Source organism: Duganella sp. LjRoot269 (assembly GCF_964254095.1).
GTDB classification, from domain to species: Bacteria; Pseudomonadota; Gammaproteobacteria; order Burkholderiales; family Burkholderiaceae_D; genus Rugamonas; species Rugamonas hordei.
In genome coordinates this window covers 6942262-6999932 of the sequence record NZ_CAXUSL020000001.1, presented here as the reverse complement: position 1 = coordinate 6999932, position 57671 = coordinate 6942262, and the positions used below count along the sequence as shown (strand labels likewise).

The following is a 57671-nucleotide window of genomic DNA, read 5'->3' as shown; positions in this document are numbered from 1 at the left end:
GGAGATGTAGCGGGTTTCATTGAAAATCTTTTGCAGCTGGCCGTTCTTGCCGATGGAAACGATGATCTCGGCGCGGTCGACCGGCAGGCCGCGCAGCATCTGCTGATAGTGGTAGTGCTTGCCGGTGATGGATTCCTGCACCTTGACCAAGGTCAGGTTGTTCAGCGAGGCTGGCAGGCCGAAGCGCTCGGCGTTCTGGCGCAGCACGTCGTCGGGCGAGGTGGCGGCGGTGGCCGAGAACAGGGTGAGGTTGTCGACCGAGTAGCTGCCGGCGTGCGCGGTACCCGCGTAAGCCAGGACGATCAGGGATGCAAGTAATGGGCGGGCAAATTGGCGCATGCTGCAGGGACTCCTATCAATATTGGTTTATTCGGTATGCGAGCCGGTGTCCGGCTGGTGCTGAGCGACTGGTGCCCGACGAGTATAGCCATGCCTTTTTGCCATTTGTAAAATCAGGCCTTTTTAGACATTTGGCGGCGTTCTGTTAAAAATGAGACATGGCGGCCGCCCGCGCGCGGCGCTAAGATGGGGCGTAAAAATCTCACGAAAGGCGTGTATGTACCGATTGATTTCCCTCCTTCCAGTGGTTGCATTGGCCTCGGGTTGCGCCATGGCGCAAGCGCCCAAGCCCATCGAAGACGTGGAACCGGAGGTGACCAGGGAGGTGGCCGCCGCTATCGCGAAGCAAGCCGCCGGTCCGGAGGCCGACGGCGCCACGCTGGTGCGCGCCTGCCCGGCCGCGCCGCCGATGGAACTGCTGAAGCGCAGCGTCGACGGCGAAGAGCGCACCTATGTCTACCGCGCCCGCTGCGGCAGCGCGCTGCTGGTCACCGCCACCTACGGCAAAAACCGCGCGATCAAGCGCCTGCAGGTGACGCCGGAAAAATAAAAAAAGCCCCCTGGCCGCGCATAGGGGAGGCGGACAGGGGGCGAAAAACCGGTGGCTGCTGTGCGGCCGCAAGCCGGTAAGAGGGAGATGCGAGGTGATGCCTGTGCTACTAAACTCTTAGAACGTCATGTCCAGGCGGGCGCCGAAGTAGCGCTGGAAGTCGCGCGGCGGCAGCCACTCGGTGGTGTTGACCACCAGCGGCGTGTTGGGCGCCTTGCTGCTCCAGTTGCTGTTGGCATAGCCGTTGTTCAGGCCTGCCGCGTAGCGCTTGTCGAACAGGTTGTTGACCAGGAAGGTGAACTTGTAGCGGTCCTGCTTGTCCTTCACGCCGACGCTCAGGTTGGTGATGCTGTAGGCCCCCTGGACCGTCATCGGATCCTGGCTCAGCGAGAACTGCGTGCGGCTCTGGTAGCGCGTGGTGGCCGCGACGAAGCCGTTGAAGCTCTGCGACGGCAGCACCACGTCATACTGGCCGCCCAGGTTGACCTTGATCTTGGGCGCGTTCGGCAGCGTCTTGCCGGCCAGATTCTGCACATTGGTGTTGTTGTACTTCGGGCTGTTGGCGCAGCCCGGTCCCGGCACGGTGCCGGTGCCGGTGGCGTTCAGCACGTTGTAGCACGGGCCGTTCTCGAACGATTGCACGGTCGCCTCGGTGTAGGCGAAACTGCCGTTCAGCTGCAGCTCGCGGGTCACGCGGATGCTGCCCTCGACTTCCACGCCCTGGGTGCGCAGGCCGCCGATGCTGTTCAAGCCGGTGCGGTAGGTGCCGTCAGCGTCGAAGAAGCTCGACGATTGCTGGAAGTTCTTGAAGTTGGTGCGGAACAGCGCCGCGCTGAACATCGCGCGGTTGTCCAGCAGGCTTTGCTTCAAGCCGATCTCGTAGCTGCGCGCGGTTTCCGGCTTGACGGCAGGCAGCTTGGCGGTGGCGGCGGTGAAGCCCGACGTCAGGTCATAGGCCACGCCCTTGTGGCCGGTCGAGGCCATGCCGTAGACCATGCTGTCCTTGTTGATGCGGTGCTCCAGGCCCAGCTTGCCGGTGAAGCTCTTGTCGTTGTCTTCCTTGTGATAGAACTCGGTCATCGCGAACGACTGCGGCGGCACCGTGTAGCGGCGGAAGTTATAGCCGGTGTCTTCGTCGTTGTAGCGGCCGCCCAGGATCAGGCTGGTGTTCGGCACGAAATCCCACGAACCCTGGCCGTAGATGGCCTTGCTGATGTTCCACGCGTCGGCGCCGTACGAGGTGCCGTAGGCCTGGATCAGCGGCGCCTTGGTCAGCTCGCGGTTGAGCCAGTTCTTGCCGTACCACAGGCCGGCCACGTAGCGCACCGCGCCCTTGTCCGGCGAGGTCAGGCGCAATTCCTGGGTGGTCGAATGGACGTCGAACGAGCCATACTGGAACAGGCCGCCGTGCATGCCGGTCGGCTTGCCGTTCGGCAGCAGCAGGAAGGGCAGGATGTCGACGTCGGTGTTGTCGTTGTCCTGGTAGTCGTCCATATGGTAGCGGCTGTAGGACGAGATCGAGCTCAGCGTGTGGCCGGCCAGCGGACCGTTCGGATCGAAGGCCCAGTCCAGCTTGACGCCGGTGCCCACGTCATGGAACTTGCCGCCGGTCGGGTAGTCGTTGCGCACGTCGCGGTTGCCCGGGCCGATGTTGATGCCGGCCAGCACCAGCGAGACCGGCAGCTGCGGCGCGTTGCGGTAGATGCCTCCCGGCGACATGTAGCTGTAGGCGCTCGAGCAGCAGAACTTCTCGGTGCGGTTGTAGTGCGGCGTCAGCGTGACGGTCAATTGGTCGATCGGCGTCCACTCCAGCTTGCCGCTGAGGTTGTCGCCCTTGCTGCCGTTCAGGTGGCCGCCGGTGGTCAGGTCGTTCAGGGTGCCCTGGTAGCTGGTCTTGCTGGCCGCCAGGCGCATGCGCAGGTTGTCGGACACGGAGCCGCTGACGCTGAAGCCGCCGCGCCATTCATGGTCGTCGGTGATGTAGGTGCTGACGTTGGTCTTGATCGGGCCGCCGATCGGCTTGGTGGTGATGTTCAGCGCGCCGGCGATCGAGCTCTTGCCGAACAAGGTCGATTGCGGGCCCTTCAGCACTTCGATGCGGTAGACGTCGGCCAGGTCCTTGAACGCGCCGGCCTGCATGCCGAGCGGGATATCGTCGACGATGACCGACACGTCGGCCTCGACGCCGATGCCCAGCGAGAAGGTGCCGATGCCGCGCATATTGATGCTGAAGTTGCCCGGCTGCGTGCCGTAGGACAGCGTCAGCGCCGGCGACAGCGAGGGGATGTCTTCCAGGTCGCGCACGTTGGAGCGCTGCAGCACGGCGTCGCCCAGCACGGTGATCGAGGCCGGCACGTCCTGCAGGTTTTGTGCGCGCTTGTTGGCGGTGACGACGACGGATTCGAGCTTGCCGCTGTCGACGGGCGTGGCCTGCTGGGCGGAAGCGGTGTGGGCTGCTGCCAGCAGGGCGAGTGCCACTGCGGCCGTGATGGGCCGCAGCGTCGGTAAGGATGATTGCATGATGTCTCCAGAAATATTATTAAGTACTATTAAACTGCTTTGTGGAAGCGCTACCATTCAGGCTTAAAAAATACGCCGGCGGGCGCGCGGACCGCCGGCGGTGATGCAGAACTATTTCGAGCTGACCTTCAGCGGCGCCTTCAGTTTCTGCGCGTAGTTGCGCACGTAGGCTTGCCAGGCGGCGCCGTCGGCGAAGTCGCCGCTCTTGCTCCAGCCGGCGCCGAAGTAATAGACGAAGGGCTTGCCCGGCTGCGCGGTACCGAGCGTCAGCTGCTGCTTGTCGGCGACGGCAAAGCCGCTGGCGCCGGCCGGCAGGATCACGCCGCAGCCGGTGGTGCCGTCGTCGCCGTGCTGCGGTTCCCAGTAACTGGCCCAGCCGCCGGCTGCGTCGGTGACGTATTCGCCCGGCTGGTCGCGCTGGACGATGCCGACGCCGACCGTCAGCGGGCCCTTGCCGGTGGCGGTGTACTTGCTTTCCACGCGGGTCATGTTGGAGCCGGCGTCGATCGAGTAGCGCTTCACTTCCGACACCATGCGGCCGCTGCCCGCGTCCCACTTGCCGAAACTGAGTTCGAACACGGAGCGCAGCGGGCCGTCCGCCAGCACCTTCCAGCTCTGGTAGTTGGACGAGTTGTGCAGCGCATTGTCGGTATAGACGGTGGTGCCGCCGCAGCCGCGGTTCTGGCCCACGTGGTAGTAGTCCAGGCCTTCGCCGTGGTCCTTGTGATATTCGCCGTTCTTGTACCATTTATCGACCACCGGGTAGCGCACCTTCTTGACCCAGACGTCGACGCCGCTGCTGATCAGGTGTTCCTTCGGATCGTTGATGATGGACGGGCCGTAGACGCGGTGGACGATGCGGTCGCTCTCCCAGGCGAAATCGTCGAGGCGCTCCGGCACGAAGCGGGCGTGCGTCTTGACGTCGGCCGGCGGCACGGCGGCCAGGCGCTCGGCCGGCAGCACCAGGTAGCGGTGCGTGTCGCCGGCCGGCAGGTTGACCGAGAACAGCAGCTGCTTGCCGATCACTTGCGAATTGAGGATGGCCGAGGTGGAGGCGTCCATCACCACGGGGGCTTTGAGACTCGATCCCAGCGCCACTTCCACCAGCTCGTCGCCGCGCAGACCATCGGTGCCGTTGGTCACGGTGACCGTCTGCGGCTTGGCCTTGTCCAGCACCGCCATGCGATACACCTCGCTGCCGGCCAGCAGGAAGCCGCCGACGCCATAGACTTCGGTGGCGCTGTCGTCGAAGACCTTCGGCGCCAGGCCGATAGGCTGCACGTGGGTCAGCTTGCCGTCGGCCTGCACGTTGGCCACCAGCGCGGTCCAGGCTTTCTGCACCGCCGGCTTGTAGGCCTTGGCGTCCAGCAGGCCCTGGTTGACGCCCCAGGCGAAGGCGTAGGCATACAGCGCCGAGCCGCTCGATTCCTTCATCGGGTAGCTGTCCGGATCGAGCAGGCTGGCGCGCCACAGGCCGTCGGCCTGCTGCAGCTTCAGCAGCCGTGCCGACATGTCCTGGTACTGCTGGACGAAGCGCGGACGGTCCGGATGGTTGACCGGCAGGTACTGCAGCATGCGCACCAGGCCTCCCATCACCCAGCCGTTGCCGCGTCCCCAGTAGACCTTCTTGCCGTTGGCCTCGCGCTTGTCGAAGTAGTTCGAGTCGCGGAAGTACAGGTGCTCTTCCTTGTCGTACAGGTAGTCCGAGGTGACCCACCATTCGCTGACGGCGAAGTCCAGGTAGCGCTGGTCGCCGGTGACGGCCCACAGGCGCAGCCAGGTCGGCGGTCCCATGAACAGCGCGTCGCACCACGACCAGCGTTCCTGGTTGCCCTTGACGGTGAACTCCAGCGTGCCGCTGCGGCGGTTGGCCAGGATGTCGTCGAAGCTGGCGCGCATCGGCGCGATCATCTTCCGGTCGCGCAGCTGCAGATACAGTTCGGCGTAGGTCTGGCCGATGATGTGGTCGTCCGCGTGGTAGTGGTTGGGGCCGAGCTTCCATTCGTTCTTTTCGCCGACGGCGATCATGGCGTCGCGGTATTTGCGGTCGCCCGAGATGCCCACCAGGGCCATGAAACCGGTATCGCCCACCGCCTGCGTCCAGTCGTCGATGCGGTGCTTGCTGGGATTGGCCAGCTGCCAGTCGGCCACGCGCTCCATCGCGTTCAGCACCGCCTTCGGATTGATGGCGGCCGACGGCGCGGCCGCTTCGGTGGTTGGCGCTTCGGCGGCAAATGATGGCATTGCGGGCAGTGCAGCCGCCGTGAAGGCGGCCAGCACGGCGGCGTGCAGATAGGTTGGTTTCATGTGGGCGTCTCGTTTATATTTTTTTGAGGGTGCGGCGTTATTTGTACATCGGTCCCGCGGTGACGAACGGGCCGCCCTGGTAGACGGTCGGCGCGTCGTCCTTGGCCGGATAGTCGGCGTTGTTCGGGAAGCTGGCGGCGAATTCGCTGGAGCTGTGCTTCGGCGCGTAACCCAGGTGCGAAGCGTGCTTGTTGTCCCACCACTTGGTTGGATTGTCCGAGGTGCCGAAGGTGATCGTGTGGCCGACGCGCGGCGTGAACAGCGAGCAGCGGATCAGTTCCACCAGGTCGTCGTAGGCCAGGTAGGTCACCATCATGCGCGAGTTTTTAGGCTCGGGGAACGAGGAACCGATGCGCAGGCAGACGGTCTCGGTGCCGAAGCGGTCGTAGTAGTAACGCGACAGCGCCTCGCCGAAGGCTTTCGACACGCCGTAAAAGCCGTCCGGGCGCAGCGGCATGCTGGCGTCGACCAGCTGCGTGGTTTCGTAGAAGCCGACCACGTGGCTGGAGCTGGCGTAGATCACGCGCTTGACGCCGCATTTGTGCACCGCCTCGTACAGGTGGTGCAGGCCGAGGATGTTGGCGTTCATGATAGGCTCGAACTTGTCTTCGACCGAAATGCCGCCGAAATGCAGTACCGCGTCCACCCCTTCCATCATTTTCAGGACGGCGTCGCGGTCGCCCAGGTCGCCGATGACGATTTCCTCGCCCTCGGCCGCCGGGCCGAGATCCTTGACGTCGTTCAGGCGGACGACATCGGCCCATGCCTTGGCGCGCTCGCGCAGGACGGTGCCCAGGCCGCCGCCGGCGCCGGTCAGGAGTATGCGTTTGAATGGTTTTACACTAGAAGTCATGGCTTGCTTTTATATGGTTGAGGAGTTAGGCTTGGTTAAACGTTTAATCAGCAGTATAACGAAAATATTTTCAAGGTCAATCGCTTCATGAAAAAACCTATCCCCACGATCCGCGATGTTGCAGCCGCCGCAGGCGTCTCCACGGCTACCGTGTCCAAATTCGTCAACGGTGCGCAGCGGTTTTCGCCGGCGGTCGAGGCGACGATGACGCAGGTGATCGCCGATCTGGGATACCGTTCGAATCCGCTGGCGCGCTCGATGATCACCGGCCGCACCATGAGCATCGGCCTGTCGGTGCTGGACGTCGGCAACCCCCACTTCACCGGCGTCGTCAAGGGCGCCAACCGGGTGGCGCAGGCGCACGGCTACACGCTGCTGCTGGTCGACACCGAGGAAAACCCGGACCGTGAGCGTCCCTTGCTGGAGGCGTTGAGCCGCCGCGTGGACGGCATGATCGTCATTTCGCGCATCCCCGAGGCGGACATGGACTGGATCGTCGCGCTGGAAAAGCCGCTGGTGTTCTTCGGCCGGCTGGCCACGCGCGACCTGCCGTGGGTGGCTGGCGACGACCATCGCGGCGCCTGCATGCTGACGCGCCACCTGATCGCGCTGGGCCACAAGAAGGTGGCCTACCTGGGCTTCTCGAAATCGCGCCGCGACGAGGAGCGGCTGGCCGGCATCCGCGAATGCCTTGCCGCGCAAGGGCTGCAGCTGACCGTGTACGACGGCGCCGCGCCGTCGTCGGAGGAGGGAGAGCGCATGTGCTCCTCGATCATGCTGGGCTCGGGGCACCCTGATGCGCTGATCTGCTACAACGACTTGATGGCGCTCGGCTTCATGAAGGCCGCGCAGACGCTGGGCTTCCGCCTGCCGGTCGACATTTCGGTGGCTGGCTTCGACAATATCCGCTTCGGTAACTACACATCGCCGCCGCTGACCACCGTCGACTTGCAAAGCGAGCGCCTGGGCGCGGCGGCGATGGAGCAGTTGATCGCGCAGATCCGCGGCGAGCCGGCCGGCTTCAGCCTGATCGAACCGCAGCTGATACTGCGCGGCTCCACGCAGAACCGCAACGGCTGAACCGGTTTTTTTTCGCGCAAGGCTTTACCTGTCCGGCAAAATCAAATAACATCAGTTAAACGTTTTCCATAAAATTACCAATCTGAGACGCCCACCCCATGACTTCCACCCGATTCCGCCTGAGCGCGATTGCGCTTGCCATCCTCACCGCCACCGCCACCGCCACCGCCACCGCCACCGCCACCGGCGGCGCCGTCGCGCAGACCGCCGCGGTATCCGCAGTGACATCGCCGGCCAGCTACGTGCCGCCGCTGGCGACCGCGCCGATGAACCGCATCGTCCAGGACAACGCCTACAAGCAGCTGGATTACTTCTTCAAGAAGCTGGTCGCGGAAAAGGAGGCCGTCATCATCGACGGCTATGCGCCGTTCAAGTCGGGCGACAAATTCCTGCCGGGTAAAGTCGCTGCGGGCCTGGGCCACGTGCTGCTCAACAGCGCCAAGGACGACCCGTCGCTGCCGCAGCGCCTGCGCGACTACCGCGACATCGCCGACATGACGGTCGGCATGGACAACCACACCTGGGGCATCTACTACTACATCGGCACGCTGGTCAAGCTGAAGGAGGCGGGCCTGCTGGAGCAGGCCGTCAGCCCGGCCACGCTGGAGAAACTGCGCAAGCAGCTGGACTGGCGCACCTTCGTCACGGTGCCGCAGTATGAGCTGATCAACCTGCCGACCAACTACTACGGCGTGGCGTTCAGCATCGCGCGCCTGCGCATGCTGATGGGCTGGGAGGACGACAGCGGCGCCAAGATCCTGCTCGACAGGATGCTCACCCACTACAAGAAATACTCGGGCAAGTTCGGCTTCTCCGATGAAACCGACGGCGAGGGCCGCTTCGACCGCTACAGCATCCTGCTGATCGCCGAGATCTGCGAGCGCTTCCTGGAAACCGGCCTTGAGCCGACGCCGGAACTGAAAGGCCTGCTGCGCAAGGCGGCCGACATCGCCCTCAACGTCGGCAACACCGCCGGCGACGGCTTCAGCTTCGGCCGCAGCCTCGGGCCTTACGGCGAAACGGCGCTGGTCGAGATACTGTCCGTGTCGGCCTTCCTCGACGTACTGACGCCGGAAGAGAAGCAGTATGCGTATGCCTTCTCGTCGCGCGTGGCCGCCCGCTACATGGACTTCTGGTACGACCCGGGCATGAATTCGCTGGACATGTGGGGCAAGGGCCGCCGCACCGACGCCTATCGCGGCAAGCACCGCATCCTTGGCGAGAACTTCTCGCTGCTGCACCAGCTGATCTACACCAACGACACCTGGAACAAGGCCGGCATGAAGGACGTGGCGCCGAAGGCCGACCTGCAGGCGTGGCTGGACAAGAACCGTCCGCAGTTCAGCACCACCACGTTTGCGCAGGGCGAATACGACCGCGCGCTGACGATTTTCCGCGATGGCAAGCACATCGTCAGCCTGAACATCATCAACGGCGGCAGCAGCCAGCATGACAACAGCCCTTACTATCCGCTGCCGTTCGCGCCGGGCATCGTCTCCGGCGTGGCCGACAGCGGCGGCACGCATGCGCAGCTGCTGCCGAAGTTCACCATGGCCGACGGCGCGCAGCTGATCGGCGCGGCCTGGATCAAAGACATCAAGACCCGCCAGGACGGTCAGCGTTACACTGTCAGCTATCGCCAGGATGAGCTGGACCGCCTGGGCAAGAAAGGGCCGGTCAAGGACAACCGCATCAAGCTGCAGACCACTTACACGCTGGAGCACGGCCAACTGACCCGCAACGACGTCTACACGCCGGTGGGAACGCAGGAAGTAGACAAGGTGGTGCTGGAATTCGCTTCGTTCTCGGAGCAGCCGACCATCAAGGGCGGCACAGTCACTTTCGCCAAGGGCGACGTCGGCGAGTACAGCGTGGCCGGCCTGCAGAAGTGCGAAGTGGCGCCGACCAATGGATCCAAGGATTTCATGGCGCCGTACGGTGCCATGAAGTCGCTCGTCACCTGCAGCACCGGCAAGCTGACGATGAAGGAACCGTTGACGATCAAGTGGACCATCAAGTACCAGTAAGGACATCATGCCGCACCTGAAGATCGAATACACCGCCAACCTGGACCAGCACGCCGACATCGGCGCGCTGTGCAAGACGCTGTCGCACACGTTGGTCACGCTGAAGGATGCCAATGGCGCACTGGTGTTCCCGCTGTACGGCACCCGGGTGCTGGCCTATCCGGCGGCGCAATACGCGGTGGCAGACGGCGAACAGGGACGCGCGTTCGTCTACATGAACATGCGCATCACCCCAGGCCGCAGCAATGAACTGGTGACGGCGGTCGGCGACGCCGTGCTGGCCGCCGCCAACGAGTATCTGGCACCGGTGCTGGGCAAGCTGCCGCTGCGCCTGACGTTGCATATCGACGCCACGCCGCCGGCATACGAAGGTAAATTCAGTAGTTAATAAAAAATTGGAGACACGATGCGCAGTATGTTGAAGCTGTTGTTGGTATCGGGATGCCTGTCGGCGCTTGCCGCCGCATGGGCGCAGGACGACCAGGCGCCGGGCCAGGCGTTGGTGGTGCCGGCCGCTCGCGCGGGCATGGTCCCGGCAGTGCAGTCGACGCAGCCGCCGACGCTGCATAACATCTACGGCCGCAGCCACCTGCTGCTCGACGGCCGCTGGAACTACATCATCGATCCCTACGAGGCCGGCTACTACAACTACCGCCACCAGCCGTTCGACCAATCCGCCACCGGCTCCGGCGGTTTCTACGACGACCGCAAGCCCAAGGACAAAGGCGAATCGGTGGAATACAGCTTCGACGGCTCGCCGACGCTGGCCATTCCCGGCGACTGGAATTCGCAGAACGCCAAGCTGGAGAACTACGAAGGCACGGTCTGGATGCGCCAGCAGTTCCAGTCCGATCCCAAGGAAGGCAAGAAGTACTTTCTCTACTTCGGCGCCGTCAACTATGAAGCGCACGTCTACCTGAACGGCCGCAAACTGGGCAGCCACAAGGGCGGCTTCACGCCGTTCCAGTTCGAAGTCACGGGCCGGCTGCTGAAAGGCCAGAACACCGTCATCGTCAAGGCCGACAACACCCGCCACCAGGACGACATCCCGACTTTGAATACCGACTGGTGGAACTACGGCGGCATCACCCGCGACGTGCTGCTGGCCGAAACGCCGGACACCTACATCGCCGACTACCAGATCCAGCTGGCCAAGGGCGACATGGGCCGCATCGAAGGCTTCGTGCAGATGAGCGGCGCGCAGCGTTCGCAGGACGTGACGATCACCATCCCCGAGGCGGGCGTCAAGGCCACCGTGCACACCGGCGCCGACGGCCGCGCCGCAGTCAGCATCCCGCTGGCGAAGAACAAGATGCGCTACTGGTCGCCGGAAGATCCCAAGCTGTACACCGTCACCATCGCCGGCGCCACCGACAAGCTGAACGACCGTATCGGCTTCCGCACCATCGAAACGCGCGGCCAGGACCTGCTGTTGAACGGCAAGTCGGTGTTCCTGCGCGGGATCTCGCTGCACGACGAGAACCCCTTGATACCGGGCCGCCTGCGCGGCGAGGGCGACATGCGCATGATGCTGCAGTGGGCCAAGGAGATGAACTGCAACTACGTCCGCCTGGCGCATTATCCGCACAGCGAAGAGATGATCAGGCTGGCCGACGAGATGGGCATCCTGGTCTGGGCCGAGGTGCCGGTGTACTGGACCATCTCGTGGGAGAAGCCGGAAGTCTACGCCAACGCGCACCAGCAGCTGACGGACCTGGTCACGCGCGACAAGAACCGCGCCAGCGTCATCATCTGGTCGATCGGGAATGAGACGCCGGTGAGCGCGCCGCGTAACGACTTCATGGGCAGGCTGGCCGACACCGTGCGTTCGCTGGACCGCACCCGCCTGGTCGGCGCCGCGCTGGAAGTGCACCGCAAGGGCAACGAGGTGACGGTGGAAGATCCGCTGGCCGACAAGATCGACCTGGCCAGCTTCAACGAATACGCCGGCTGGTACTGGTCCAACAACAAGGAGATGCTGAACTTCTCGTTCAAGGTCAATTACAACAAGCCGGTCATCATCACCGAATTCGGCGCGGACGCGCTGGGCGGCCTGCACGCGGACAGCGATACCCGCTGGAGCGAGGAATACCAGGACCAGCTGTACAAGAACCAGTTCAAGATGCTGGACGCGATTCCCGGCCTGCGCGGCATGACGCCGTGGGTGTTGACCGACTTCCGCTCGCCGCGCCGTCCGCACCCGTACTACCAGGACTTCTGGAACCGCAAGGGCTTGATCTCGGAGACCGGCAAGAAGAAACAGGCCTTCTACACGATGAAGGCATACTACGACCAAAAACAGCAGCAATATAAATGACCATGAAGAAGACTACTCTTGCCCTGGCCGCGGCCCTGCTGCCGCTGCTCTCCCAAGCACAGGATGCCCGCATCGAAGCCAAGGTCGCGGCGCTGATGAAGCAGATGACGGTGGCCGAGAAGGTCGGCCAGTTGCACCAGCTTTCCGGCCGCCAGTTCACCGGGCCGGCCAGCAGCGACTACGCCGACAAGCTGGCCGACATCCGCAACGGCAAGGTCGGCTCGATGCTGAACGTCAAAGGCGTCGCCGACACGCGCGAGATCCAGGCGCTGGCGCTCAAGTCCCGCCTGCATATTCCGCTGCTGTTCAGCCTTGACGTGATCCACGGCTACCAGACGGTGTTCCCGGTCCCGCTGGGCGAATCCGCCTCGTGGGACATGGACGCGATCGCGCTGTCGGCCCGTATCGCCGCGCGCGAGGCCGCCGCTTCCGGCATCCACTGGACCTTCGCGCCGATGGTCGACATCGCGCGCGATCCGCGCTGGGGCCGCGTGATGGAAGGCGCCGGCGAAGACACCTTCCTCGGCTCGGCCATCGCCCGCGCCCGCGTGGAGGGCTTCCAGGGCAAGCAGCTGGGCGCCACCGATTCCGTGATGGCCACCGCCAAGCACTTCGCCGCCTACGGTGCGGCCACGGCGGGCCGCGACTACAACGCGGTCGACATGAGCAACCAGCAGCTGTTCGAAGTGTACCTGCCGCCGTTCAAGGCGGCGCTGGACGCCGGCGCGGCCACCTTCATGAACTCCTTCAACACGCTCAACGGCATACCGGCCACCGGCAACGCCTTCCTGCAGCGCGACATCCTCAAGGGCAGCTGGAACTTCAAGGGCTTCGTCGTCAGCGATTGGGGTTCGGTGCGCGAGATGGTGCCGCATGGTTATGCCAGCGACCTGGCCGATGCAGCCGTCAAGGCCATCAACGCCGGCAGCGACATGGACATGGAAGGCTACGCCTACAGCCAGCACCTGGAGGACGCCGTCAAGTCCGGCAAGGTCAAGATGAAGACGCTGGACGATGCGGTCCATCGCATCCTGGTCAAGAAATTCGAGCTGGGCCTGTTCGACGATCCTTACCGCTACTCGGACGCGGCGCGCGAGAAGGCCGTGCTGAGCGATCCTTCGCACCGCGCCGCCGCGCTGGACGTGGCGCAGAAATCGATCGTGCTGCTGAAGAACGAGCGCAAGACGCTGCCGCTGTCGCGCGAGCCGCGGCGCATCGCCGTCATCGGCCCCCTGGCCGATTCCCAGCGCGACCTGGAAGGCGGTTGGGTGGTGCAGGGCGAACGTGCCAAGGTGGTCAGCATCCTTGACGGCATCCGCAGCCATGCCGGCAAGGCGGAAGTCAGCTACGCGCAGGCTTGCGCCAGCGGCTGCGCCGGCAGCGAGGGCTTTGCCGATGCCGTCGCCACGGCGGCCAAGGCCGACATCGTTGTGCTGGCCGTCGGCGAAACCTGGGACCTGAGCGGCGAGGCCAAGTCGCGCACCGACATCACGCTGCCGGGCCAGCAGGAAAAGCTGTTCAGCGCCCTGAAGGCCACCGGCAAGCCGGTCGTGGTGGTGATGCTGGCCGGCCGTCCGCTGGTGTTCAACACCATCGCCGACCAGGCCGACGCCATCGTCTATGCCTGGTTCCCCGGCACGGAGGGCGGCAACGCCGTCGCCAACGTGCTGTTCGGCGACTATAACCCCTCCGGCAAGCTGCCGATCACCTTCCCGCGCAGCGTCGGCCAGATACCGCTGTCGTACGCGCAGTACAACACCGGCCGTCCCGTGACCGACGAGAAGAACGTGGTCTACAAGTCGGCCTATATCGACTCGGTCAACACGCCGCGCTACGCCTTCGGCCATGGCCTGAGCTATACCGACTTCAAATACTCCGGCCTGGCGCTCAGCAGCGCAGCCATGTCACCGGACCAGAAGGTCACGCTGTCGTTCGACCTGGCCAATACCGGCAAGGCCGAAGGCACGGAAATCGTGCAGCTGTATTTGCGCGACATGGTCTCGTCGGTGGTGCGGCCGCTGAAGGAGCTGAAGGGCTTCCAGAAGATCCACCTGAAGCCGGGTGAGCAGCGCCGCGTGAGCTTCACCATCGATCGCAACCTGCTGTCGTTCTATAACAGCCAACTGGCGTGGGGCGCCGAAGCCGGCGACTTCAAGCTGATGGTCGGCAGCGCCTCCGACGATATCCGTCTTGAAGGCGAGTTGAAACTGCAATCCAAATAGTCGTAAAAACCGGACCCAGACTAATGAACTCCTCTCGTCAAAGCGCCACTCCCGTCGTTACAGCCATGCGCGTCATTCCGGTGGCGGGGCAGGACAGCATGCTGCTCAACCTGAGCGGCGCGCACGGGCCGTACTTCACCCGCAACCTGCTGATCCTGACCGACAGCGCCGGCAACCGGGGCGTGGGCGAAGTGCCTGGCGGCGAAGCGATCCGCACCACGCTGGAGGATGCGCAGGCGCTGATCGTCGGCCAGCCGGTCGGCCACTACAACGCGGTGCTCAACAAGGTGCGCACCACGTTCGCCGACCGCGACAGCGGCGGCCGGGGCTTGCAGACTTTCGACCTGCGCATCGCGATCCATGCTGTTACCGCTATCGAGTGCGCGATGCTGGATCTGCTGGGCCAGCACCTCGATGTGCCGCTGGCGGCGCTGTTGGGCGACGGCCAGCAGCGCGACCAGGTGCCGATGCTGGGCTACCTGTTCTTCATCGGCGACCGCACCCGCACCACGCTGCCTTACGCCAGCGACATGGGCGCGGCCGATGCGTGGTCGCGGCTGCGCCACGAACCGGCGATGGATGCTTCGTCGGTGGTGGCGCTGGCCGAAGCGGCCTACGAACGCTACGGCTTCAAGGACTTCAAGCTGAAGGGCGGCGTGCTGCGCGGCGAGGACGAGATCGAAGCCGTCACCGCGCTGGCCGAACGCTTTCCGCAGGCGCGCGTGACGCTCGATCCGAACGGCGGCTGGCTGCTGAAGGACGCGGTCCGCCTGTGTCGCGACAAGGGCGACGTGCTGGCCTATGCGGAAGACCCGTGCGGCGCGGAGGATGGTTACTCCGGCCGTGAGGTGATGGCCGAGTTCCGCCGCGAGACCGGCCTGCCGACCGCCACCAACATGATCGCCACCGACTGGCGCGAACTCGGTCATGCGATCCAGTTGCAGTCGGTCGATATTCCGCTGGCCGATCCGCATTTCTGGACCATGCAGGGATCGGTGCGCGTAGCGCAGCTGTGCCATGAATGGGGCATGACCTGGGGTTCGCATTCGAACAACCACTTCGATGTTTCGCTGGCGATGTTCACCCACGTGGCCGCCGCCGCGCCGGGCAAGATCACCGCCATCGACACGCACTGGATCTGGCAGGATGGCCAGCGCCTGACGAAGGAGCCGCTGCGGATCAAGGGCGGCATGGTCGACGTTCCGGCCAGGGCCGGCCTGGGCGTGGAGCTGGACATGGTGGAAGTGGAGGCGGCGCACCAGCGCTACCTCAATATGGGCCTGGGCGCGCGCAACGACGCGGTGGCGATGCAGTTCCTGATCCCCGGCTGGAGTTTCGACGCCAAGCGTCCTTGCCTGGTGCGCTGATCAGCGCAGGCGCATGATGCGCGCCAGCTCGCCGCTCTTTTCAATGGCGTTGATGGCGGCGTTGACTTCGTCGAGGCTGACGTTGCCTTGGCGCGCCACCGCGCACATGGATTGATACTCGTTGACCACCAGCAGATGGTAGCCGGCCGGCAGGGCGCCTTTTTGCGCCTGCTTGTCGATCATGGTGCGTGCGGCGAGAAAGTAGTCGTAGCGGCCGGTCTGCCACTTCAGCAGCGCCAGGTCGGCCGACGGCGCATCGTCGCGGACGAAATCCGCCCCCAGGCGCTGCTCGACCTCCGGGTAGCGGAAGCCCAGCACCGTGCCGATGCGCTTGCCCTTGAGTTCCTCCAGTGTGCGCGGCGCCGGCACGCGGCTCGATGATACCAGCACTTCCGAGGTGGGGATGAAAGGGCGGCTCCAGTAGACATCGCCCTGCATCCAGGCCGGCACATAGGCGCACAGGATATCGGCGTCGCCGCTTTCCAGCGCGCCCACCATGCGCTTGCGCGGCAGCGACAGGAAGCGTATCGGCCGGCCCATCCGCCGTGCCAGCGCGATGCCCAGCGCCTCCTGGAAGCGGCTTAATTCGCGCTTGTCTGGCGACGGCCGTTCCTCGCTTTTCTGCACGTAGCGCAGCTCCGCCTTGGCGGCGTCGGCGGCATGGGCGGCCGGCGCCAGCGTCGCGAGCAGGGATACAGCGAGGAAGCGGAGGAGTGAACTCATATGGCGCACCGGTTGATGTCCATCCAAGGTAGAGCAATCGCGCGCCGCCGTCAATCCAGCGAGCGTTGCATCTCTTCGATTTCATCCTTCACCCAGGCGCGGAAGCGGGTGACCTTGCTCATGCCTTCCTTGTTCGGGTTGACCAGGAAGCGATAGCCGCGGCCATAGGTGGCGGTGAAGCAGGGCAGCACCTTCAGCGCGCCGCTCAGGATATCTTCGTAGGCGATGGCATAGTGCGTCAGCCCGATGCCGTGGCCGGCCAGCGCCGCCTGCACCAGCACGGCGGCGTTGGTGTAGGAGCGCGAGAAGTCGTATTTGCCGTTGAGGATATGGTTCTCGCGCAGCATGCGGATCCAGTTGTCGGTCGAATCCTCGTACAGCAGCGGGAAGCGCTCCAGATCGGCCAGTTTCAGCCCGTCCTGGCCCGGCGCCAGCAGCGACGGGCTGTACACCGCCACCAGCCGTACCCGGAACAGGAAATTGGGATCGGAGCTGTCGACCGCCGAAATGCGCAGTGCCACGTCGGTACTGCCGTCGTCCATGTCCACCAGGCGGTCGGTGGAATCGATGCGGATATCGAGGTCGGGATACAGCTTGGTGAAGCGGCTGATGCGCGGCACCAGCCATTTGATCGCCAGCGAATGCGTGGTGGAGATGCGCAGGATTTTTTCATCATCGCCGTCCCGCAGCGCGGCGACCTTGGCGCGCAGTTCGCCCAGCGTGCGGCCGACCGCCACCGCCAGTTCCTGGCCCTTGTCGGTCAGCGTGATGTGGCGCGGGTGGCGCACAAACAGCTCGAAACCGACGGCCTCCTCCAGCTGCTTGACCTGCAGGCTGACCGCCGCCGGGGTCTTGTGCAGCTCCTGCGCGGCCAGCTTGAAACTGCCCCAGCGGGCCGCGCAATCGAAGTCGATCAGGCCGGAAAGTGAGCGCAGCGGTTTGTCCATAGGCTAAGTTTTTCTTACGCTTATCTCGAAAATAACTAGTTTGATAACGCTGGAAGGCCGGAGGAGAATATAACTCATGCGCCGATAAAACTCCATGAGCAAGAAATTATTGCTTGTCGGTGCCAACCAGCCAAGCAGGAGGCAGCCATGATCCAGACCACGATACCCACGACGCCAGCAGCCAAAGTCTGCGAGAGCAAGGAGATCTTGCCTAAATTTTCCGCGGAATTGATGAAGATGCTGGCGCAGCTGGTGACGCTGCGCTGAGGGGCTTTTAATGCGGCGCGGTGGCCCGTTCGAGATCGGCCAGCCAGATCATCGCCGCCTCGCGGCTGGCGCCGCACATGTCGGCGGACGGCTGCAGGCCACCGCAAAAGGCCGGGCGTTCGGGCCGGCCGAAGATCTTGCAGCGGTTGTCGTCGGCCAGCTGGATGCAGCGCACGCCGGCCGGTTTGCCGTTCGGCATCCCGGGGATGGGGCTGGTGATGGAGGGCGCCGTGCAGCAGGCGCCGCAGTTCGGACGGCAGTCCAGGGCTGGGGTGGTGTTCATAGGGGCGTGATTTTACGCCCCTTTTTCTCCGGCCAGCCATTTCGCCACCGACGCGGCGACCCAGGCGCCGTCGTCCAGCGGCAGGTCGTGGCCCGCGCCGGGGTGTACTTCCAGCGCCGCTTTCCAATGCTGCGCCAGCCGCAGCGAGCAGCGATGGTCGACCAGCCGGTCGCCGGCGCTGGCCAGTACCAGCAGCGGCACGGCGGGCCGCGCTGCCGGCGCGCGGAAGCGCGCGGCTGACCACAGCTGCCGCAAGGCGTTCCGGCGGCTGACCGGGAACTCGCGCTGATAGCCGAGCCAGCGCTGCACCAGGCCTTCGCGTTCGGCGGCGTCGCCCTTGCTGCTGGTCAGGCGCAGGATCAAGCGTTCCTGGCGCTCGACACCGCCGCGCAGCATCAGACCCAGGATGCCGGGATAGTTTTGCCAGCGCAGCCGCTGGTGGAAACGGCTGAACGGCCGCATGCTGGTGTTGATCAATACGCAGCGCTGCACTTCCGCCGGATAGCGGCTGGCCCATTCCACCGCGACCATGCCGCCCAGCGACAGCGCCAGCAGCGAGTAGGGCGGCTGCAATCCGCGCGCGCGCAGGTCCTGGCGGCAGAACTCCACCATCCGCGCCACCGTGGTCGGACTGCGCAGCGCATGCCGCTCGCCGTTGCCTGGCAAGTCCGGCGTGACGATGGCCGCCTCCGGCAGCGCGGCGCCAAGCTGGCCGGGGAAGCGTCCCCAGTGGCGCTGCTCGCGCATCAGGCCGCGCAGCAGGACCCAGTTGCTCATGCGTCGTACCACTGCGTCAGCGCGCGGCGCTGCTGCACCTTGCGCGCCATGCCTTCCGGCCGCCAGCGTCCGTGGCTGTTGGCGGCGCGCATCAGGAAATCGAACCAGATCAGGTGGCGCCGCAGCACGCGCTGCAGGCGGTGCTTGGCGGTCGGATTGAACATGGCGATGCGGTCGAAGATCTGCCGCGGATTCTTCTTTACCCACAGCCACGAGCCCATCTCCAAGGTCAGCGGCAGGAACACGCGCTCGTTGTAGCTGGTGCCGTTCAAATACAGGTAGTCCCACAGGTCGCCGTGGGTGCGGTACTGGCGGCTCTGCGGCTCGAACACGTAGTTGTGGTTGGGGTAGCTCTGGCTGAACAGCTGCTCCAGCGCGCCGATGTCGGCCAGGTGCGGAATCGGCGCGGCCGTGTGCGCGTGCGGGAACCAGATGCGGTCGCGCAGGCCGAAGCCCGAGTGGCAATCAAGCGCCATGCTGAACTGGCGCGACAGCAGCTCGCGCTCGACGAACTCGCATACGGCACGGCTTTCCGGCTCCATCGGCGCGCCGGCCTTGCCGCGATACCACGGCAGGTGATGGCTGAAGCGCTGGCCGCCCAGCATGAACGGCACCTTGTCGACCGCGCTCAGAGGGGCGTTGCGCATCAGGTCCACGCCTTGCGGATTGCAGCGCGTGGCCTGCCACATGCCACCCGGGTTCACCAGCGGCATGAACACCAGCCGCATCGATTCGAGCTGCTGGTGCAGCGTGCTGTCCCAGCGCAGCCGCGCCAGCAGGCTTTCCATGAACGACAGGATGACTTGCGTGCCGATGCGCTCCAGGCCGTGGATGCCGCCGAAGAAGCCCAGCGCCGGCACGTCCGGGCTCGGATTGCCGAGCGCGATCGCATACACCGGGAACTGGCGGCCGTCCATCGCCACCGTGCAGGAGGTGCTCACTTCCAGATGCGGCCCGCCTTCGTCGATCAGACGTTTCAGGGTGATCAGTTCGGGCAGGTTCTTTTCAGGCATGGACGTGGCGCGGAGAGATATGACCGACAGTGTAGCCGATATTTTCAGCCGTACAGTTGGCCGCATGCCAGCGCCACCTGGTCGCGCAGCCAGCGCTGGGCGGGGTGGGCGTCGTTGCGGCGGTGCCAGTGCAGCACGAAGGGCACTGGCGCCAGGTCCAGCTGCGGCAGCGGCAGCACCGCCAGCTTGCCGCGCAGGCCGCTGGCTTGCACCACGCCTTCCATCAGCGTCGCCAGCAGATCGCTGTGGGCGACGATGGCCGGCGCCGCGTACATCTGCGGCAGCGTGAGGGCGATGTCGCGCTTGTGGCCCAGCTGCGCCAGTCGCACGTCGACGTGGCCGACGCCGTCGCCCTCGGGCGATACCAGCAGGTGCTGGCAGGCCAGGAAGCCCTTCAGCGACATGCGTTTCTTCGCCAGCGGATGGCCCTTGCGCATGACGCAGACAAAGCGTTCCTCGAACAGCGGCATGGTCGGGATGCGCGGCGTGGCGCCGCCGGGTACGCCGACCGCCGCGTCCACCTCGCCGGCGTCGAGCAGCGATACCGCATCCTCGCGCGCGCTAAAGGACTTGATGCGCAGCGTGATACCGGGCGCCAGTTGCGCCAGGCGCTTCTGCAGCGCCGGCAGCATGACGAAGGCCGGATGATCGGACAGCCCCAGCGTAAAGCGCACGGTGGAACGGGATGGATCGAAATCCTGGGTGAAATCCAGCGTGCGCTGGATGCTGGCCAGCGCTTCGCCCAGCGGCGCCGCCAGTTCCAGCGCGCGCGGCGTCGGCTGCAGGCCGGCGGCGCTGCGCACGAACAGCTCGTCCTTCAGCAGCAGGCGCAGGCGCGCCAGCGCGGCGCTCATCGCCGGCTGCGTGCGGCCGATGCGCACGCCGGCGCGGGTGACGTTGCGTTCGCAGATGAGGGCGTCGAAGGCGACGAGTAGGTTGAGGTCGATTCCATGTAAATCCATGTCATGGATAATACCGCATATCCATTATCGATTGGACTTGCGTTGGTGCCGCTTGCTACAGTGAGCGGGTCGTTCACTCACACAGGAAGCAGCATCATGACCATGCAGGAAAACGGCCTGACCAAGGCCCAGCAACAAGCCATGGAAAATCTCTACGGCGCCTTCAACCACAAGAACCCCGAGCTGCTCGAGCTGGCGCTGATGCCGGACTGGCAGGACATCCCCCTCGGCCCCGGCCAGCAACCCGGCCTGGCCGGCATGAAGCCCATCGTCGATATGTTCGCCGCGGCCTTCCCCGACGTGCATATCGAAGTGCTGGACATGTTCGGCCGCGACGGCCGCGCGGCGGTGCGGGCGCGGATCACCGGTACGCACCGGGGGGAGTTCTTCGGCCTCGCGCCGACCGGCAAGCCGATCGCCATCGCCATCCACGAGTTCCATACGCTGGGCGAGGACCGCATCGTCCAGACCTGGCACCTGGAAGACTGGTTCGGCATGCTGAACCAGGTCGGCGCCTGGCCGCCGGCCGCTGCCTGATCGGGTTGTTCAGGCCATCAGCGCCGGCAGACTCGCCGCTAGCGCATTGAGCCTGGTCGTGTGATCGGCGCCGCCCCAAGCTTAAAAAACCTAAGCGAACACGCGTATAATTGCCGTCAGGCGAAGATGTTCTTGACGCCATGCCAGGAGATTACGCGGGAATGAAGACGCTTCGCTTGCTGCTGTGGGTGGGGTTCATATGCTTGGCGATCACCGTGCATGCGGCCCCCACGGTCACCTGCGTTACGGAGGAAAACCGGCCCGTCAATTTTTGGGAAAACGGCAAGGTCACCGGCTTCAGCGCCGAGGTCGTCGAAGCCGTCCTCAAGGAAATCGATGTGCGGGCCGACATCCAGATGATGCCTTGGGCGCGTGCCTACGCGACGGCCTTGCACGGAGAAAACGTGCTGATCTTCTCGATCATGCGCACGCCCGAGCGCGAACACCTGTTCAAGTGGGTCGGCGTGGTCTCGCCGCCCGACAGCTCCTATCTGTTCGCCCTGCGCGAACGCAAGCTCAAGCTCGCCAATCTTGGCGACGCGCTCAACTACAACATCGCCACCATCAACGGCGACGCGCGCGAGCAGTACCTGGAGTCGAAGGGCTTCGTCAAGGGCCGCCAGCTGCATGGCAACGCCCAGCCAAAAACCAACTACGAGAAACTGAAGCTGGGACGCGTCGACCTGTGGGCGATGAGCGACATGGTGGCCACGGATATCGTGCGGCGCGAAGGGGGCGACCCGTCCCAGGTACTGGTCCGGGCATTGCAGTTGACCGAACTGGGCAGCGGCGGCAGCTACATGGCGTTCGGGCCGAAGACCGACGATCTGTTGGTCGAGCGTTTTCGCAAGGGCCTTGAAGCCGTCAAGGCAAATGGCACGTTCGCGGCGCTGCAGAAAAAATGGTTCTAGCCTGGCCTACACGGCCTTGGGCGGCGGCTTGAGCTTGAAGCCGCCTCCGCGTATCTGTTCCATGACGGAGTTGTAGTCGCCGCGCACGGCCGCCGACGGCCCGGCCAGCGTCGCCAGCGTCGAGGCGACCTGCGCGCCGGTCAGCTCGCCGAACGAGCAGTTCGACCGTTTGAGCTCCGCGTAGATTTCCGCCCAGATGATCTTGTACATCTGATCGGTGGGATGCACCTCGTCGATGGTGGTGATCGGGCGCACGGCCGTCGTGTCGTACTGCGCCGCGCTTACCTGCGTGGCCCGCCCGGCCATGGCGCCGGCCATCAGGTGATAGTTGCCTTCGAACAGGCGGTTCAGCGTTTCCTCGCTGATGATATTGCCGACCTCGGCGACCGAGTCGCCGTTGCCGCGCGCGATCAGCGACAGGTGGGTGTTGTAGTTCATCACGCCCGTCTCGAAGCCTTTGATGAGCGTCACTTTTTCCTGCAGGTTCTTCACCGCGCGGGCGCTGGCGCTGAAGCGGCCCGACGTCACGTTTTTGGCGGCGGCCGTGTTGAGAGCCTGCTGCGCGTGCCACAGGTTGCCGGCGCGGCCGTGGGTGGGCGCGGCCCGCTGGATCTTCAGCGCCGTCGTCAGCGCGGTCTCCGCCTCGGCCAGCTGCTTGGTATAGCGGACCGAGGTGAGGGCGCGCGCCAGGTTGACGAACATGAAGCGGCATTTGCCGCGGCGCGCGCGGACGATTTCCACCAGCCGGTTGCGCTGCACGTTGGCGACCGCGTCGGCCACCTGGTGCATCTGCGCGGGCGGGCGTCCGGCGGTGTACAAATCGTTGGCGCCGAACCAGACCAGGAACAGCGTGTTGCCCAGCTGTAGTTCGGTGGTGCGCAGGTCCGCCTCGAACCAGTCGATCTGTTCCTTGAACGTGCCCAGGAAGGCGGCCTTGGAGGCGGGCGTGTCGCCGCAGGCGCCGCCTTCGGCGTAGTTCGCGTACTGGAAGGGATGGGCGCAGTCCAGCATGCTTTTCATGCCCAGATTGATGTGCCGCTTGCTGAGGGCGATGGTCGACTCCGCCGTGTTCGCCACCAGTGATTGCCCGCCGGTCGCTTCCTCGATCATGAAATCGGTCCAGTTGCGGCAATCGCTGTAGCGCCCGCTCGGGCTGACGTACATCTCGTTGAAGGCCAGGGCCGCCTTGCCCGCCTTGGTGGTCCACTTGCGGCCGATGTCCGACAGGCTGTCGCCGAATACGATGACACTCTCCATCAACATGGGGCTGGGCATGGGACGCTCGCTGGGCGTGAAAAAGGTGAATCTATTTTAATGTATTTCCGATATGGTTTTCTGGAAACATCGAGGATATGCATGGCGGTTGCCCGAAGGTGCGGCCGGGACTGAAAAAGATTATGATGTATGCAACTTATACGCGGGCGGAGGAAAGATGGCGTTGATAGACATGGTCAATCGGCTGGCTGTAAATCACAATGATCGCGTCCGGGATGCCGTGACGATCAACGCCGGCGTCGAAGCGGTCAGCGGGAGACGCATCAGAATCAGGGCCGGTACCACCACCGTAACGCTGCAGGGCCGGCCTTTGGGAGCACCCCTCGGGACGCCTTGGACCGACATCCCGCTGGCCTCGGTGACGCTGCCGCAGATGACCCATTTTGTTAATTTTCTCACTCAGAACTCCTTTTTGCCAGGAAATCACAGAGGAGTGCTTAACAACGCTGCCTGGCAAGGTTTTTATCATTTGGCAAACAGGGCCCTTGCCTATACCAATCATGCCAACGCAGCGGTGGCAAATCCCGCCGAGCCTTCCGTTGCCTGCTATGACTGCGGGCTGGTACTGCCTACCCGGAATATCCAAATCGATCACCAGCGTCCTGTGGAAGGCAATAATACCGAAGCGGTATGTAAGGTTTTCCGTTCCATCGGTCTGACCGTGGGGGCGGCGGCCGGTCCCAAAGGGGCGCACTTCGCCGGAATTCATCGCGCCAATGTCGGTGGCGTGGTGGGGGCGGCAGGGGCGGCAACCGCTGCCAAATACACGCTGAATAATATCGGGGAAATTTATCTGACTGTGGCGGATTGGTGCGGCCTATTAACCGGAAATCACGAACTCGACATGGCGTGTATGAATCATATTATCAATCTGCGCCCGCTGTGCCCTGCCTGTAACACGCCCAACCGGAATACGCCTCATTTCCCGGTTCCCATGGCGATGTAAAGCCGCTGGCCGCCTGTTGTTACGTCCTAATATAATCTGAAACGCGTACCCTTAGAGAACAAGGACTTAGCGCTGGCAGGCAGAGTCTAACCGGACACTAAAAACTCAAACAGAGCTCGGCTCCAGCCATTTTACGTGGCCAGGTACAAAAAGATTCTGAAATGGCGTTGAACTCTGGTGCGCGGTGTGCTCGCGCACCTGCGGCGGCGTGTTCTCTTGCCGACGTTTATGGCGAAAGCGCCTCCATGCGCGGCAGAGTGATCGGCGCGCGACACGGCGAAGTGGGGCGCCACCGGTACAAACTCGCAGCCTGCAGCGGCATCCTAGTAGCAAGGCATCTTTGGGGCGTCAATCCGAGCTTTGGCGGTGGTCTTTTGCTCAGTCTATTGCTATGGGCGTTGCTTCAAGGGGGCATCGAGCCGGGTGGCAATCAAGGGCCGCTTCCAGCCTGACCGACGAGCAGCGCCGCGCCGTACTGATGGACGAGCTGCTGGCGCACATGGCCGAGGAGAAGACCGTGCTGCGCCAGAAGATCAACGAATCCATCGGCGCGGTGCGGGCCTGGCTGCGCGAACACGGTTTCGCCCAGCTGGCCGGATACGGCAACGCCAACCCGGCGCCTCTGCTGGCGAACGTCCGCAAGAGCCTGGCCGCGAAGGCCACCGGCAAGGCCTCGATGCCGGTGTTTGGGCGCGGCGACCAAGACGTCGTGGGCCAGACCGAAAAGCGCATCGAGTACCTGATGTCGGCCCGCGCGCCAGCCGGAAACCACCGGGCCGGCCGGATAGTACGGACCGTTATTGCGCTGCGCGCAGGTTCAGCAGGTAGACGTCGTTCTCGCGCAAAGGCAGCTTCATGCTGAGTTTGCCATCAGCGCCGACTTGCACCTTCTTCCGCTCTGTCGGCTTGCCGTTGGCAATCGATTTGAGCGTGGCTACCTGCGGCCTGGTCAGTTGCTTTGGCGAGCCCATGCCTATATAGGCGGTGAAGGCATCGTTGCGCTTGTAGCCAACCTGCGAAATTTCCATCGTGTACGCGCCCTTTTTCAGCCCCTTCAGGCTGAGCTGCACGTCCCCTTTGTTCTTGGGTGGCAAATCCTTGATGAAGAACTGCTGGTTATTGACCTTCTCCGGCAGCGTGTGGGTGTAGTCCCACAGCAGGACCTGCACATTGCCCTTGCCGTCGGTGGTCGCCATCGATCGTTTGTCGGGGTCGGCCAGCTCGTTCTGCCCCAGCTGGTTCAGGAACTGGTAGGCGAAGTAGGCCGGTTTCTTGATCCCCTGCGTGTTCATCAGGCCAAAACCGCCGTGGAACACTTCAAAGCGCGGGCCTGGCTCTTCAAAGATGTCGGTGAACACCCAGTAGGACATCGATTGTGCCGCATTCCCGACCTGCTTCAGCTTGTCCAGGATATACGCCGCCTGGTGGTAGCTGTCGTGCGTCGGATCGGAGGCCGTATATGACGAGCTCCACTCGGTATAGTGCAGTTCCAGCCCCGGCATGGCCGAGGCCTCGATCTCCTTGCGGTTCCTGAGCACGTCGCCGACGACCGCAGCGTCGTCGGCGCTGAGCACGGTGCCCTTGGTGCCGAACTCGTCGAGGTAGCCCTCGCCCACGCCATAGGTATGGGTACTGACGAAATCGAGCGGCACCTTGTTCTGTACGCAGTAGGCGATCATCTCAGGAATCCAGGCGGCCCCGGCGGTGGCCGGGCCACCGACCTTGTAGCTCGGGTTGACGCTCTTGATCCCGCGCGCGGCGTGGGCGTACAGCTTGAAGTAGTCCGCCTGCGTTCCCATCCAGAAGCCGTCATTCAGATTCGGTTCGTTCCACACCTCGAAGTACCAGCTTGCCACTTCCTTGCTGCCATAGCGCTCGGTCCAATGCTGGGCCAGGGCGCCTATCAGCTTTTCCCACTTTTCGTAGCTGGTCGGCGGCGTCACGTTGCCGCGCCACCAGAAGATGGTCTGGCTGCCGCTGGCCATTGCCTGCGGCATGAAGCCAAGTTCAACGAAGGGCTTGATGCCGATGCTGAGCAGGTAGTCGAACAGGGAATCGATGTACTGGAAGTTGTATCGCTCATTGCCCTGCGCGTCCGTCCCCCCATAGACGCCCATGTCGTCGTTGAGCAGGCCGTGCATGCGGATGTACTTGAAGCCGGCGTCGCGTTTGATCTCGGCCAGCTGCTGCTGCCAGTCGGCGCGCAAGCCTTCGTTCGCACGGCCGGCACCGACCGTCAGATTGAACGTCCGATTCAACTTGCCCTTGACGGCTTTGACGTCAAGGTCGATGACGCGATCCTGTGCCCAGCTTGATGGTGCGCAGGCCAACAAGGCGCCCAGCAGCATCGCCGCGATTTTTTTGTCACTCATTTGTTTCTCCATTGGTTTTCGACTTTGTAATTCTTAGCGCTTGCCAGCGCCTTCAAGATCGCGCTCAGATCCCCAGCGCAACGACACAGGCGCCACAGCGGACGCGGCGTCGCCCGGGGCAAGGTCCTAACGCGCCCGCGGAACACTTACGCCGAGTTCTGTCTGCATGACCGGCTTCATCGTACCGTCCGGATTGTATTGCAGATACTCGACGGTAACAGCACGCCGGCCGGCCGCGCCTTTCATGTCGCCGATGTCCAGTGCGGCGTTATGGAGGAACAGGTACCAGTTCTCTTTGAACTGGACGATGCCCGGGTGGATCGTGAAACTGTTCTTGGCCGGTCCCGTCAACAGGCCGCGGTAGGTCCAGGGCCCGGTGATGCTTGGCGCGGTCGAGTATGATACGTGTTCGGCGCTCTGCGTGGCTTTGTCGAGCGATGCATAGCTCAAGTAGTACAGCTTGCCACGCTTGTGCAGCCATGGGCCTTCTTCGAAGTGCGACGGGGTGATTTCGCGGATCGGTCCGTCGATGTCGATCATGTTGGACTTGAGTTTCGCAATATAGCAATTGCCATTGCCCCAGGCCAGCCAACTGGTGCCGTCGTCATCGGTGAACACGGTGGGATCGATGTCTTCCCAGTTGTGCGGGCCCTTCGGCGTCATCTCGTTGGTGACCAGGGCCGAACCTCGCGCATCGACGAACGGACCGGTCGGCTTGTCCGAGACCGCCACAGCGATGGCCATGCCGGGGTGCGTGTCATCGTGTGCGACGGCGGCGTAGAAGTAGAACTTACCGTTCTTTTCGATCGCCTGGGACGCCCACGCATCCCCTTTGGCCCATTTGAAATCCTTCGCCTTCATGATCGGCCCATGTTGGGCCCATGTCTTCATGTCCCTGGTCGAATAGACCAGCCAGTCACGCATGGTGAACATTTCGTCGCCTTGCGCTTCGTCGTGGCCCACATACAAATAGAGCGTGTCGCCGACGACCAGCGGGGCGGGATCGGCTGTGAACTTATCGCGGATGATCGGGTTCGCGCCGGCGGCATTGCCGGGCTTGAGCTGTGCGCATGCTGGAACGGTCAGCGTGACCGCGCATAACGATATCGAAGCCAGCCACTTTGGGCCGCTACTGTTTTTCAAGGAACTTATCATGCAGGTACCCATATTGCCCATGTGTCAAATATTCAAAAGCTTCTTGTCGGTCGGGGTGGTCGATTGCATCCAGCTCGGTCGTGGTTTACAAGGAACCGCCGCGGCATGATTGCGGCGCCGCGGCGGTCACTGACTTACCTTGATGCGTGTTGCTGATCAGTTGGAATACAGCAAGCCGCGGCCCACGCCGGTGACGTAGATCCGGCCGTAGGTGTTCCAGTCGGCCGCCATCACGCCGATGCCGCCGAACTGGTGGGCAGCGTCGTTAAAGCGGGTCCAGGTGCTGCCTGCATTGTCGGAAGCCCACACGCCCCACTGGCCATTGATCGTGCCCACCACGTAGACTGCCGCGGAGTATGGCGCGCCAGCGGCTGCCTTGCCCAGGGCCACGTAGCTGGCACCCTGCAGGTCGGGAATACCATAGTCGGGACTATTGCTGCCCCAGACCGACGCGAAGTTGTTCAGCTTGGTCCAAGTGGCGCCCGAGTCGACCGAGTGGTACACCGTGTTGCCGTCAGCCAGCCAGATGTCGCCCTCGGCGTTCGGATTGACGGCCATCGAGGTGGCTTTCCACCCATTGGCGCGCAGGTTCGCCGACACCGAGCCCTGGCTCAACGTGAAGGTATGGCCGGCATCGGTCGAGACATAGACCCTGCCTGGCGTTCCCGACCAAGCTACACCGCCCGAATCGTAGGCATAGACCTTGTTCGAGTTCCTGCGGTCCGCCGCGAGCCGGTAGGCACGCTGCCAGGATTGCGGCGCCAGCACGGGGAGATTCGTCGCCGTCCAGCTGGCGCCGTTGTTGGTGGTGTAGGACGGCACCGTATTGCTCGGCGCCCAAATCACATTGCTGTGTGCGGTGACGGCGATGCTGGCCACTTCGCCATAAGGGGTTGCGCCGCCGGTGGGCAGGGTGGCGAAGTTCGTCCACGTGGCGCCGCCGTCGCCCGACCAGGTTCCGAAGCCAACCCCTGACAGGTTCAAGGTGCCGACACTGGCGATGTATTGCGAATTAGTCCAGCTTATGTCGGCCGAATTGCCAACCGACCAGTCGGCGGTCGGGCCTTTGGTTGGTTTCGTCGCGAGGTCGGTCTGGACCCAGGTGCCGATGTCGCCCGCGCTGTTGACGAGCTTGTACGTCGCGCCGGCTGGCGGGACGGCGAGCGACAGTGTGGCAGTCTCCTCGAGGCTGTTCACCTTCATGGTCCAGCTCGGTGTCGCCGACGAGGCGTTCAAGGTCTCGAAGGCGCCGCCGCCGGTCACGTGCATGATGTGGTCGCGGTTGTTCGGATCGATCTCGATGTCATCATTCCACCCCCAGTACGCTCCGTCGGACGGCGTATGGGCCATCGCGGCCTCGATTTCACGCCAGGTGCCGCCTGCATTGTCGGACAACTGGACTATCTTCTTATCGGAGGTATTGCCCCAGGTATTGGTCACCGCCAGCGCGATGCGCGTGCTCGCACCTGTGCCGAAGACGGACACGCCGCCGTAGCCGCCCGCGGTGGTGCTGCTCAGCAGGGTCCAGACGCCGCCAAGACCGCTATACTTGTAGAGGTAGCCGGGACCGTCGCCGCCCGGGCCCGAGTTCTTGTTGAACACCACGTAGTAGGCGCCATCGGCGGCGCGCACATAATGCGGGATGTAGTAGCCGGCGACCGCGGCCGGCACCGCCGCCGGCGTCCATGAGTAGCCGCCGTCGCTGGACCGGTAGAAGATCGAGCTCAAGCCCGCCGCGTTGGCGTAGTCGGGGGCGACCGCGGCCCACATGTTCCAGGTCGTCTGGCCGCCGCCCACGTTCCCATTGTCGAAGATGAGATGCTCGACGCCGACCATGTCGTTGGTCGTCGTGTAGGAAGACAGGCCCGTGACCTGCGCCCAGGTCTGGCCCGAGTTCGTGCTCTTCCACAGGCCGGCCATGCGCGAACCGTAGAACATCGTCGACGGATTGGTCGGATCGAGCCTCAGGCGCTCGCCGGTCGCCCGGCCGATACCGTTGCCGTTCACGACGAATGGCAGGGCGACCCAGGTCCAGCTGCTGCCCTGGTTGGTGGAAATGTACAGGCGACCGTTTCCGCTGCCATTGCCCGCGACCATATAGACGAGCTGGTCGTTGGTGGGATCGAGGCCTATGCTTTCGACGTAGAGGAAGGCCGCCTCGGCTACGGAGAAGCCATCGGTGATGGGCGTCCATTTCGACGCGCTCTGGTTCCAGCGGTAGGCGCCGCCAACGTCCGTCCGGGCGTACAAGACGTTCGCGGAGGTCGGATGATAGATCAGGCCGCTGACATAGCCGCCGCCGCCCCACTTCACGCTGGTCCAGCTGGTGGCCCGGACGGCCCCCTGGCGAATGGCGGTGCCACTCGCAACGGACGTGCCGGACGCGACTTCCGCGACGCCGCCGCAGGCCGTGACGAAAGCGGCCGCGAAGATTGAAAGAACGGCAATTCTGGTTTTGAATCCATTCATACTAGTCTCCTCCAAAAATAGATGTATTATTTATATTTGTTATACGATTTTTATCGTATTTAAGTCTATTCATGCCTGCCGCTGCGACGCGGCGGGCTGCTGGCGCTCAAAAAACGGGCGCCCAAAGCCCTCCCATAAAGTCCACGGCGGAAACCGCCGTGGAAGAGAGCCAAACTGTGGTCGGCCAGAGGGCCGCGATCGTCAGCGCGAAGACCTGCGCCGCGCCACCACCAGCACCAGCATGCCGATCCCCAGCATCAGCGGGGGGCCGGGCTCGGGCACTGGGGCGGCGGCGGTGAAGTCGTCCATCACATACCAGCCGTTGTCACGCGTGACGGTCAGGGACGACACGTTCTTGAAGTTGGCGGTCACCCAGACGTAGCCGTCGCCGATGGCGACCTGGCCGGTGGCGCCAATCAGGTGGTTGGATGCATCATAGGCGCTGATGTCGATCCAGCTGGCCTTGTCGGCGGCGCCTTGCGGCGCGGCGAACCAGGCGCCGGCAAAATCGAACGCCTTGGCGCTGCTGACGCTGACGGCATCGGAACCGAAGCCGTTGACGGCGAAGTTCTTGCCGGAGTGGGCCGCGTTGCCGTAGCCGTCGATGGTGTTGTCGCCGGCGTACCAGTCGTCGCTCCAGCTCAGCCCCGCATACGGGCTGATGTCGCTCAGGCTGGTGAAGTCGCCGTTGGTGGCCAGCTCGTCGAAGTTGCTCACGGCGGCTTGGGCGCCACCGCCCATCAGCAGGGTGGCGCTGGCGATCAATGCGAACAGAGTCTTTTTCATGATCATTCCTGATGAATTGAGTGCGTGCTTACTTGCAGACGTCCCCGGTCACAACCGGCGTCGAGACGGGGTTCTCGGTCGACTCGTTGCTGAACACGAGGCCGAACACGACGGTCTGGCCCGGCTGGATGTCGCGGTTCCAGTCGACGTTGGTCGCGCTGAAGGTCGGCGTGGTGCCCCTGACGTTGGCGTTCCAGAAGCCACCCACATTCGACTTGTCGGCGTAGGTCCAGCTCACGTTCCAGCCGTGGATGACGTCCGTGCCCTTGTTGGCGATGCTCACTTCGGCGACGCCGCCGCCCCACCAATTGGAGGTCATGACGTACTTGCACTCGTTGACGGGCTTCGCCGGCACCACCGGTACCTGCGGCCCCTGCGGCGCCGCCACGACGTCACCGTTCGGGTCGATCTTGCCGTAGGCGACGCCACGGCCGTTGGTGCTCATGTAGACCGTGCCGTAGGTGTTCATGTCGCCCACAACCAAATTACCCTGCGCGCCGCCATATTGGTGGGCATCGTCGTTGACACGGACCCAGCTGGCGCCCTGGTCGATCGAGCGCAGCATGCCGCGCGTGGCGCCCACCGTACCCCACATGTACAGGGTCGGATAGCTGGCGCCCGGAGCTTCCTTGCCCAGGCCCATGGTCGAGCAGGAATTGATGCCAGGAACCTGGGTGAAGGTCACACCCGAATCGGTCGAATGGTTCAAGCCGTTCCATTCCAGGCAAGCCCACAGGTCGCCCTCGCGGCCGGGGGTGGCGCGCACAAAGGTGTTGCCCCACGGGCCCAGCTGTTTCTGGAGGCTGAACGACACGCCGCCATCGGTACTGATCATCAGGTTGCCGGTGGGACGGTCATAGACATAGAACTTGGCCGGGTTGACCGGGTCGGCCACCGGACGGGCGTTGTTCACGGCAAGGCCGGCCACGGGCGTCCAGTTGGCGCCGAAATCGGTCGAACGGTAGGTGGTGCTCGAATTTTCCGGGCTATGCAGCAGCACGAAGCCGTCGGCCGACAGTGCCACGTTGCCACGCGAGCCGTTCATGGAGGCCGCCTGTACCCAGCTGGCGCCCGTGTTGGTCGAGATATAGAGCTTACTGCCCACCCGCGCCATCACATGGTTGGCCTGCGGGGCGACGGCCAGGCCGGTGTTGGACCCCATATCCGGCATATGGCGGGTGCCGTACTGGCCCGCGTCGGCCTGAATGAAGCCGTCGAAGTCGCCGATGACCGACACCAGCGGCCCGCCAGGCAGGCTCTCGAGCGCGTACACGCCGCTCTCTTCCATGCCTTTGACATCGAATTTCCAGCGGCTGACGGGGGCGTCGATGTCGCTGGTCCTGAATACGCCGTTACCCGACACCGCCCACACGCTCTTCGGGTCGAAGGGGTCGAACTCGATCGTGCCCAGCCAGTGGATCGAGGTGCTGGCGCCCCACTCGACGCCGTCGCCGTCGACCGTCATGCCGTTGGCGAAGACGTCGGTCCAGCTGCGGCCGCCATCCAGGGAGGTAAATACGCGGTCGCCCCAGGTGGCCGGCTGATGCTGCTGGTAGGCCCAGATGCCGAGGCTCGAGGCCACCAGGTGCTTGGGATTGCTCGGATCGACGCTGATGCCGCTGTACGGGGGGGGGACGCCGCCGATCGTGAAGGACGGCGTGATGTTGGTCCAGGCGCCGCCGATGGTGTTGTACTCCCAGATCTGGCCGGTGGTAAAGGGCTCGCTGTCGCTAATGCCCTGGCCGACGCCATTGGCATAGGTCATGTACAGGCGGCCCTTGGAGGTGAGGGCCGCGCGCTGCGGAATGAGGCCGGCCGGTGCGCCCGCGACCGGGGCGAAGGTGGCGCCGCCGTCCTTGCTCAAATACAGGTTCGGTCCCACCGAGCCGTAGCGCGATATGCCGACATAGATGCGCTTGGTCACGCCCTGGCTGACGCTGGTCGGATCGGGGAGCACGAAGGTGATGCCGTTGTCGTCCGGGGTGCTGGTCACGTTCAGTCCGTTGACCCGGTTCCAGGTCTTGCCCGAATCGACGCTCTTGAACAGGCCGTCGCGGCGCGTACCCACGTACAGCACGTTGCTCGAGGCCGGGTCGACCTGCAGCTTCTCGCCGCTCGAGCGGCCCGGGCCGTTGCCATGCGCCTTGAACTGGGCCGTCACGTCGACCACGTCGAAGTGCTTGCCGTAGTCGCTCGAGCGCATGATCGCGGTCTGGCCGTTGTTGTAGTAGCTGGTGCCGGCCAGCATGTAGACATTGGCTGCGTTTTTCGGATCGATGGCCAGCGCCTCCACACCCATCAGGCCGGTGTTCTTCTCGCTTAGCCAGTCCGTCAGCGCGATCCAGCGGCCGTTCTGGTTGTCGTAGCGGTAGGCGCCACCGACGTCGGTGCGCGCGTAGACCACGTCGCGCTCGCTCTTGCTGGTCACGATGCCGCTGACAAAGCCGCCGCCGCCCATCGCGACAGTGTCCCAGTGATAATTCTCAGCTGCGGCCCCGCAGGACATCAGCAAACCCGCCGTCAAGCAGGCCACCATTTTTTTCAATTGCATTACCGTCTCCCACATTATTTATTTTTCAACTCACCAGCCGCCACCATCAGCGATGCGTGATATCGGTGAAGATTTACCAACCGACAATTCGGTGGAGCGCGGATGTCTTGCCCCATTCCGCGGCCGCCTAGACACTCATTCCTGCGCCTGCAGCCGGGCGGTAGCGAAACCCGACGCATGGCGAAAGAATAGGCAGGCCAAGCTGCGCACCGCTAGCGCTGCGGGGCGAATGCCTTGCGAAGCGCAGAAATTGCAAGCAATCGTGCACACGTTGAAAACCGGTCGTGGCAGCTGGCGTACGGTGGGGCAAGCGCGCCTGGAAAGCATGTCTGCCATGCCACGCGGTGTCCGTCGAGCCTGCATGGTTCGGCCCACACGGTGGGCGCTGGCAATCGGTGGGATGGCGGGCGCGGTCCGTGCGCGGGGACGCAGGAAGCCAGTCGCGGTTCAGATTCGATGGTGAGGACGGGAGGGATCAGACTGCCCGCCCGCGCACACGGCAAGCGTCGGATGCGGCGCTTGCGGAGAGGGCTGGGGATGGGGCGGTTCAGACGGGTGGTTCGACCGGAGCGTTGTCGGCGGCTTGCTGCCGCGGCCGCTGGGTGGCAAGCGTCCGGAACGCGTTCGGCGTGCAGCCGAATTCGTCCTTGAACAGCTTATTGAAATAAGGAACATTGGAATAGCCAACCGAATACGCGATTTGGGACACGGCAGCGCTGCTGTTTTCGGTCAGCAGCCTGGATACCTCGGTAAGCCGCAGCTTGTTCAGGTAACTGTTGAAGGTCATGCCCAGTTCGGACCTCAACACTTCATTGATTTTATTGCGGTTCACGCCGGTCGCTGCCGCCGTGCCTTCCAGGTCCAGTTGGGGGTCGGTATAGGCGCTGGCGATATACTGCAAGAGCGCTGTCTTTTCCTTGTCCTTGTACGGTTCCAGGGTGAGCTGGCGATAGGCCACAAAGGGCAAATTGGTTTTCACTTTCGAATCCACGCTGGCCAGCAGCGCGCGCGCATGGGCCCGGAAAAGCCAGACGCCAAACGCCACCCAGCCAGCCAGGATGATGAGCGCCAGCGCGGTCAAATAGCGGTAATCGCGGCCATGCAAGGTCAGTTCGCTGATTTCAATATAGACATCGACATTGTGGGGAGTGCCAACGCTGGGCCCAAACATGATTTTCGCAACTTTGTCCAGTTCATAACCCTGGAGTGCCAAGTCCAGCTTCATTGCAGGAAACCACCAGTCGGGGATCCGCAGCCGGGCCAAGTCGAGCGTCACCGGCGTGCCCTGTTCACTGCACGAAAAATACGTTCGCGGTGGACGGTAAGTCGCCAAGTCGCCTGGCTTGGAGAACTTTTTATCGAAGGTGGACAGTTCGAACGTCAGGGACGAGGCCGGTGCACATGTGGCAACGAAGGTAATGGTACGGAACTTCGACCAATCCGCGTGGATCTGCCGTCCTTTGTCGTCCTTGAAGATCATGGCGGCGGCGGCAAAAGGATACGGGGCAACGTCCTTGAGCTTGAAGTCGAAGCGCAGCCGGTCGCGTGAGTCGCGCAAGCGCACTGACGACGCTCCGCCAACGCCCTGGTCGGAAAACGTCAGGTACTGCCAGTAGGAGTCACCATGTTGCACCGGCAACAGCACCTGTTCCGGAAAGGACCGGACAACAAAAAAAACCGCCAGCAGCAGGTCCACCAGGATCAGGACAATCAACGCCAGCAGTGCTTTCTTATAGAACTCTTGCATATAGATAGTGGTTTGAACTGTCTCGGCGCCGCAGCTGATTGACCGCCACGGTTCCGGCATCATAACAGGCGCCATACGGGACGGTCTGAGGTATTTTTCCAAGGGAGCGCCCGGACGCCGGCAGCTTGCCCGCCGTCCCGTTTCGCTTGCTTGCCCCTCAGCCAGCTACCCATCAACGTCCCCGAGGCTTAGTTTGTTTACATTTCTGCGGATTGTAAGAAACTCCCTTCCGCTTGCACCTGCGGCTCCGGAGAAAGAGCAAACCGGCGCATGGCGAAAGCATAGGCAGGCCATCAGCCGCAGCGCTATCTCCGCGCGGCGAATGGCTTACGAAGCGCAGAAATTGCAAGCAATCGTGCACTGTGGAACATCGGCCGTGGCAGCTGGCGGGCGCGCAGGCGACTGGAAAGCATGTCGGCCATGCCACGACGGGGGCCAAAGCGCCTTCGCGGCAGGCGCGATCCCTGCGCGCGGGGGGCGGCTTCAGTCGTGCTTCAGGTTCGATGGTAAAGGACGGGCAGGACCAGGCGGCGCGGCCGCAACGCGTCCGCGACAAGGCATGGGTCAGATGCGGCGCGTCAGGCGAGGGCTTGGGATCGGGCGGTTCAGACGGAGGGGGGCATAACAGGTGCACAGGGGACAGCGCACCGAGGCGGTGCAGGCGCACCAATGCGCCCGCAGCCCGCCGGCTGGCGGCCTATTTGGCCGACAGCACCAGCACGGTCACCGAATACGGCGCGAAGCTGTAGCTGAACTGCTTGCCAAGGCCGCGCGCCTTGCTCGTCACCGGCACCACCTTGGTCGGCTCGGTGATGGTGTTGGTGTCTTCCTTGCGCGACGAGCTCAGGACGATCGCCTTGCCTTCGGCCGCCACCTTGGCGGCGCCGGCCAGATCGACCTGCACCGTCTGCGCGGTGCCGACCGAGTTGACCACCTTCAGGTAGATCTCGCCGCGCTGATCGGACCTGGTCGCCGAGAAGAACATCGTCGGCACCTGGATGGCCGGCGGCAGGTCCTCCGGCTTCTCCTTGCTGGCCGGCCGCTGCCAGCTCTGCATGCTCACTTTCTCGGCGTGCAGCGGCAGCGACACATCGCCCAGGTAGTGCTTGAACATCTTCTGCGCGTGGTACGACGGCGAGCCGTAGCTGGACTGCACATCGTAGCCGATCAGATTGCTCTGCCACTGCATGCCGCCCGGGTTAACGTTCACCAGCAGCGGCGCGTAGCAGGCCATCTCGACGACGTCGGCATTGCGCTCCATGCCGGCCATAAAGGCGGCATCGGCCAGTGCGGAGTACAGATTGGTGGTCGGCTCGCCTTCGCGCGCGGCCCACTCGCCGATAAACACTTTCGGCCCGCGGCGTTCATAACTGTCGTAGCGCGCGGCCTCGTTCAACATCTCCATCACGTTGAAGTAATAATGCTCGTCGACCAGGTCGGGCACACGGCTGCTCACCTTCTGCTGCGCGCTGAGCCAGTCCTTGCCACCGACCGTGGAGATCAGCTTGATCTGCGGATACTTCGCCTTGATGGCGTCGTGGAACTGGGCAAAGCGGCCATCGTAGGTCTTGTCCTTCTCGAAGCCATCCTCGTTGCCGATCTCGACATAGCGCAGCTTGAAGGGCGCCGGATGGCCATCCCTGGCGCGCTGCGCGCCCCACTTCGTGCTGACGTCGCCGGTGACATATTCGATCTCGTCGAGTGCTTCCTGGACGAAGGGCTCCAGTTCCTTGCCGACCGGGACCGACTCGCCATTGAGCGCGTAACCGGCGAACACCGCCAGCACCGGCTCGGCCTTCATGTCTTCGCACCACAGGAGAAATTCGAGCAGGCCCATGCCGTCGCTGGAGCGGTAGCCCCAGGTGCCGGGATGGCCGGGACGCTGCTCGATCGGGCCCAAGGTTTCCTTCCACTTGAAGCGCGTCCCCACGCTGCCGCCTTCGAGGTAATTCCCGCCGGGGAAGCGCAGGAAGCCCGGCTTCATGTCGACCAGCTTTTCCATCAGGTCGACCCGGAGGCCGTTCGGCCGCTCCTTGTAGGTCGGCGGGAACAGCGATACCTGGCTGAACCACACTTTGCCAGGGGTTTCGGTGGCAAGCACCAGGCGCGCGTCGGAAGTCGTCTTGACGTTGGCAGCCGTGCTCAGGGTGACGCTGTAGCGTTTCCATTCGCCGTCGATCCGGCCGCCTTCGGCCTGGGCGTAGACGGTCTTGCCGTCGACACCTTCGATGCTGACGATCAGCGGCACGGCGCCGGCACCGTTGATCTTGGCGTAGAAGCTGGCGCGGTAGCTGGTGTTCGGCTTGACCGGGATGCCCCAGTAGCCAGCATTGGCGACACCGACGCGGTGCCCCGGCGAAGCGTTGGGGGCGTCGAGACGCAGGCTGTTCGGCAGGGCGGTGCCGGCCACCGGGTAGCGCTGATCGACCGCAATCGCGGCGCTGCCGCCGGCTTCCTGCACCACCGACCAGTGCTCCGGGTTGCCGTCGTTATCCTTGAAGGCACGGTTGCGCACCAATTCGGCATACAGGCCGCCATCGTAGGAAAAGTTGATCTCCTCGGTCATCTGACCGTAGAGGGTTGGGCTGACCGGAATTCCTGGCTTGGCGAGGTCGATCCGGACGGCGGTCTGCGCCATCGCCGGCGGGGTGCTCAAGGTGGCCAGCGCAACGAGGCTGGCGGCGAGCCGGCGGCGCGGTCGCGCGCAGCGCGTGCCCCCGCGGGACATCGGCACACGTTTCGTCAAGCAGACCATCATTTTTTTCAATTGCATTTCGTCTTCCACTTTTTTTGTTTTCCAACTTACCAGCCGCCGCCACCAAGGCACCCAGTCTGGCGCCTGCGGGCCCGCGCGGTAGCGGAACCCGACACATTGCGACAGAATAGGCGGGCCAGCGGGCCCACCGCTATCGCTGCGCGGCGAATGTCTTACAAAGCGCAGAAATTGCAAGCAATTGTGTGCATAGTGAAAATCGGCCGTGGCAGCTGGCGGACGTCGGGGCAGGCGCGACCGGAAAGCATGTCTGCCATGCCACGATGGGTACGTAGTGCCTTCGTGGCTCGGCCTACATAATGGGCGCTGGCAATCGGTGCGAGGGCTTGCATGGGATGGGGTGGTTCAGACGGGGGGAGCTACCGGAGCGCTGTCGGCGGCTTGCTGCTGCGGCTGCTGCGCGGCAAGCGTGCGGAACGACTTCGGCGTGCAGCCGAATTCCTCCTTGAACAGCTTATTGAAATAAGGAACATTGGAATAGCCAACCAAATACGCGATTTCGGACACGGCGGCGCTGCTGTTCTCAGTCAGCAGCCTGGACGCTTCAGTGAGCCGCACCTTATTCAGATAGTTGGTGAAGGTCATGCCCAGTTCGGATTTCAATACTTCATTGATTTTATAGCGGTTCGCGCCGGTCGCTGCCGCCACGGCTTCCAGGTCCAGTGCGGGGTCGCTATAGGCGCTGGCGATATACCGCAAGACCGATGCCTTTTCCTTGTCCTTGTACGGTTCCAGGGTGAGCCGGCGATAGGCCACAAAGGGCAAATTGGTTTTCACTTTCGAATCCACGCTGGCCAGCAGCGCGCGCGCATGGGCCAGGAAAAACCAGACACCGAATGCCGCCCAGCCAGCCAGGATGATGAGCGCCAGCGCGGTCAAATAGCGGTAATCGCGGCCATGCACTGTCAGTTCGCTGATTTCAATATGAGTATCGACATTGTGTGGCGAGGCGGCGCTGGAACCGAACATGATTTTGGCAACTTTGTCCAGTTCATAACCCTGGCGTACCACGTCCAGCTTCATTGCAGCAAACCACCATTCGGGGATCAGCAGCCGGGCCAGATCGAGCGTCACCGGCACGCCCTGTTCGCTGCAGGAAAAATAGGTTCTGGGCGAACGGTAGGTGCCGAAGTTGCCTGGCTTGGAGACCTTGTCATCGAACGTGGAAACGTCGAAGGTCAGGGACGCGGCCGGTGCACATTTGGCCACGAAGCTAATGGTACGGAACTTCGACCAATCCGCGTGGATCTGCCGTCCTTTGTCGTCCTTGAAGGTCAAGGCGACGGAGGCAAAAGGAAACGGGGCGACATCCTTGAGCTTGAAGTCGAAGCGCAGCCGCTCGCGCGAATCGTCTACGTGCACTGACGACGCTCCGCCATCGGCCCCATCGGAATACGTCAAGTACTCCCAGCGCGAGTCACCTTTTTGCGCCGGCAACAGCGTCCGTGTCGGATAGGCCCGGTCAACAAAGAAAACCGCCAGCAGCAGGTCCACCAGGAGCAGGACAATCAGCGACAGCAGCGCTTTCTTATAAAACTCTTGCATATACGTAGGGCCTTGCACTATGTCGGCGCCACACGGGTTGACGGCGACGGTCCCGGCATCATAGCAGATGGCGAACGGGACGGTCCCAGGAATTTTTAAGGGACCGCCCGCAGCGCGCCAGCTAGCGGCCTATTTTGTTGCGGCTGACCGAAAATTGACCAGCGGGGGGCGGACAAAAACTTTGACTATTGGGAGGTAGTTCATGTACTCATACGAAGACCGCGTTCGGGCTGTAGAACTGTATGTCAGTAAGCGTCCAGCCGTCCCATCTATGAAATCCTAGTCGGCACCACCAAACTATCGCCTCGATCGATACAGGAGGTGGAAGGTGTCAAATAAGGACCGGCAAAAGGTGGCTGCTCCACTTCGTCTTCTGTATCTGATGCGTAATATCCCCAGCGTTGTGCGTAGCGCTGCCATGGCACGTCGTCGAAATCCTGCAGTAGTAGCGGATTACGGTCGCGAAAGCCGGTGATGAGTTGACGATCACGCTCGCTGAAGTCAGGCCCCATGAACGCCTGTTTCATGTGATCTTCGGTCATGGCAGGGTTGCCCTGGTCTAGCGCCAACCGTTGCGACGCGACGCGCCTTCTTGCACCGTAGGACCGGATGCCAGCGCAATACTTAAATAGTATGGAGCCGTCCTTGTCTTCCACTTCGGAAGGCAGCGGCATCACGTTGTATCGCCACAGGGCGGGAGCTAGAATAGCGACTCGCCTGTTCAAGGTTCTATTCGGGCGTAACACCTGTCCCTCCCTTGACGCTGCCAGCCCTTGCGCTTATATTAATGACTTATAAGTAAGTTAAAATTAAAACCACCCATGCAAGCCCCTCAAGATACCAAGCCACGCTGGGAGCGGCGCAAGGATGCGCGGCCGCAGGAATTGCTGGCGGCGGCGCTGGAGCAGTTCGTCGAGCGCGGCTATGCCGGCACCCGTCTGGAAGACGTGGCCAAGCGCGCCGGCGTGTCCAAGGGCACGCTGTACCTGTATTTCGCCAACAAGGAAGAATTGTTCAAGGCCGTGGTGCGCGAGAACATCGTCCACGCGATCGGCGAGGCCGAGCAGGAGGCGGCCGTGTTCGAAGGCCCCAGCGGCGAGCTGCTGCGCGCCATCCTGATGAAGTGGTGGAACCAGATCTGTTCCACCCATCTGGCCGGCATCACCAAGCTGATGCTTGCCGAAGGCAACAACTTCCCCGAGCTGGCGCAGTTCTACAACGAAGACGTGGTCGCCCGCGGCAACGGCCTGATCGCCAGCGTGCTGGTGCGCGGCATCTCCCGCGGCGAGTTCCGCCCGGTCGATCCGGCCGTGATGACGCCGGTGCTGGTGGCGCCGGTGCTGATGCTGATGATGTGGACCCATTCCTTCATGCCGACCTGCGCGATGCCGGCTATCGATCCGCAAGCCTTCATGGCGACGCTGATCGACGTCACGCTGCGCGGCCTGGAAGTGGCCCCGGCGTGAGCCAGCCTGCCGTCATCACCGCCCAGCTTGCCATTTTGGTAGGTTCAACCCCCTTAAACTGCAGACTGTCGCAATTTCCCGCGAACCAGACCGTCATATCGTTAATATGTGCCTCGATGCCAGTTCAACGATAAAATGACGGATTATTTAATCCCGACTGAGTCTTAAGATGAATATCGAACAAGCCCGCTTCAACATGATCGAACAGCAAATCCGTCCTTGGGACGTCCTGGATCCGGAGGTTCTGGAGTTGCTGCTGGTAGTGAAACGCGAGAATTTCGTGCCGGCCGCGCACAAGGCGTTGGCGTTTGTCGACGCGGAAATCCCGCTGCCGGGCGGCGAGAACATGCTGATGCCGAAGGTGGAGGCGCGCCTGCTGCAGGACGTCAAGCTGAAGAAGCATGAGAACGTGCTGGAAATCGGCGCCGGCTCCGGCTACATGGCCGCGCTGCTGGCGTACAAGGCGCGTCATGTGACGACCGTGGAAATCTCGCCGGAGCTGAAGGCGCTGGCGGAAAAGAATTTGGCCGACAACGGCGTCACCAACGTGACCGTGGAACTGGGCAACGGCGCCCAGGGCTGGTCCAAGGGCGCGCCGTTCGACGTCATCGTGGTATCGGGCTCGTTGCCGGTGTTGCCGGAAGCGCTGCTGCAGCAACTGAACGTGGGCGGCCGCTTGGCGGTCATCATCGGCCAGGCGCCGGCGATGAAGGCACAGCTGATCACCCGTACCGGCGAAGCCGGCTACGACACGCGCACGCTGTTTGAAACCAGCGTCAAGCCGCTGCAGCTGGCGACGGCGGCCCCGGCCTTCGTGTTTTAAGCGGGCGGCGTATGCAGCAGATCACCGCCCTGGAACTGGCCGACTGGCTGGCAGACGATGCGCGGCCCAGCCCGATGTTGCTGGACGTGCGGGAAAATTGGGAATTCGAGACCTGCCGCATCGCCGGCTCGGTGCAGATCCCGATGAATACCATACCGGCGCGCATCGACGACCTGGATGAGGATGCGGCGATCGTCTGCATCTGCCACCACGGCGCGCGCAGCATGCAGGTGGCCGCCTTCCTGGAGCGTAACGGCTTCGGCAAGATGGTCAACCTGACCGGCGGCATCCACGCCTGGGCGCTGCAAGTCGACGGCACGATGGCCAAGTATTGAGATGCCGCGACGCTGAAATACACGGGCGCGGCGCAAAGGTAGCAGTGTTTTTGATTTGATCAACTTTTTTTGATGACTCCAACGGAGAATGCAATGCAGAGACCCCTTATCGCCGTGCTGATCGCCAGCGCCTTCTTGACGCTCAACGCACAGGCGGCCGACCTGATCCAGGTTTATCAGCAAGCGCTGGCCAATGACGCTACGTACGCCAGCGCCCGCTCGTCGCTGACCGCGGGCCAGGAACGGATCACCCAGGGGCGCTCCGGCCTGCTGCCGAGCATTTCGGCCAGCGGCAGCAATCTGCGCAACTCCGGCGACATCACCGGCCCCGATCCGGTCTTCGGCATCGTCACCAAATCCGACACCAGGTACCACACCAACGCCTACACGGTGCAGCTGTCCCAGCCGCTGTTCAACTGGGCCAACTGGCAGACCTACCAGCAGAGCAAGCTGGCGCAGGCCACCGCCGAAGCCACCTTCGCCCAGGCCCAGCAGGACCTGATCACCCGCGTGGCGCAAGCCTATTTCGACGTGCTGACGGCGCAGGACAACCTGACCTCGACCCAGGCGCAGAAAGTGGCGACCACCGAACAGCTGGCCTCGGCCAAACGCAACTTCGAAGTGGGCACCCAGACCATCACCGACACCCACGAAGCGCAAGCGGCGTACGACCTGGTGGTGGCGCAGGAGTTTGCCGCCATCAACGACCTGGACAACAAGCGCACCGCGCTGCGCGTGATCATCGGCCAGGAGCCGGGCGAACTGGCGCCGCTGCGCACCGGCGTGACGATCAACCCGCCGTCGCCGGCCGCGGTCGATCCATGGGTCAGCTCGGCTGAAGACCAGAACTACGCGGTGGTCGCCGCCAAGCTGAACGTGGAAATCGCCAAGCGCGAAATCGAGCGCAACCGCGCCAACCACATGCCGACGCTGAACCTGGTCGCCAGCTCCTCGCACAACGCGCAGACCGCCGGCCAGGCGATCAACAACAACGCCATCGGCGTCAGCTGGAACGTGCCCATCTTCAGCGGCTTCGCTGTCACCAGCAAGGTGCGCGAAACCATCGCGCTGGAAGACAAGGCCCGCAACGATCTGGAAGCAACCAAGCGCGCCGCCTCGCAAAACGCCCGTTCGGCCTACCTGGGCATGAACAGCGGCCTGGCGCAGGTCAAGGCGCTGGAAGCGGCGGAAGTGTCGAGCAAGTCGTCGCTGGATTCGAATAAGCTGGGCTACCAGGTCGGCGTGCGCATCAACATCGACGTGCTGAATGCCCAGAAGCTGCTGTACTCGACCCAGAAGGACTTGTCGAAGGCACGCTACGACACCATCATGAACGGCCTGCGCCTGAAGTCGGCGGCCGGTTCGCTGAAGGAAGACGACCTGGCGCCGGTCAACGCGCTGCTGGTCCATTAAGAACCAGTCCACGCGGGCCGGCGCCGTTCAGGCGGCCGGCTTGCCCGTGTGGCTGAAGAAGCGCACGCCTATCTGTTCCGACAGGGCTTGGCTGGCCAGGTCCAGGCGTTGCAGCAAGTCCAGCAGATAGGCGTTGCCGCCGTACAGATCGCTCTCCGGCGTGAGCGCCAGCAATTCCTCGTTGAGCGGTGCCAGCTTGTCCGCGCCGCAATCGCCGCTCGCTTCCCCCAACTGCGTCAGTGTTTTCAGGATGCCCTGTACCTGGAACACGATGGCGCGCGGATTGCTCTCGTCGAGCAGCAGCAGATCGAGCAGCGGCAGCCATTCCGGCTGCGCCTGGTAGCGCGAGCGGTAGGTGATGATGCTGTCCGATAGCTCCAGCAGCCATTCCAGCTTGCTGTCGTCGTCCGCGTCGACATCCATTTCCAGGCCGTGGCGCAGCACCTTGCACTGGAACTGCAGCCGTTCGAGACGGCGTCCCAGCGACAGGAAGCGCCAGCCGCGATCGCGGTTCATGCCGTCCAGCGCATAGCCGCTCATCAGCATCGATTTTTCCGCCGCGTCGTCGAGCAGGCTCATCGCTTCGGCCTGGGTTGGCTGCCGTTCTTCGTCGGCGCGCTGCGCCATCTTGTTGAGCGCACGCCAGTTGTCGAGCGACATGCGTTCGCGCAGCAGGCTGGCCGATTGATACAGCTGCTGCTGTTGCCGCGCCAGTCCGGGCACGTCGGTCGAGACCACCGCGCGCAGCAGGGCCGATTCGATCTCGGCGTCGCTCGGCGGCGCCGCTGCGGCCGCGGCCTGCGCCGGTGTCGCGGACGGCTCCGCCTCCGGCCGTTCGAGCAGCCCGAACCACGTGCACAAGGCGGTCATCGCCTGCCACTCGCGGCCGCGGTCGTCCGGCGGCACGTCGAACAGATAGGTCAGCGTGACCCGCAGCAGGCGGGCGATATCGTCGCAGCGCTCGGCGTGGCGGCCAAACCAGTGCAGGTTTTCCGCCACCCGGCTCGACAGGTGGGTGTCGTCGCGCACCAGGTCGCGGCGCACGCCGGCGGCCCGTTCCGGGTGCGACGGCGCGCCGGTCTGCGCGCGCGCCTGCACCCAGGTGTCCTTGCTGCCGCCGCCGTGCTGCATGGTGATGACGCGGGCGTCGGGGCCGGTGGCCACCCGCGTCAGCCCGCCCGGCATCACCACATAGCCCCTGGGCGTGGCGCAGGCAAACACCCGCAGGCCGGTGGCGCAGGGGTAGAGGCCGTCGGGCGCGCCGGATTTCCACACCGGCGCCTGCGACAGGCGCACCAGTTCCTGCGCCACGTACTGGTTGGGGGTGGCGCGCAGCTGAGCGATCAGCGCCTCGCGCGCGGCGCCCGCCAGGTCGGCGCCGAACACCGAGGCCTGGCGCATCTGCGGGAAGCTGGGCTTGACGACCAGCGTGTCGAGCTTGGCGACCACCTGTTCCAGCGCGCTGGGCTCGCCGCACCACCAGGTCGCCACCGACGGCATCTTCAGCGGCGTGCCCAGCAGGCGCTGGCACAGCGACGGCAGGAAGCCGAGCAGCGCGCCCGATTCCAGCAGGCTTGAACCGAGGCTGTTGGTGACCAGCACATTGCCACGGCGCACCGCCTCGGTCAGGCCGGCCACGCCCAGCGCGGAGTCGGAGCGCAATTCCAAAGGATCGCAAAAGTCGTCGTCGACGCGGCGCACGATCACGTGCACGCGCTGCATGCCGGACAGGGTCTTCATCCACACCATGTTGTTGCGCACCGTCAGGTCGCCGCCCTCGACCAGCGGCAAGCCCAGGTAGCGCGCCAGGTAGGCGTGCTCGTAATAGGTTTCGTTGTAGGGGCCGGGCGTGAGCAGCACCATCAGCGGCGGTTCGCCGGCGCGCAGCGGCGGGCCGCCGCCGTTGGCGGCGCAGTTGCGGCCCCAGGTCGCCAGGCTGGCGCGCATGGTGTCGAAAAAGCCGCCCAGGCTGCGCACCTTGAGGTCGCGCTGCAGGTCGGGAAAGATGCGCGAAATCACCGAGCGGTTTTCCAGCGCGTAGCCGGCGCCCGACGGCGCCTGCGTGCGGTCGCCGACCACCCACCAGCGGCCGTTGGGCGCGCGCGCCAGGTCCAGCGCATAGAAGTGCAGGGCGATGTCGCCCTGGTGGCGTATGCCCTGGCAGGGACGCAGGAAACCGGCGTGGCCGTGGATCAGGGCCGGCGGCAGCAAGCCCTCGGCCAGCAGGCGCTGCTCGCCGTAGACGTCGAGCAGTATGCGGTTGAGCAAGGTGGCGCGCTGCGCCACGGCGGCCTCGATCTCGGCCCATTCCTCGTGCGGCAGGATCAGCGGCAGCACGTTCAAGTCCCACGGGCGCTGCACACCCTTGGCGTCGGTGTAGACGTTGTAGGTGACGCCGTTCTCGCGCACCTGGCGCGCCACCGCCGCGATGCGCTCGCGCATCACGGCCGGCGCCTCGCCCCTCAGCCCGCCGAGCAGCGCGCGCCAGTGCGGGCGCGGCTGCCCGCTGGCGTCGAGCATTTCGTCGTAGGTGCCGGCGGCGGCGGGATAGCCCGCGAGTAATTGATCTAACATGGTGCCCATTCTGCCATATGGCTTCCGGCGTCCGATAGCGGGCGCACGCCTACGTCGGTTGCCAGCGCAAATCCAGGGTCATCGGGAAGCTGGGGTTCAGCGCCTCCTTGTACACCGTCATCGGCCCCGGCGTATGGCCGTGCGCCCAGAAGCGGGCGAAACGGCGCGCCTCGGCGGCGTTGGCGTTGACCGGTGAACCGCTCTCGGCGCGGCCGCCCGGATGCACCACGTGGTAGGTGCAGCCGCCGATGGCGCGGTTGCTCCAGGTATCGATCAGGTCGAACGTCAGCGGCGCCTGCACCCGTATCGTCGGATGCAGCGCCGACCACGGGCTCCACGCGCGGAAGCGCACGCCCGCCACATACTCGCCCGGCACGCCGGTCGGATGCAGCGGCAGCATGCGGCCGTTGCAGGACACCACATGGCGGCCGTCGGTCAGGCCGCGCACCAGCAGCTGCATCCGCTCGACCGACGAATCGACATAGCGCGCGGTGCCGCCGCCGCTCATTTCCTCGCCCAGCACGTGCCACGGTTCTATGGCCTGGCGCAATTCCATTTCGACGCCCTCGTACACCACGGTGCCGAAGCGCGGGAAACGGAATTCGATGAAGGGATCGAACCAGTGATCCTCGAAGGCGTAGCCGGCGTCGCGCAAATCGCGGGCGACGCCGCGGATATCCTGGGCCACGAAATGCGGCAGCATCCAGCGGTCGTGCAGCACCGTGCCCCAGTGCACCAGCTTGGCCTGGTAGGGCTGGCGCCAGAAGCGCGCCACCAGCGCCCGCAACAACAGCATCTGCAGCAGGCTCATACGCTCGTGCGGCGGCATCTCGAAGGCGCGGAACTCGACCAGGCCGAGGCGGCCGGTGGGGCCGTCCGGCGAATACAGCTTGTCGATCGAAAATTCCGAGCGGTGAGTATTGCCGGTCAGGTCGACCAGCAGGTTGCGCAGCAGGCGGTCGACCATCCATGGCCGGTCGCCCGGATGCATGGTGGGCAGTTGCTGGTCCATCTGCTGGAAGGCGATCGCCAGCTCGTATAGGTTGTCGTCGCGCGCTTCGTCGACGCGCGGCGCCTGGCTGGTCGGGCCGATGAAGGTGCCGGAAAACAGATACGACAGCGACGGGTGGTTTTGCCAGTAGGTGATCAGGCTTTTCAGCAGGTCGGGGCGGCGCAGCATCGGGCTGTCCTCCGCCGTGGCGCCGCCCAGGGTCGCGTGGTTGCCGCCGCCGGTGCCGGTGTGGCGGCCGTCGACCATGAATTTCTCGGTGCCGAGGCGGGTCAGGCGCGCCTCCTCGTACAGGGTCGACATGTTGTAGACCAGTTCCTTCCAGCTGGCGGCCGGATGGATGTTGACCTCGATCACGCCGGGATCGGGCGTCACGCTGAGCAGCTTGATGCGCGGATCGCGCGGCGGCGGATAGCCTTCCATCCACAGCTTGAGCTTGAGCAGCGCGGCGGTGTTCTCGACGGCGGCCACCAGCGCCAGGTAGTCCTCGATGCGTTGCATCGGCGGCATGAAGACATGCAGCCGGCCCGCGCGCACCTGCACGCACAGCGCCGTGTGGATGACGTCGCGCGGCGCCGGCGTGACCGGCGCCGCGCCGGCGTTTTTCTTGGCACCGTTCTCGGCGCCGAGGCCCAGCACCGGCCGGCGGTCGCGCTTGGGCACCGCCAGCGGTTCGCGCGGGGCGAAGGGATCGACCTCGAACTGCGGCTCCTCATCTTCCGGCATCACCCACGGCAGCGTGTTCAGCGGCAGCCGCAAGCCCATCGGCGAATCGCCGTCGATCAGGTACAGGTGTTCGCGCCGCAGCGGCCAGGGCGAGGTGCGCCAGACGGTGCCGCCGATGCCGATCGCGCCGGCGGCCGGCTCCTCGGCCTTCAGCGGCAGCACATAGCCGACCACCGTGCCCAGTCCCGTCTGCAGCAGGCGCGCCAGGCGGCGCCGCTCGTCGGGCGAGTCCAGGTCGGCCTTCAGCGGATCCAGGTTGACCGGCATGCCCTGCTCGCGCTGCGCCTGCTGCGCCACGTCCTCGTAGGCGGGAATCGCGCTGCCGGCCGGCAGGCGCAGCGCCCGCGCCAGCGCCGCGCAAAAGCGGTCGGCCTCGTCGGGGCCGTAGCCGTCGTCGACGTTTTCGTCGGAGAACAGGGTGGCGTCCAGCCACATCGGCTGGCCGTCGACGCGCCAGTAGATGTTCAGCGCCCAGCGCGGCAGCGGTTCGCCCGGATACCATTTGCCCTGGCCGTAATGCAGCATGCCGCCCGGCGCGAAATGGTTCTTCAGACGATGCATCAGCTCGCCGGCCAGCCTGCGCTTGTCGGCGCCGTGCGCCTCGGTGTTCCACTGCGCGCCGTCCATGTCGTCGATCGATACGAAGGTCGGCTCGCCGCCCTGCGTCAGGCGCACGTCCTGCTGCTTGAGGTCGGCGTCCACCTGCTGGCCGAGCTGGTCGATCTTGCGCCAGTCGTCCTCCGAATACGGCTTGGTCACGCGCGGGTCTTCGTGGATGCGGGTGATCGTCATCTCGTGATGGAAGGTGACCTCGGCCTTGTCGGTGAAGCCGGTGACCGGCGCCGCCGACGAGGGCTGCGCGGTGCAGGCCAGCGGGATGTGGCCTTCGCTGGCCAGCATGCCCGAGGTCGGGTCGAGCCCGATCCAGCCCGCGCCCGGCACATACACCTCGGCCCAGGCGTGCAGGTCGGTGAAGTCGACGCTGGTGCCGCTGGGGCCGTCGAGCGCCTGCTGGTCGGCGCGCAGCTGGATCAGGTAGCCGGACACGAAACGCGCGGCCAGCCCCATCTCGCGCAGGATCTGCACCAGCAGCCAGCCGCTGTCGCGGCAGGAGCCCGAACGTTTTTCCAGCGTCTGCTCGGGCGTCTGCACGCCCGGCTCCATGCGCAGCAGGTAGCCGATATCGCCCTGCAGGCGCTGGTTGATGGCCACCAGGAAGTCGTTGGTGCCCATCTTTTCCTTCAGCAGGTCGGCGCGGGCGGCCTCGACCCAGGCGGTCTGCAGCGCGCCGGGCGGCTCGCTCTGCAGATACGGGCCGAGTTCGGCGCGCAGCTGTTCCGGATAGGCGAAGGGGAATTGCTCGGCGTATTTTTCAACGAAGAAGTCGAAGGGATTAATCACCGTCATGTCGGCCACCAGGTCGACGGTGAATTCCAGCCGGTCGGCCTTTTCAGGGAACACAAAGCGGCCGATGTAATTGCCGTAGGGGTCCTGCTGCCAGTTGATGAAGTGCTGCTCCGGCGCGACCGTCAGCGAATACGACAGGATGGGCGTGCGCGCATGGGGGGCCGGGCGCAAGCGGACTTCGTGGGGCGAAAGCGCAACCAGGCGGTCGTAGCTGTAGCTGGTTTTGTGGTGCAACGCGACACGGATAGCCATACGGTGAGCTTCTTTCTCTGGTGTGGAGACACGGCGGCGCGGGAGGTGCCCGGAGCGCGGATATCACAGCACTAAGCAGAAAGCATGCCATTGGCACAAGGTGGAAAGGCGGCGGGGCGGGGTTCCGGGCCGCCGCCGCACCGCGCCGGCGCACGGCGCCATCGTCGCGATGCCCCAGCCCGGTGCGCTGCGCACTGCGCCGGGGCCGGCCGAACTGGACGGACTAGACGGGCTGTCCGGGCAGCGGGACCGGCGTCTGCATCTGGCCCGGCGGCTGGGCGGCGGGCTGCGGCTGCGCTGGCGGCTGCGCCGGCGTCAGCGGCGTGACGGTGACATTGACCTGCAGCTCCTGGGCGCCGCCGCCCAGCACCACGCCGCGCATCGGCGTGACGTCGCTGAAATCGCGGCCCCAGCCGATGGTGATGTGTTCGCGCTGCACCAGGCAGCGGTTGGTCGGATCGAAATCGACCCAGCCCAGTTCCGGGCAAAATACCGACACCCAGGCGTGCGAGGCGTCGGCGCCGATCAGGCGCGGCTGGCCCTCGGGCGGATGGGTCTGCAGATAGCCGCTGACATAGCGCGCGGGCAAACCGAGGCTGCGCAGGCCGCCTATCATCAGTTGCGCGAAATCCTGGCATACGCCGCGGCGCCCGGCCAGCACCTGTTCCAGCGGCGTGGAGATATCGGTGGCGCCGCCGTCGAATTCAAAGTCGTCGAAGATGCGCTCGGTCAGTTCCATCGCGGCGTCCAGCAGCGGCCGGCCCGGCGTGAAGCTGGGCTGGGCGTAGTCGCGCAGCGCGGCCGTCCAGCGCACGTGCGGCGACTCGTACAGATAGCGGCCGGCATCGAGCATGTCGGCCTGGCGCGATTGTTTCAGCAGGTCGCGCAGGGATTCCCAGGGCAGGGAACCGCGTATGCCAGTGGAATCGGGGCGCGGCCCCAGCGCCACGGTCGATTCGGCGCGCACAAGCAGCATTTTGTGCGGCGTGGTGATCGTCAGGCGGCGGATGTTGTTGCCGAAATAATCCTGGCTGTCGGCGCTGTCGTCCGGCGCCGGATCGATCAGCAAATGATGGGTTTCAGTCTTCTGGAACGGCAGGTCGCGCGGAGTCAGGTGCAGCAGCTGTTGCGACAGCGTCACCATGTTTTGATAGCTGTACCGGGTTTCGTGCACCACGTTGTAGCGCCATTGTGGCGTGGCCGGCGCCAAGGGGGAATTCATCAAATTGTGCTCCAGATCGCCCCGAGTATCGGGGATTTGCCGACGTAATGTAGCACGCCGGGGCAAGGCAGGGGGGCTGACGGGCGTGTGTCGCGCGGGCGTGATTATTATTGAAAATTGCATACTTAAAGCAATTTTGATGGGTTTATTCATTTTTGATGGCGAGTGATACTTCTTTCACACCAACCTCTCATTGAAGGAGTACTACATGAAACAAGTTGCCATCGTTACCGGCGCCTCCCGCGGCATCGGCGCCGCCATCGCCCAACGCCTGGCCAGAGACGGCTACGCGGTCGTCGTCAACTACGCCGGCAATGCCGCCGAAGCCGACAAGGTGGTCGGCGCCATCGCCGGCGCAGGCGGCACCGCCATCGCCATCCAGGCCGACGTCGCCGACCCGGCCGCCGTGCGCGCCATGTTCGACGCGGCCATCGCGCAACTGGGCCGCGTCGATGTGCTGGTCAACAACGCCGGCATCATGCCGCCGGCGCTGCCGCACTTGGCCGACACCGACGACCAGACCTTCGACCGCCTGTTCTCGGTCAACGTCAAAGGCAGTTTCAACACGATGCGTGCAGCTGCCGCCAAGCTGCAACACGGCGGTCGCATCATCAATTTCTCCACCAGCATGATCGGCCTGGCGCTGCCCGGCTACGCGATCTACGCCGCCACCAAAGGGGCGATCGAGGTCATGACCAACATCCTGGCCAAGGAGCTGCGCGGCAGGAACATCTCGGTCAACGCCGTCGCGCCGGGGCCGACCGCCACCGCGCTGTTCCTGGACGGTAAAACCCCGGAAACGATAGAGCGCATGTCGAAAATGGCGCCGCTGGAACGCCTGGGCCAGCCGGAAGACATCGCCGCCGCCGTGTCCTTCCTGGCCGGCCAGGATGGCGGCTGGATCAACGGCCAGACGCTGCGCGCCAACGGCGGCCTGGTTTAACCCGTACGCATCCAGGAGAACATCATGAACAAATCCATCGTCCTCGTTACCGGTGCGGGCACCGGCATTGGCCATCTGTCGGTGAAGGCGCTGGCGCTGGCCGGCCACTCGGTCTACGCGTCGATGCGCGACATCGCCGGCCGCAACGCCGCCAAGGTGCGCGAGTTGCGCGACTGGGCCTTCGCCCACGGCGCCGACGTGCGCGCCGTCGAACTCGATGTGCTGTCGCAGGCGTCCGCCGATGCGGCTGTGGCCACCATCGTCGCCGAGCGCGGCCGGCTGGACGCGGTGGTCCACAACGCCGGCCACCTGGTGATCGGCCCGACGGAAGCGTTCACGCCGGAAGAAATCAGCCGCGTGTTCGACACCAACTTCCTCGGCACCCAGCGCGTCAACAAGGCGGTGCTGCCGGTGATGCGGGGCCAGCAGCAGGGGCTGGTGCTGTGGGTCAGCAGCACGACGGCGCGCGGCGGCTTTCCGCCGTTCCTGGGGCCGTACGCCGCGGCCAAGGCCGCGATGGATTCGATCGCCGTGACGATGGCCTACGAGCTGTCGCGCTTCAATATCGAGACCTCGATCGTGGTGCCGGGCGCCTTCACCGCCGGCACCGACCACTTTGCCAACGCCGGCAAGCCGGCCGACGCGGCGACCAGCGCGGCGTATGCCCGTTACGACGGCTTGATGGACCAGGTCGGCGCGCGGCTGAGCGAGCTGATGCCGCCGGAAGCCGATCCGGCGGCGGTGGCGGCCGACATCGCCCGCATCGTCGGCCTGCCGCACGGCACGCGTCCGTTCCGCTCGATCACCGACTTCATCGACGACGGCGCCACGGCGGTGACCGAAGTGGCCGAGCGGGTGCGCGTGGAGTTCGCCGAGCGCATCGGCATCGCCGACCTGCTCAAGCCAGGCCTGGTCAAAGCCGCATCTGATTAAAGGCCGGCGCCCTGGCCGTCGAAGCTGCGCTCGATCAGCTCGATCTTGTAGCCGTCCGGGTCCGTGACGAAGGCGATCACCGTGGTGCCGCCCTTGACCGGGCCCGGTTCGCGCGTGACGGCGCCGCCGTTGGCCTTGACGGCCTCGCAGGCGCTGACGATGTTGTCGGCCGAGATGGCGATGTGGCCGTAGGCGGTGCCCATGTCGTAGCTGGTGGTGCCGTAGTTATAGGTCAGCTCCAGCTCCGCGTGGTCCGGATTGGCGCCGTAGCCGAGGAAGGCCAGCGTATATTTGTACTCCGGGTTGTCGCTGGTGCGCAGCAGTTTCATGCCGAGCACCTTGGTGTAGAAATCGATCGAGCGCTGCAGGTCGCCGACCCGCAGCATGGTGTGCAAGATACGCATAGTGGTCTTTCGTGATGGACGGATAAACCGGGATTCTATGCGTTTTGCGGCAATCCTGCTCAGGCCTCCAGCCGCGCGTCCAGCGTGATGTTGGCGTTCAGCAGTTTCGACACGGGGCAATTCAGCTTCGCCTTCAGCGCCGCTTCCTCGAACGCTTTCTGGTCGGCGCCGGGAATGGTGGCCACCAGCGACAGGTGCACGTCGGTGATGGCAAAGCCGCCGTCGATCTTGTCCAGCGTCACGGTGGCGCTGGTGGACAGCTGTTTGGCCGTCATGCCCGCCTCGGCCAGGACGCCCGACAGCGCCATCGTGAAGCAGCCGGCATGGGCGGCGCCGATCAGCTCTTCCGGGTTGGTGCCGGGGCCGTCTTCGAAGCGGCTGTGGAAGCCGTACTCGACGTTATCGAGCACGCCGCTCTGTGTGGAAATCTTGCCGCCGCCGTCTTTCAGGCCGCCGCTCCAGACTGCTGAACCTGTATGTTTAGTGCTCATGATGGTCTATCCTTATTTACTTGCAGTGGTGGCCGAAGCCGAGGGCGCTACGCGCCAAATGATATTGCCGACATCGTCCGCGACCAGCAGCGCGCCCTGCTTGTCGAGCGCCACGCCGACCGGTCGTCCGTGCGCCTTGCCGTCGCCGGCAAGGAAGCCGGCCAGGAAATCCTGCGGCGGCCCGGAAGGCATGCCGTTGCTGAACGGGATGAACACCACCTTGTAGCCGCTGGCCGGCTTGCGGTTCCACGAGCCATGCTGGCCGATGAACACGCCGCCCTGGTAGCTGGCCGGGAACAGCCTGGCGTCATAGAAGGCCAGGCCCAGCGAGGCGGTGTGGCCGCCCAGCGCGTAGTCGGGGGCGATGGCCTTGGCCACCAGCTCCGGCTTCTGCGGCGAGACGCGGCTGTCCACGTGCTGGCCGAAATAGCTGTACGGCCAGCCGTAAAAGCCGCCTTCCTTCACCGACGTCATGTAGTCCGGCACCAGGTCGTTGCCCAGTTCGTCGCGCTCGTTGACGGTGGTCCACAGCATTTTGGTCTTCGGCTCCCAGCCCATGCCGTTGGCGTTGCGCAGGCCGGTGGCGTACAGGCGCGATTTGCTGGTGGCCAGTTCCAGCTGCCAGATGGCGGCGCGGCCGGCCTCCTGGTCGATGCCGTTCTCGCCGACGTTGCTGTTGGAGCCCACCGTCACGTACAGGTATTTGCCGTCCGGGCTGGCGATGACGTTCTTGGTCCAGTGGTGGTTGATGGTGCCGGCCGGCAGGTCCATCACCTTGACGCCGCTGGCATTGATCGAGGTCGCGCCTTCCTGGTACGGGAAGCGCAGGATGGCGTCGGTGTCGGCCACGTACAGGTTGTTGCCGACCAGCGCCATGCCGAACGGCGAGTTCAGGCCCTTGATGAACACGGTGCGGCTTTGCGCCGCGCCGTTGGCGTCGATCCCGCGCAGCAGCGTGATGCGGTTGGCCGTCTCGGTCACCGCGCCCGCCTTCTTCATTTCATGTTTCATGATCGCGCCCTTGATGCCCTTGCCGTCGTCCGGCTTGGGCGGGGCGTTGGTCTCGGCCACCAGCACGTCGCCGTTCGGCAGCGTGTAGATCCAGCGCGGGTGATCGAGGCCCCGCGCATAGGCCGTCACGCCGAAGCCGGCCGGCGCGCGCGGCTGGTCCTGGCCTTTCCATGGATCGACCGGCGCCACGTTGACGGTCGGGATCAGCGAGCGCTCCGGCTCCGGCAGCGCCGGATTGGGGCCGAAGCCGGCGGGGTAGCTTTGCGCCAGCACCAGAGCCGGCATCAGCGCCAGCAGGGCGGCGCTCATCGCCGTCGCGCTCATCGTCTTCAATTGCATGCGGTATCTCCGGTTAGTCTTTTTTTGTGCCGGCCTGCGGCCGCGCCGTGGCTTCGCGCGGGACGGGCGTCTTCACGTGCTCGACGCCGGGCTGGTTGTGCAGGTCGGTGTCCACCATGCCGCTGTCGACGTCGGCGGCGGCCTGTTTGATGACGCTGCGCGGCCTGGGATCTTGCGCGTCGGGCGATTCGTCGCGTTCGTGCGGCATGCGCTCGACGCCGTCGTTCTTGACCTTGGCGTCGGTATTGACCTTGGTATCTTTCATGTCTGCGCTCCTCGCATCGTTGTAAAGTCATCTTAGCGGGTCGCTGTTATCACAGTCGCCACATTGAATTCTGACAACTACCAGGCGATCTCGTTTATCATTTAGACACTTTTTATTCACCGGGATTTTGCATGAGCACTGCCGTCCACGCGTCGTCGGAAAACTGTCCTAATTGCGAGGCGGTCGTCAGCGGCCATTTCTGCTCGAACTGCGGCCAGGAAGCCTTCCTGCACCACGCCAGCACGCGCGAGTTCCTGCATGAGTTCGTCGGCCATTACGTGGCGCTGGAGGGCAAGCTGTGGGGCACGGTGATGCGGCTGCTGTTCCGTCCCGGCGCGCTGACGCTGGAATACATCAAGGGCCGCCGCGTGCGCTTCGTGCAGCCGCTGCGGCTGTACCTGACCTTGAGCCTGATTTTCTTCGCGCTGCTGAAGTTCACCGGGTCCTTCGTTCCCGTCACTGTCGGAGACGACGCCAGGCGGGAAGCGGAGGCGGGCAAGGTGACGGCGGCGACTGCCGGCCAGGCGGCCAAGGCGCAGGCCGCAGTGGCGGAGACGCTCAAGCCGCTGACGCCGGAGCAGGCGAGCGGCAAGGCCGCCGCCGAAGCGGCCGCCGCCGACATGCAGAAGGATTTCAAGCCCGATGCTCGCAGGGCCGCCGGCAAGGACAAGGCGGAAACGGACGACGACGACAACTCCATCATCAACCTGTTCGACAAGGACGCCAGATTCCTCGACAACTGGCCCACGCTGCAGCACCAGTACCGCGCGTTTGAGAAGCTGCCGGGCAGCGAGCAGACCAAGGTGTTCAAGGACGGTTTCTATCACTACGCGCCGTACGCGATCTTCTGCCTGATGCCGGTGTTCGCGATGATCCTCAAGGTGCTGTACCTGGGCTCGGGCCGGCGCTTCGGCGAGCACCTGCTGTTCGCGCTGCACACCAACGCCTTCGCCTATTTCATCTTCTCGGTGTTCCTGCTGGTGCCCATCACGCCGGTCCGGCTGCTGCTGTGGTGCTGGCTGCTCGGCTACCTGCCGTGGGCGATGCGGCGCGTGTACCTGAGCAGCCGCTGGGGCGTGTTTCTGCGCTGGAGCACGCTGATGCTGATCTACTCGATCTGCATCATCCTGGCCGTGACGCTGTCCATGTTGGGCGGAATCATGACGATCGGCCACTAAAGCCGCCGGGATCCTTGCGGTCTGGCCCGGCGCGCACTATACTGCGCAAAATACTGTTTAAATGTACAGTTGTGAGGAATGGCGAAAGCCCGCTTTATGGGTTACCCTGCTGCGTGTTGCCGACCTCACCTTTTTGCCGAGATTTTTATGACCGCCACGCACGCCGTTTATCAAACCATCGCACTGGTCGTGCGCCCGAATACCGACGGCATCGCCGAGGCGGTGGGCAGCGTGGTCGGGTTCCTGCAGCGGGAAGGTTACGACGTGGTGTTCGAAGAGCAGACCGCCACCCACCTGGAGCGGGTGCCGGCCGGCGTGCGGGTGATGGGCGCCTCCGAAATCGGCGCCCACTGCGACGCCGCCATCGTCATGGGCGGCGACGGCACCATGCTCGGCATCGCGCGCCAGCTGGCGCCGTTCGACGTGCCGCTGATCGGCATCAACCAGGGCCGTCTCGGCTTCATGACCGACATTCCGCTCGAAGGCATGCTCGACGTGCTGGCCAAGATCCTCGGCGGCAGCTACAAGGCCGAGCGCCGCACCCTGCTCGAAGGGCGGGTGCTGCGCGATGGCGAAATCATGCACGTCGGCCTGGCCGTCAATGACGTCGTGGTGGCGCGCGGCGCCGGCGCCGGCATGGCCGAGCTGCGGGTCGACGTCGACGGCCACTTCATGTACAACCAGCGCTCCGACGGCCTGATCATCTCGACGCCGACCGGCTCCACCGCGTACGCGCTGTCGGCCGGCGGGCCGCTGCTGCACCCCAGCCTGGGCGGCATCGTGCTGGTGCCGATCGCGCCGCATGCGCTGTCGAACCGGCCCATCGTGCTGCCCGAGTCGAGCGAGATCGTCATCGAGATCGTGCGCGGGCGCGACATCAGCGTCAACTTCGACATGCAGACCTTCGCCAGCCTGCAGGGGCAGGACCGGATCGTGATCCAGCGCTCGCCGCACGCGATCACCTTCCTGCATCCCGAAGACTGGAGCTACTACAACACGCTGCGCGAAAAGCTGCACTGGAATGAATATCCTTCCGGCGAAGGCAAACTCAATTAACCTCACCAGGCATCCATGCTCCGTACCCTGTCCATCCGCGATTTCGTCATCGTCGACTCCATCGAACTGGAATTCTCCGCCGGCTTCTCCGTCTTCACCGGCGAGACCGGGGCCGGCAAATCGATCCTGATCGATGCGCTGACCTTGGCGCTGGGCGGACGTGGCGACGCCAGCGTGGTGCGCGAGGGCGCTGCCAAGGCCGA

47 protein-coding genes (2 of these 47 only partly in view) are annotated in these 57671 nt (G+C 64.3%); 20 read left to right on the top strand and 27 right to left on the bottom strand.

Translation table 11 applies throughout. The features are described 5' to 3' along the window. A protein-coding gene (locus ACSQ3S_RS31255) for a hypothetical protein (RefSeq protein WP_436144803.1) crosses the window boundary here: on the bottom strand, window positions 1-339 show its 5' end (the start). It extends 1761 nt beyond the left edge of the window; 339 of the gene's 2100 nt are visible here — the first part of the coding sequence; its start codon is at window positions 337-339; its stop codon lies off the left edge, out of view. A 271-nt stretch (window positions 340-610) separates the two neighbouring features. On the opposite strand from ACSQ3S_RS31255, the gene ACSQ3S_RS31250 reads away from it, so the two are divergent. Further along, window positions 611-889: a hypothetical protein gene (locus ACSQ3S_RS31250; RefSeq protein ID WP_436144802.1), complete on the top strand. Its 279-nt coding sequence runs from the start codon at window positions 611-613 to the stop codon at window positions 887-889. 117 nt (window positions 890-1006) lie between these two features. Here the strand turns inward: ACSQ3S_RS31250 and ACSQ3S_RS31245 are convergent, their stop codons facing one another. The 3 genes from ACSQ3S_RS31245 to ACSQ3S_RS31235 form a co-directional block, all read right to left on the bottom strand. Further along, entirely contained in the window at window positions 1007-3409 is a 2403-nt protein-coding gene (locus ACSQ3S_RS31245) for a TonB-dependent receptor (protein ID WP_436144801.1), read from the bottom strand. A gap of 111 nt (window positions 3410-3520) precedes the next feature. Next, window positions 3521-5716 carry a glycoside hydrolase family 88 protein gene (locus ACSQ3S_RS31240; protein ID WP_436144800.1) on the bottom strand — a complete coding sequence of 732 codons (2196 nt, stop codon included), beginning with the start codon at window positions 5714-5716 and terminating at the stop codon, window positions 3521-3523. A 37-nt stretch (window positions 5717-5753) separates the two neighbouring features. Further along, on the bottom strand, window positions 5754-6569 hold the full coding sequence (locus tag ACSQ3S_RS31235; RefSeq protein ID WP_176652173.1) for an NAD-dependent epimerase/dehydratase family protein: 816 nt from the start codon (window positions 6567-6569) through the stop codon (window positions 5754-5756). Window positions 6570-6656: 87 nt separating this feature from the next. Here ACSQ3S_RS31235 and ACSQ3S_RS31230 point away from each other — a divergent pair, with 87 nt between their 5' ends. The 6 genes from ACSQ3S_RS31230 to gudD all read left to right on the top strand — a co-directional run bounded on the left by ACSQ3S_RS31230 (window position 6657) and on the right by gudD (window position 15582). Further along, window positions 6657-7649: a LacI family DNA-binding transcriptional regulator gene (locus tag ACSQ3S_RS31230; RefSeq protein WP_176652174.1), complete on the top strand. Its 993-nt coding sequence runs from the start codon at window positions 6657-6659 to the stop codon at window positions 7647-7649. A gap of 98 nt (window positions 7650-7747) precedes the next feature. Continuing rightward, the gene (locus ACSQ3S_RS31225; RefSeq protein WP_436144799.1) at window positions 7748-9676 is read left to right on the top strand and encodes a hypothetical protein; all 1929 of its coding nucleotides are present in this window, start codon (window positions 7748-7750) and stop codon (window positions 9674-9676) included. Window positions 9677-9683: 7 nt separating this feature from the next. Beyond that, the gene (locus ACSQ3S_RS31220; RefSeq protein ID WP_176652176.1) at window positions 9684-10064 is read left to right on the top strand and encodes a 5-carboxymethyl-2-hydroxymuconate isomerase; all 381 of its coding nucleotides are present in this window, start codon (window positions 9684-9686) and stop codon (window positions 10062-10064) included. Between the two features lie 18 nt (window positions 10065-10082). Beyond that, window positions 10083-11993 (top strand): glycoside hydrolase family 2 protein, encoded by a 1911-nt coding sequence (locus tag ACSQ3S_RS31215; RefSeq protein ID WP_436144798.1) that lies wholly within the window; start codon window positions 10083-10085, stop codon window positions 11991-11993. 2 nt (window positions 11994-11995) lie between these two features. Then, window positions 11996-14215 (top strand): glycoside hydrolase family 3 N-terminal domain-containing protein, encoded by a 2220-nt coding sequence (locus tag ACSQ3S_RS31210; protein WP_436144797.1) that lies wholly within the window; start codon window positions 11996-11998, stop codon window positions 14213-14215. Window positions 14216-14238: 23 nt separating this feature from the next. Then, the gene (gudD, locus tag ACSQ3S_RS31205; RefSeq protein WP_176652179.1) at window positions 14239-15582 is read left to right on the top strand and encodes a glucarate dehydratase; all 1344 of its coding nucleotides are present in this window, start codon (window positions 14239-14241) and stop codon (window positions 15580-15582) included. Here the strand turns inward: gudD and ACSQ3S_RS31200 are convergent, their stop codons facing one another. The 6 genes from ACSQ3S_RS31200 to ACSQ3S_RS31175 all read right to left on the bottom strand — a co-directional run bounded on the left by ACSQ3S_RS31200 (window position 15583) and on the right by ACSQ3S_RS31175 (window position 20554). Further along, window positions 15583-16305, bottom strand: coding sequence for a substrate-binding periplasmic protein (locus ACSQ3S_RS31200; protein ID WP_436144796.1), 723 nt, complete (start codon window positions 16303-16305; stop codon window positions 15583-15585). Window positions 16306-16355: 50 nt separating this feature from the next. Continuing rightward, window positions 16356-17252, bottom strand: coding sequence for a LysR substrate-binding domain-containing protein (locus ACSQ3S_RS31195; RefSeq protein WP_176652181.1), 897 nt, complete (start codon window positions 17250-17252; stop codon window positions 16356-16358). Window positions 17253-17526: 274 nt separating this feature from the next. After that, a complete protein-coding gene (locus ACSQ3S_RS31190; protein ID WP_176652182.1) occupies window positions 17527-17802 on the bottom strand; it encodes a YkgJ family cysteine cluster protein in 276 nt (91 codons plus the stop codon). A gap of 12 nt (window positions 17803-17814) precedes the next feature. After that, window positions 17815-18579 (bottom strand): alpha/beta fold hydrolase, encoded by a 765-nt coding sequence (locus ACSQ3S_RS31185; RefSeq protein ID WP_436144795.1) that lies wholly within the window; start codon window positions 18577-18579, stop codon window positions 17815-17817. Continuing rightward, window positions 18576-19592: a M14 family zinc carboxypeptidase gene (locus ACSQ3S_RS31180; protein WP_353401369.1), complete on the bottom strand. Its 1017-nt coding sequence runs from the start codon at window positions 19590-19592 to the stop codon at window positions 18576-18578. The genes ACSQ3S_RS31185 and ACSQ3S_RS31180 overlap by 4 nt, the downstream gene beginning before the upstream one ends. 44 nt (window positions 19593-19636) lie before the next feature. Further along, on the bottom strand, window positions 19637-20554 hold the full coding sequence (locus ACSQ3S_RS31175; protein WP_436144794.1) for a LysR family transcriptional regulator: 918 nt from the start codon (window positions 20552-20554) through the stop codon (window positions 19637-19639). Between the two features lie 96 nt (window positions 20555-20650). Here ACSQ3S_RS31175 and ACSQ3S_RS31170 point away from each other — a divergent pair, with 96 nt between their 5' ends. Both ACSQ3S_RS31170 and ACSQ3S_RS31165 read left to right on the top strand, forming a co-directional pair. Further along, window positions 20651-21091, top strand: a complete 441-nt coding sequence (locus tag ACSQ3S_RS31170) for an ester cyclase (RefSeq protein ID WP_436144793.1) — start codon at window positions 20651-20653, stop codon at window positions 21089-21091. 161 nt (window positions 21092-21252) lie between these two features. After that, the gene (locus tag ACSQ3S_RS31165; RefSeq protein ID WP_436144792.1) at window positions 21253-22002 is read left to right on the top strand and encodes a substrate-binding periplasmic protein; all 750 of its coding nucleotides are present in this window, start codon (window positions 21253-21255) and stop codon (window positions 22000-22002) included. 6 nt (window positions 22003-22008) lie between these two features. Here ACSQ3S_RS31165 and ACSQ3S_RS31160 read toward each other — a convergent pair whose 3' ends face one another. Continuing rightward, window positions 22009-23277 (bottom strand): SGNH/GDSL hydrolase family protein, encoded by a 1269-nt coding sequence (locus ACSQ3S_RS31160; RefSeq protein ID WP_436144791.1) that lies wholly within the window; start codon window positions 23275-23277, stop codon window positions 22009-22011. 157 nt (window positions 23278-23434) lie between these two features. Between ACSQ3S_RS31160 and ACSQ3S_RS31155 the strand changes: the two genes are divergently transcribed. Then, the gene (locus tag ACSQ3S_RS31155) at window positions 23435-24223 is read left to right on the top strand and encodes a hypothetical protein (protein WP_436144790.1); all 789 of its coding nucleotides are present in this window, start codon (window positions 23435-23437) and stop codon (window positions 24221-24223) included. A 478-nt stretch (window positions 24224-24701) separates the two neighbouring features. Continuing rightward, window positions 24702-25085 (top strand): hypothetical protein, encoded by a 384-nt coding sequence (locus ACSQ3S_RS31150; RefSeq protein WP_436144789.1) that lies wholly within the window; start codon window positions 24702-24704, stop codon window positions 25083-25085. Here the strand turns inward: ACSQ3S_RS31150 and ACSQ3S_RS31145 are convergent. The 9 genes from ACSQ3S_RS31145 to ACSQ3S_RS31105 form a co-directional block, all read right to left on the bottom strand. Continuing rightward, window positions 25021-26595 (bottom strand): GH39 family glycosyl hydrolase, encoded by a 1575-nt coding sequence (locus tag ACSQ3S_RS31145; RefSeq protein ID WP_436144788.1) that lies wholly within the window; start codon window positions 26593-26595, stop codon window positions 25021-25023. The genes ACSQ3S_RS31150 and ACSQ3S_RS31145 overlap by 65 nt on opposite strands. A gap of 126 nt (window positions 26596-26721) precedes the next feature. Continuing rightward, a complete protein-coding gene (locus ACSQ3S_RS31140; RefSeq protein ID WP_436144787.1) occupies window positions 26722-27738 on the bottom strand; it encodes a glycoside hydrolase family 43 protein in 1017 nt (338 codons plus the stop codon). Between the two features lie 168 nt (window positions 27739-27906). Continuing rightward, a complete protein-coding gene (locus ACSQ3S_RS31135; protein WP_436144786.1) occupies window positions 27907-30219 on the bottom strand; it encodes a dockerin in 2313 nt (770 codons plus the stop codon). Between the two features lie 201 nt (window positions 30220-30420). Beyond that, the gene (locus ACSQ3S_RS31130; protein WP_436144785.1) at window positions 30421-31005 is read right to left on the bottom strand and encodes a PEP-CTERM sorting domain-containing protein; all 585 of its coding nucleotides are present in this window, start codon (window positions 31003-31005) and stop codon (window positions 30421-30423) included. Between the two features lie 28 nt (window positions 31006-31033). After that, a complete protein-coding gene (locus tag ACSQ3S_RS31125) occupies window positions 31034-33556 on the bottom strand; it encodes a cellulose binding domain-containing protein (protein WP_436144784.1) in 2523 nt (840 codons plus the stop codon). A gap of 547 nt (window positions 33557-34103) precedes the next feature. Beyond that, the gene (locus ACSQ3S_RS31120; protein WP_436144783.1) at window positions 34104-35366 is read right to left on the bottom strand and encodes a helix-turn-helix domain-containing protein; all 1263 of its coding nucleotides are present in this window, start codon (window positions 35364-35366) and stop codon (window positions 34104-34106) included. A 634-nt stretch (window positions 35367-36000) separates the two neighbouring features. After that, complete coding sequence (locus tag ACSQ3S_RS31115; protein WP_436144782.1) at window positions 36001-38076, bottom strand: alpha-L-arabinofuranosidase C-terminal domain-containing protein; 2076 nt, start codon at window positions 38074-38076, stop codon at window positions 36001-36003. Window positions 38077-38421: 345 nt separating this feature from the next. Beyond that, window positions 38422-39621: a helix-turn-helix domain-containing protein gene (locus ACSQ3S_RS31110; protein ID WP_436144781.1), complete on the bottom strand. Its 1200-nt coding sequence runs from the start codon at window positions 39619-39621 to the stop codon at window positions 38422-38424. 269 nt (window positions 39622-39890) lie between these two features. Beyond that, window positions 39891-40163 carry a hypothetical protein gene (locus tag ACSQ3S_RS31105; RefSeq protein WP_436144780.1) on the bottom strand — a complete coding sequence of 91 codons (273 nt, stop codon included), beginning with the start codon at window positions 40161-40163 and terminating at the stop codon, window positions 39891-39893. Window positions 40164-40442: 279 nt separating this feature from the next. On the opposite strand from ACSQ3S_RS31105, the gene ACSQ3S_RS31100 reads away from it, so the two are divergent. From ACSQ3S_RS31100 to ACSQ3S_RS31085, 4 genes are all read left to right on the top strand, one after another. Beyond that, window positions 40443-41087, top strand: a complete 645-nt coding sequence (locus ACSQ3S_RS31100; RefSeq protein WP_436144779.1) for a TetR/AcrR family transcriptional regulator — start codon at window positions 40443-40445, stop codon at window positions 41085-41087. A 169-nt stretch (window positions 41088-41256) separates the two neighbouring features. After that, a complete protein-coding gene (locus tag ACSQ3S_RS31095; RefSeq protein WP_176652209.1) occupies window positions 41257-41910 on the top strand; it encodes a protein-L-isoaspartate O-methyltransferase family protein in 654 nt (217 codons plus the stop codon). Between the two features lie 11 nt (window positions 41911-41921). Continuing rightward, window positions 41922-42245, top strand: a complete 324-nt coding sequence (locus ACSQ3S_RS31090; protein WP_176652210.1) for a rhodanese-like domain-containing protein — start codon at window positions 41922-41924, stop codon at window positions 42243-42245. 93 nt (window positions 42246-42338) lie between these two features. Further along, window positions 42339-43658: a TolC family outer membrane protein gene (locus tag ACSQ3S_RS31085; RefSeq protein ID WP_176652211.1), complete on the top strand. Its 1320-nt coding sequence runs from the start codon at window positions 42339-42341 to the stop codon at window positions 43656-43658. 27 nt (window positions 43659-43685) lie between these two features. On the opposite strand, the gene ACSQ3S_RS31080 is transcribed toward ACSQ3S_RS31085, so the two are convergent. The 3 genes from ACSQ3S_RS31080 to ACSQ3S_RS31070 form a co-directional block, all read right to left on the bottom strand. Further along, window positions 43686-46232, bottom strand: a complete 2547-nt coding sequence (locus tag ACSQ3S_RS31080; protein ID WP_436144778.1) for a circularly permuted type 2 ATP-grasp protein — start codon at window positions 46230-46232, stop codon at window positions 43686-43688. A 49-nt stretch (window positions 46233-46281) separates the two neighbouring features. Further along, window positions 46282-49626, bottom strand: a complete 3345-nt coding sequence (locus ACSQ3S_RS31075; protein WP_436144777.1) for a DUF2126 domain-containing protein — start codon at window positions 49624-49626, stop codon at window positions 46282-46284. A 223-nt stretch (window positions 49627-49849) separates the two neighbouring features. Further along, window positions 49850-50848 (bottom strand): transglutaminase-like domain-containing protein, encoded by a 999-nt coding sequence (locus tag ACSQ3S_RS31070; RefSeq protein ID WP_176652214.1) that lies wholly within the window; start codon window positions 50846-50848, stop codon window positions 49850-49852. Between the two features lie 208 nt (window positions 50849-51056). On the opposite strand from ACSQ3S_RS31070, the gene ACSQ3S_RS31065 reads away from it, so the two are divergent. After that, window positions 51057-51791, top strand: coding sequence for an SDR family oxidoreductase (locus tag ACSQ3S_RS31065; protein WP_436144776.1), 735 nt, complete (start codon window positions 51057-51059; stop codon window positions 51789-51791). A gap of 24 nt (window positions 51792-51815) precedes the next feature. After that, window positions 51816-52724, top strand: coding sequence for an SDR family oxidoreductase (locus tag ACSQ3S_RS31060; RefSeq protein ID WP_436144775.1), 909 nt, complete (start codon window positions 51816-51818; stop codon window positions 52722-52724). Here ACSQ3S_RS31060 and gloA read toward each other — a convergent pair. The 4 genes from gloA to ACSQ3S_RS31040 are packed head-to-tail and all read right to left on the bottom strand — an operon-like array spanning window position 52721 to window position 55234. Continuing rightward, the gene (gene gloA / locus ACSQ3S_RS31055) at window positions 52721-53128 is read right to left on the bottom strand and encodes a lactoylglutathione lyase (RefSeq protein ID WP_413448199.1); all 408 of its coding nucleotides are present in this window, start codon (window positions 53126-53128) and stop codon (window positions 52721-52723) included. The genes ACSQ3S_RS31060 and gloA overlap by 4 nt on opposite strands. A 59-nt stretch (window positions 53129-53187) precedes the next feature. Beyond that, on the bottom strand, window positions 53188-53619 hold the full coding sequence (locus ACSQ3S_RS31050; protein WP_176652219.1) for an OsmC family protein: 432 nt from the start codon (window positions 53617-53619) through the stop codon (window positions 53188-53190). Window positions 53620-53631: 12 nt separating this feature from the next. Further along, complete coding sequence (locus ACSQ3S_RS31045) at window positions 53632-54969, bottom strand: PQQ-dependent sugar dehydrogenase (RefSeq protein ID WP_436144774.1); 1338 nt, start codon at window positions 54967-54969, stop codon at window positions 53632-53634. Window positions 54970-54982: 13 nt separating this feature from the next. Beyond that, a complete protein-coding gene (locus tag ACSQ3S_RS31040) occupies window positions 54983-55234 on the bottom strand; it encodes a hypothetical protein (protein WP_176652221.1) in 252 nt (83 codons plus the stop codon). A gap of 131 nt (window positions 55235-55365) precedes the next feature. Between ACSQ3S_RS31040 and ACSQ3S_RS31035 the strand changes: the two genes are divergently transcribed. The 3 genes from ACSQ3S_RS31035 to recN all read left to right on the top strand — a co-directional run. After that, complete coding sequence (locus ACSQ3S_RS31035; protein WP_436144773.1) at window positions 55366-56412, top strand: DUF3667 domain-containing protein; 1047 nt, start codon at window positions 55366-55368, stop codon at window positions 56410-56412. A gap of 147 nt (window positions 56413-56559) precedes the next feature. Next, window positions 56560-57468 carry an NAD kinase gene (locus ACSQ3S_RS31030; protein ID WP_176652223.1) on the top strand — a complete coding sequence of 303 codons (909 nt, stop codon included), beginning with the start codon at window positions 56560-56562 and terminating at the stop codon, window positions 57466-57468. A gap of 15 nt (window positions 57469-57483) precedes the next feature. Further along, window positions 57484-57671, top strand: the 5' portion of a protein-coding gene (gene recN, locus ACSQ3S_RS31025) for a DNA repair protein RecN (RefSeq protein WP_436144772.1). Its footprint extends 1465 nt past the window's final position; only the first 188 of its 1653 coding nucleotides appear in the window; its start codon is at window positions 57484-57486; the stop codon falls past the right edge of the window.

Coding starts and splice junctions, on each gene's coding strand:
- ACSQ3S_RS31250 (WP_436144802.1), top strand. CDS start 611: ATGGCGCAAGCGCCCAAGCCCATCGAAGACGTGGAACCGGAGGTGACC.
- ACSQ3S_RS31245 (WP_436144801.1), bottom strand. CDS start 3,409: ATGCAATCATCCTTACCGACGCTGCGGCCCATCACGGCCGCAGTGGCA.
- ACSQ3S_RS31240 (WP_436144800.1), bottom strand. CDS start 5,716: ATGAAACCAACCTATCTGCACGCCGCCGTGCTGGCCGCCTTCACGGCG.
- ACSQ3S_RS31235 (WP_176652173.1), bottom strand. CDS start 6,569: ATGACTTCTAGTGTAAAACCATTCAAACGCATACTCCTGACCGGCGCC.
- ACSQ3S_RS31230 (WP_176652174.1), top strand. CDS start 6,657: ATGAAAAAACCTATCCCCACGATCCGCGATGTTGCAGCCGCCGCAGGC.
- ACSQ3S_RS31225 (WP_436144799.1), top strand. CDS start 7,748: ATGACTTCCACCCGATTCCGCCTGAGCGCGATTGCGCTTGCCATCCTC.
- ACSQ3S_RS31220 (WP_176652176.1), top strand. CDS start 9,684: ATGCCGCACCTGAAGATCGAATACACCGCCAACCTGGACCAGCACGCC.
- ACSQ3S_RS31215 (WP_436144798.1), top strand. CDS start 10,083: ATGCGCAGTATGTTGAAGCTGTTGTTGGTATCGGGATGCCTGTCGGCG.
- ACSQ3S_RS31210 (WP_436144797.1), top strand. CDS start 11,996: ATGAAGAAGACTACTCTTGCCCTGGCCGCGGCCCTGCTGCCGCTGCTC.
- gudD (WP_176652179.1), top strand. CDS start 14,239: ATGAACTCCTCTCGTCAAAGCGCCACTCCCGTCGTTACAGCCATGCGC.
- ACSQ3S_RS31200 (WP_436144796.1), bottom strand. CDS start 16,305: ATGAGTTCACTCCTCCGCTTCCTCGCTGTATCCCTGCTCGCGACGCTG.
- ACSQ3S_RS31195 (WP_176652181.1), bottom strand. CDS start 17,252: ATGGACAAACCGCTGCGCTCACTTTCCGGCCTGATCGACTTCGATTGC.
- ACSQ3S_RS31190 (WP_176652182.1), bottom strand. CDS start 17,802: ATGAACACCACCCCAGCCCTGGACTGCCGTCCGAACTGCGGCGCCTGC.
- ACSQ3S_RS31185 (WP_436144795.1), bottom strand. CDS start 18,579: ATGAGCAACTGGGTCCTGCTGCGCGGCCTGATGCGCGAGCAGCGCCAC.
- ACSQ3S_RS31180 (WP_353401369.1), bottom strand. CDS start 19,592: ATGCCTGAAAAGAACCTGCCCGAACTGATCACCCTGAAACGTCTGATC.
- ACSQ3S_RS31175 (WP_436144794.1), bottom strand. CDS start 20,554: ATGGATTTACATGGAATCGACCTCAACCTACTCGTCGCCTTCGACGCC.
- ACSQ3S_RS31170 (WP_436144793.1), top strand. CDS start 20,651: ATGACCATGCAGGAAAACGGCCTGACCAAGGCCCAGCAACAAGCCATG.
- ACSQ3S_RS31165 (WP_436144792.1), top strand. CDS start 21,253: ATGAAGACGCTTCGCTTGCTGCTGTGGGTGGGGTTCATATGCTTGGCG.
- ACSQ3S_RS31160 (WP_436144791.1), bottom strand. CDS start 23,277: ATGCCCAGCCCCATGTTGATGGAGAGTGTCATCGTATTCGGCGACAGC.
- ACSQ3S_RS31155 (WP_436144790.1), top strand. CDS start 23,435: ATGGCGTTGATAGACATGGTCAATCGGCTGGCTGTAAATCACAATGAT.
- ACSQ3S_RS31150 (WP_436144789.1), top strand. CDS start 24,702: ATGGACGAGCTGCTGGCGCACATGGCCGAGGAGAAGACCGTGCTGCGC.
- ACSQ3S_RS31145 (WP_436144788.1), bottom strand. CDS start 26,595: ATGAGTGACAAAAAAATCGCGGCGATGCTGCTGGGCGCCTTGTTGGCC.
- ACSQ3S_RS31135 (WP_436144786.1), bottom strand. CDS start 30,219: ATGAATGGATTCAAAACCAGAATTGCCGTTCTTTCAATCTTCGCGGCC.
- ACSQ3S_RS31130 (WP_436144785.1), bottom strand. CDS start 31,005: ATGAAAAAGACTCTGTTCGCATTGATCGCCAGCGCCACCCTGCTGATG.
- ACSQ3S_RS31125 (WP_436144784.1), bottom strand. CDS start 33,556: ATGCAATTGAAAAAAATGGTGGCCTGCTTGACGGCGGGTTTGCTGATG.
- ACSQ3S_RS31120 (WP_436144783.1), bottom strand. CDS start 35,366: ATGATGCCGGAACCGTGGCGGTCAATCAGCTGCGGCGCCGAGACAGTT.
- ACSQ3S_RS31115 (WP_436144782.1), bottom strand. CDS start 38,076: ATGCAATTGAAAAAAATGATGGTCTGCTTGACGAAACGTGTGCCGATG.
- ACSQ3S_RS31110 (WP_436144781.1), bottom strand. CDS start 39,621: ATGCAAGAGTTTTATAAGAAAGCGCTGCTGTCGCTGATTGTCCTGCTC.
- ACSQ3S_RS31105 (WP_436144780.1), bottom strand. CDS start 40,163: ATGACCGAAGATCACATGAAACAGGCGTTCATGGGGCCTGACTTCAGC.
- ACSQ3S_RS31100 (WP_436144779.1), top strand. CDS start 40,443: ATGCAAGCCCCTCAAGATACCAAGCCACGCTGGGAGCGGCGCAAGGAT.
- ACSQ3S_RS31095 (WP_176652209.1), top strand. CDS start 41,257: ATGAATATCGAACAAGCCCGCTTCAACATGATCGAACAGCAAATCCGT.
- ACSQ3S_RS31090 (WP_176652210.1), top strand. CDS start 41,922: ATGCAGCAGATCACCGCCCTGGAACTGGCCGACTGGCTGGCAGACGAT.
- ACSQ3S_RS31085 (WP_176652211.1), top strand. CDS start 42,339: ATGCAGAGACCCCTTATCGCCGTGCTGATCGCCAGCGCCTTCTTGACG.
- ACSQ3S_RS31080 (WP_436144778.1), bottom strand. CDS start 46,232: ATGTTAGATCAATTACTCGCGGGCTATCCCGCCGCCGCCGGCACCTAC.
- ACSQ3S_RS31075 (WP_436144777.1), bottom strand. CDS start 49,626: ATGGCTATCCGTGTCGCGTTGCACCACAAAACCAGCTACAGCTACGAC.
- ACSQ3S_RS31070 (WP_176652214.1), bottom strand. CDS start 50,848: ATGAATTCCCCCTTGGCGCCGGCCACGCCACAATGGCGCTACAACGTG.
- ACSQ3S_RS31065 (WP_436144776.1), top strand. CDS start 51,057: ATGAAACAAGTTGCCATCGTTACCGGCGCCTCCCGCGGCATCGGCGCC.
- ACSQ3S_RS31060 (WP_436144775.1), top strand. CDS start 51,816: ATGAACAAATCCATCGTCCTCGTTACCGGTGCGGGCACCGGCATTGGC.
- gloA (WP_413448199.1), bottom strand. CDS start 53,128: ATGCGTATCTTGCACACCATGCTGCGGGTCGGCGACCTGCAGCGCTCG.
- ACSQ3S_RS31050 (WP_176652219.1), bottom strand. CDS start 53,619: ATGAGCACTAAACATACAGGTTCAGCAGTCTGGAGCGGCGGCCTGAAA.
- ACSQ3S_RS31045 (WP_436144774.1), bottom strand. CDS start 54,969: ATGCAATTGAAGACGATGAGCGCGACGGCGATGAGCGCCGCCCTGCTG.
- ACSQ3S_RS31040 (WP_176652221.1), bottom strand. CDS start 55,234: ATGAAAGATACCAAGGTCAATACCGACGCCAAGGTCAAGAACGACGGC.
- ACSQ3S_RS31035 (WP_436144773.1), top strand. CDS start 55,366: ATGAGCACTGCCGTCCACGCGTCGTCGGAAAACTGTCCTAATTGCGAG.
- ACSQ3S_RS31030 (WP_176652223.1), top strand. CDS start 56,560: ATGACCGCCACGCACGCCGTTTATCAAACCATCGCACTGGTCGTGCGC.